The organism is Streptomyces sp. FIT100 (genome assembly GCF_024584805.1).
In the GTDB taxonomy this organism is placed as follows: domain Bacteria; phylum Actinomycetota; class Actinomycetes; order Streptomycetales; family Streptomycetaceae; genus Streptomyces.
On sequence record NZ_CP075715.1, the window covers coordinates 3,893,165 to 3,950,541 of the forward strand.

The 57,377-nt window shown below is 69.3% G+C and carries 50 protein-coding genes and 1 riboswitch (2 of these 51 running past the window's edge); of the genes, 26 read left to right on the top strand and 24 right to left on the bottom strand.

Annotation, left to right across the window (positions count from 1 at the left end; genetic code table 11):
• Positions 1–456: the start of an ABC transporter ATP-binding protein gene (locus tag KK483_RS17490; RefSeq protein WP_262009565.1), read on the bottom strand. The gene continues 546 nt to the left of window position 1, outside the view; only the first 456 of its 1,002 coding nucleotides appear in the window; the start codon lies at positions 454–456; its stop codon lies beyond the left edge, outside the window.
• Positions 457–694: 238 nt separating this feature from the next.
• Between KK483_RS17490 and KK483_RS35520 the strand changes: the two genes are divergently transcribed.
• The 5 genes from KK483_RS35520 to KK483_RS17520 all read left to right on the top strand — a co-directional run bounded on the left by KK483_RS35520 (position 695) and on the right by KK483_RS17520 (position 7,116).
• Entirely contained in the window at positions 695–3,442 is a 2,748-nt protein-coding gene (locus KK483_RS35520; protein ID WP_399014246.1) for an SDR family oxidoreductase, read from the top strand.
• Entirely contained in the window at positions 3,439–4,398 is a 960-nt protein-coding gene (locus KK483_RS17505; protein ID WP_262006151.1) for a MerR family transcriptional regulator, read from the top strand. The genes KK483_RS35520 and KK483_RS17505 overlap by 4 nt, the downstream gene beginning before the upstream one ends.
• A gap of 137 nt (positions 4,399–4,535) precedes the next feature.
• Positions 4,536–5,093 (top strand): RNA 2'-phosphotransferase, encoded by a 558-nt coding sequence (locus KK483_RS17510; protein WP_262006152.1) that lies wholly within the window; start codon positions 4,536–4,538, stop codon positions 5,091–5,093.
• A 99-nt stretch (positions 5,094–5,192) separates the two neighbouring features.
• Entirely contained in the window at positions 5,193–6,140 is a 948-nt protein-coding gene (locus KK483_RS17515) for an LLM class flavin-dependent oxidoreductase (protein ID WP_262006153.1), read from the top strand.
• A gap of 103 nt (positions 6,141–6,243) precedes the next feature.
• The gene (locus KK483_RS17520; RefSeq protein WP_262006154.1) at positions 6,244–7,116 is read left to right on the top strand and encodes a Cof-type HAD-IIB family hydrolase; all 873 of its coding nucleotides are present in this window, start codon (positions 6,244–6,246) and stop codon (positions 7,114–7,116) included.
• A gap of 53 nt (positions 7,117–7,169) precedes the next feature.
• Here KK483_RS17520 and KK483_RS17525 read toward each other — a convergent pair whose 3' ends face one another.
• The 6 genes from KK483_RS17525 to hisC form a co-directional block, all read right to left on the bottom strand.
• Positions 7,170–8,219: a M23 family metallopeptidase gene (locus KK483_RS17525; protein ID WP_262006155.1), complete on the bottom strand. Its 1,050-nt coding sequence runs from the start codon at positions 8,217–8,219 to the stop codon at positions 7,170–7,172.
• Between the two features lie 172 nt (positions 8,220–8,391).
• Positions 8,392–10,245 (bottom strand): GAF domain-containing protein, encoded by a 1,854-nt coding sequence (locus KK483_RS17530; RefSeq protein ID WP_399014250.1) that lies wholly within the window; start codon positions 10,243–10,245, stop codon positions 8,392–8,394.
• Between the two features lie 20 nt (positions 10,246–10,265).
• The gene (gene cydD, locus KK483_RS17535) at positions 10,266–13,865 is read right to left on the bottom strand and encodes a thiol reductant ABC exporter subunit CydD (RefSeq protein ID WP_262006156.1); all 3,600 of its coding nucleotides are present in this window, start codon (positions 13,863–13,865) and stop codon (positions 10,266–10,268) included.
• 46 nt (positions 13,866–13,911) lie between these two features.
• Positions 13,912–14,913 carry a cytochrome d ubiquinol oxidase subunit II gene (gene cydB, locus KK483_RS17540; RefSeq protein ID WP_262006157.1) on the bottom strand — a complete coding sequence of 334 codons (1,002 nt, stop codon included), beginning with the start codon at positions 14,911–14,913 and terminating at the stop codon, positions 13,912–13,914.
• A gap of 23 nt (positions 14,914–14,936) precedes the next feature.
• A complete protein-coding gene (locus KK483_RS17545; protein ID WP_262006158.1) occupies positions 14,937–16,442 on the bottom strand; it encodes a cytochrome ubiquinol oxidase subunit I in 1,506 nt (501 codons plus the stop codon).
• Positions 16,443–16,733: 291 nt separating this feature from the next.
• A complete protein-coding gene (hisC, locus tag KK483_RS17550; RefSeq protein ID WP_262006160.1) occupies positions 16,734–17,813 on the bottom strand; it encodes a histidinol-phosphate transaminase in 1,080 nt (359 codons plus the stop codon).
• A 414-nt stretch (positions 17,814–18,227) separates the two neighbouring features.
• Between hisC and KK483_RS17555 the strand changes: the two genes are divergently transcribed.
• The 3 genes from KK483_RS17555 (at position 18,228) to KK483_RS17565 (ending at position 21,700) form a co-directional block, all read left to right on the top strand.
• Positions 18,228–19,340: a LacI family DNA-binding transcriptional regulator gene (locus tag KK483_RS17555; RefSeq protein WP_262006161.1), complete on the top strand. Its 1,113-nt coding sequence runs from the start codon at positions 18,228–18,230 to the stop codon at positions 19,338–19,340.
• 272 nt (positions 19,341–19,612) lie between these two features.
• Positions 19,613–20,722, top strand: a complete 1,110-nt coding sequence (locus KK483_RS17560; protein ID WP_262009568.1) for a metallophosphoesterase — start codon at positions 19,613–19,615, stop codon at positions 20,720–20,722.
• A 147-nt stretch (positions 20,723–20,869) separates the two neighbouring features.
• A complete protein-coding gene (locus KK483_RS17565) occupies positions 20,870–21,700 on the top strand; it encodes a hypothetical protein (protein WP_262006162.1) in 831 nt (276 codons plus the stop codon).
• Between the two features lie 142 nt (positions 21,701–21,842).
• Here the strand turns inward: KK483_RS17565 and thiC are convergent, their stop codons facing one another.
• Positions 21,843–23,621, bottom strand: coding sequence for a phosphomethylpyrimidine synthase ThiC (thiC, locus tag KK483_RS17570; protein WP_262006163.1), 1,779 nt, complete (start codon positions 23,619–23,621; stop codon positions 21,843–21,845).
• A riboswitch (TPP riboswitch) is annotated at positions 23,614–23,746 on the bottom strand. It overlaps the preceding gene by 8 nt.
• Positions 23,747–23,817: 71 nt before the next feature.
• Between thiC and KK483_RS17575 the strand changes: the two genes are divergently transcribed.
• On the top strand, positions 23,818–25,206 hold the full coding sequence (locus KK483_RS17575) for a YibE/F family protein (RefSeq protein WP_399014253.1): 1,389 nt from the start codon (positions 23,818–23,820) through the stop codon (positions 25,204–25,206).
• A gap of 2 nt (positions 25,207–25,208) precedes the next feature.
• Here the strand turns inward: KK483_RS17575 and KK483_RS17580 are convergent, their stop codons facing one another.
• The 4 genes from KK483_RS17580 to KK483_RS17595 form a co-directional block, all read right to left on the bottom strand.
• The gene (locus KK483_RS17580; RefSeq protein ID WP_262009570.1) at positions 25,209–25,640 is read right to left on the bottom strand and encodes an SsgA family sporulation/cell division regulator; all 432 of its coding nucleotides are present in this window, start codon (positions 25,638–25,640) and stop codon (positions 25,209–25,211) included.
• 109 nt (positions 25,641–25,749) lie between these two features.
• A complete protein-coding gene (locus tag KK483_RS17585) occupies positions 25,750–26,511 on the bottom strand; it encodes an IclR family transcriptional regulator (RefSeq protein WP_262006164.1) in 762 nt (253 codons plus the stop codon).
• A gap of 325 nt (positions 26,512–26,836) precedes the next feature.
• Positions 26,837–27,058, bottom strand: coding sequence for a DUF5326 family protein (locus KK483_RS17590; RefSeq protein ID WP_262006165.1), 222 nt, complete (start codon positions 27,056–27,058; stop codon positions 26,837–26,839).
• A 174-nt stretch (positions 27,059–27,232) separates the two neighbouring features.
• Entirely contained in the window at positions 27,233–27,550 is a 318-nt protein-coding gene (locus KK483_RS17595) for a cupin domain-containing protein (RefSeq protein WP_262006166.1), read from the bottom strand.
• A 51-nt stretch (positions 27,551–27,601) separates the two neighbouring features.
• Between KK483_RS17595 and KK483_RS17600 the strand changes: the two genes are divergently transcribed.
• The 5 genes from KK483_RS17600 (at position 27,602) to KK483_RS17620 (ending at position 31,374) form a co-directional block, all read left to right on the top strand.
• Positions 27,602–27,982: a phage holin family protein gene (locus KK483_RS17600; protein WP_262006167.1), complete on the top strand. Its 381-nt coding sequence runs from the start codon at positions 27,602–27,604 to the stop codon at positions 27,980–27,982.
• A gap of 7 nt (positions 27,983–27,989) precedes the next feature.
• Positions 27,990–28,481 carry a low molecular weight protein-tyrosine-phosphatase gene (locus KK483_RS17605; RefSeq protein WP_262006168.1) on the top strand — a complete coding sequence of 164 codons (492 nt, stop codon included), beginning with the start codon at positions 27,990–27,992 and terminating at the stop codon, positions 28,479–28,481.
• Positions 28,482–28,537: 56 nt separating this feature from the next.
• Complete coding sequence (locus KK483_RS17610) at positions 28,538–29,659, top strand: cystathionine gamma-lyase (RefSeq protein ID WP_262009571.1); 1,122 nt, start codon at positions 28,538–28,540, stop codon at positions 29,657–29,659.
• 218 nt (positions 29,660–29,877) lie between these two features.
• Complete coding sequence (locus tag KK483_RS17615; protein WP_262006169.1) at positions 29,878–30,774, top strand: LysR family transcriptional regulator; 897 nt, start codon at positions 29,878–29,880, stop codon at positions 30,772–30,774.
• 120 nt (positions 30,775–30,894) lie between these two features.
• Positions 30,895–31,374, top strand: coding sequence for an NUDIX domain-containing protein (locus KK483_RS17620; RefSeq protein WP_262006170.1), 480 nt, complete (start codon positions 30,895–30,897; stop codon positions 31,372–31,374).
• A 73-nt stretch (positions 31,375–31,447) separates the two neighbouring features.
• On the opposite strand, the gene KK483_RS17625 is transcribed toward KK483_RS17620, so the two are convergent.
• Positions 31,448–32,998, bottom strand: coding sequence for a globin domain-containing protein (locus KK483_RS17625; RefSeq protein WP_262006171.1), 1,551 nt, complete (start codon positions 32,996–32,998; stop codon positions 31,448–31,450).
• A gap of 623 nt (positions 32,999–33,621) precedes the next feature.
• On the opposite strand from KK483_RS17625, the gene KK483_RS17635 reads away from it, so the two are divergent.
• Positions 33,622–34,167 carry a DUF2269 domain-containing protein gene (locus tag KK483_RS17635; RefSeq protein WP_262006172.1) on the top strand — a complete coding sequence of 182 codons (546 nt, stop codon included), beginning with the start codon at positions 33,622–33,624 and terminating at the stop codon, positions 34,165–34,167.
• Between the two features lie 5 nt (positions 34,168–34,172).
• Positions 34,173–35,075, top strand: a complete 903-nt coding sequence (locus KK483_RS17640) for a GNAT family N-acetyltransferase (RefSeq protein ID WP_262006173.1) — start codon at positions 34,173–34,175, stop codon at positions 35,073–35,075.
• A 3-nt stretch (positions 35,076–35,078) separates the two neighbouring features.
• Here KK483_RS17640 and KK483_RS17645 read toward each other — a convergent pair whose 3' ends face one another.
• Together KK483_RS17645 and KK483_RS17650 are read right to left on the bottom strand one after the other, a co-directional pair.
• The gene (locus KK483_RS17645; RefSeq protein WP_262006174.1) at positions 35,079–35,528 is read right to left on the bottom strand and encodes a heme-binding protein; all 450 of its coding nucleotides are present in this window, start codon (positions 35,526–35,528) and stop codon (positions 35,079–35,081) included.
• Positions 35,529–35,601: 73 nt separating this feature from the next.
• Positions 35,602–36,831, bottom strand: a complete 1,230-nt coding sequence (locus KK483_RS17650; RefSeq protein ID WP_262006175.1) for an MFS transporter — start codon at positions 36,829–36,831, stop codon at positions 35,602–35,604.
• A 157-nt stretch (positions 36,832–36,988) separates the two neighbouring features.
• Between KK483_RS17650 and KK483_RS17655 the strand changes: the two genes are divergently transcribed.
• Together KK483_RS17655 and KK483_RS17660 are read left to right on the top strand one after the other, a co-directional pair.
• Positions 36,989–37,453, top strand: a complete 465-nt coding sequence (locus tag KK483_RS17655; RefSeq protein ID WP_262006176.1) for a MarR family winged helix-turn-helix transcriptional regulator — start codon at positions 36,989–36,991, stop codon at positions 37,451–37,453.
• Between the two features lie 77 nt (positions 37,454–37,530).
• Positions 37,531–37,983 carry a GNAT family N-acetyltransferase gene (locus tag KK483_RS17660; protein ID WP_262006177.1) on the top strand — a complete coding sequence of 151 codons (453 nt, stop codon included), beginning with the start codon at positions 37,531–37,533 and terminating at the stop codon, positions 37,981–37,983.
• Between the two features lie 116 nt (positions 37,984–38,099).
• Here KK483_RS17660 and KK483_RS17665 read toward each other — a convergent pair whose 3' ends face one another.
• Both KK483_RS17665 and dnaB read right to left on the bottom strand, forming a co-directional pair.
• A complete protein-coding gene (locus KK483_RS17665; RefSeq protein ID WP_262006179.1) occupies positions 38,100–39,479 on the bottom strand; it encodes a serine hydrolase in 1,380 nt (459 codons plus the stop codon).
• Positions 39,480–39,554: 75 nt separating this feature from the next.
• Complete coding sequence (gene dnaB / locus KK483_RS17670) at positions 39,555–41,042, bottom strand: replicative DNA helicase (RefSeq protein ID WP_262006180.1); 1,488 nt, start codon at positions 41,040–41,042, stop codon at positions 39,555–39,557.
• A 423-nt stretch (positions 41,043–41,465) separates the two neighbouring features.
• On the opposite strand from dnaB, the gene KK483_RS17675 reads away from it, so the two are divergent.
• Complete coding sequence (locus KK483_RS17675; protein ID WP_262006181.1) at positions 41,466–42,803, top strand: MATE family efflux transporter; 1,338 nt, start codon at positions 41,466–41,468, stop codon at positions 42,801–42,803.
• A 104-nt stretch (positions 42,804–42,907) separates the two neighbouring features.
• Here KK483_RS17675 and rplI read toward each other — a convergent pair whose 3' ends face one another.
• The 4 genes from rplI to rpsF all read right to left on the bottom strand — a co-directional run bounded on the left by rplI (position 42,908) and on the right by rpsF (position 44,629).
• The gene (rplI, locus tag KK483_RS17680; protein ID WP_262006182.1) at positions 42,908–43,354 is read right to left on the bottom strand and encodes a 50S ribosomal protein L9; all 447 of its coding nucleotides are present in this window, start codon (positions 43,352–43,354) and stop codon (positions 42,908–42,910) included.
• 18 nt (positions 43,355–43,372) lie between these two features.
• Positions 43,373–43,609: a 30S ribosomal protein S18 gene (rpsR, locus tag KK483_RS17685; RefSeq protein ID WP_005315025.1), complete on the bottom strand. Its 237-nt coding sequence runs from the start codon at positions 43,607–43,609 to the stop codon at positions 43,373–43,375.
• A gap of 70 nt (positions 43,610–43,679) precedes the next feature.
• Positions 43,680–44,264: a single-stranded DNA-binding protein gene (locus KK483_RS17690; RefSeq protein ID WP_262006183.1), complete on the bottom strand. Its 585-nt coding sequence runs from the start codon at positions 44,262–44,264 to the stop codon at positions 43,680–43,682.
• A 74-nt stretch (positions 44,265–44,338) separates the two neighbouring features.
• Complete coding sequence (gene rpsF / locus KK483_RS17695; protein WP_093655579.1) at positions 44,339–44,629, bottom strand: 30S ribosomal protein S6; 291 nt, start codon at positions 44,627–44,629, stop codon at positions 44,339–44,341.
• Between the two features lie 283 nt (positions 44,630–44,912).
• On the opposite strand from rpsF, the gene KK483_RS17700 reads away from it, so the two are divergent.
• The 3 genes from KK483_RS17700 to KK483_RS17710 all read left to right on the top strand — a co-directional run bounded on the left by KK483_RS17700 (position 44,913) and on the right by KK483_RS17710 (position 47,578).
• Complete coding sequence (locus KK483_RS17700) at positions 44,913–45,227, top strand: hypothetical protein (protein ID WP_262006184.1); 315 nt, start codon at positions 44,913–44,915, stop codon at positions 45,225–45,227.
• A 137-nt stretch (positions 45,228–45,364) separates the two neighbouring features.
• On the top strand, positions 45,365–46,483 hold the full coding sequence (locus KK483_RS17705; RefSeq protein ID WP_262006185.1) for an aminoacyltransferase: 1,119 nt from the start codon (positions 45,365–45,367) through the stop codon (positions 46,481–46,483).
• A 63-nt stretch (positions 46,484–46,546) separates the two neighbouring features.
• A complete protein-coding gene (locus KK483_RS17710) occupies positions 46,547–47,578 on the top strand; it encodes an alanine racemase (protein ID WP_262006186.1) in 1,032 nt (343 codons plus the stop codon).
• A gap of 6 nt (positions 47,579–47,584) precedes the next feature.
• Here KK483_RS17710 and KK483_RS17715 read toward each other — a convergent pair whose 3' ends face one another.
• Together KK483_RS17715 and KK483_RS17720 are read right to left on the bottom strand one after the other, a co-directional pair.
• A complete protein-coding gene (locus KK483_RS17715) occupies positions 47,585–49,081 on the bottom strand; it encodes a glycosyltransferase family 87 protein (RefSeq protein WP_262006187.1) in 1,497 nt (498 codons plus the stop codon).
• A 123-nt stretch (positions 49,082–49,204) separates the two neighbouring features.
• Complete coding sequence (locus KK483_RS17720) at positions 49,205–51,931, bottom strand: transglycosylase domain-containing protein (RefSeq protein ID WP_262006188.1); 2,727 nt, start codon at positions 51,929–51,931, stop codon at positions 49,205–49,207.
• 361 nt (positions 51,932–52,292) lie between these two features.
• Between KK483_RS17720 and KK483_RS17725 the strand changes: the two genes are divergently transcribed.
• The 3 genes from KK483_RS17725 to KK483_RS17735 all read left to right on the top strand — a co-directional run bounded on the left by KK483_RS17725 (position 52,293) and on the right by KK483_RS17735 (position 55,540).
• Positions 52,293–53,012: a PadR family transcriptional regulator gene (locus tag KK483_RS17725; protein ID WP_262006189.1), complete on the top strand. Its 720-nt coding sequence runs from the start codon at positions 52,293–52,295 to the stop codon at positions 53,010–53,012.
• A 52-nt stretch (positions 53,013–53,064) separates the two neighbouring features.
• Positions 53,065–54,147, top strand: coding sequence for an inositol-3-phosphate synthase (locus tag KK483_RS17730; RefSeq protein WP_262006190.1), 1,083 nt, complete (start codon positions 53,065–53,067; stop codon positions 54,145–54,147).
• Between the two features lie 124 nt (positions 54,148–54,271).
• Positions 54,272–55,540, top strand: a complete 1,269-nt coding sequence (locus tag KK483_RS17735; protein ID WP_262006191.1) for an MFS transporter — start codon at positions 54,272–54,274, stop codon at positions 55,538–55,540.
• A gap of 93 nt (positions 55,541–55,633) precedes the next feature.
• On the opposite strand, the gene KK483_RS17740 is transcribed toward KK483_RS17735, so the two are convergent.
• Positions 55,634–57,100, bottom strand: a complete 1,467-nt coding sequence (locus KK483_RS17740) for a CCA tRNA nucleotidyltransferase (protein WP_262009572.1) — start codon at positions 57,098–57,100, stop codon at positions 55,634–55,636.
• Between the two features lie 178 nt (positions 57,101–57,278).
• Between KK483_RS17740 and KK483_RS17745 the strand changes: the two genes are divergently transcribed.
• A protein-coding gene (locus KK483_RS17745) for a DUF6049 family protein (RefSeq protein ID WP_262006192.1) crosses the window boundary here: on the top strand, positions 57,279–57,377 show its 5' portion. The gene runs 2,220 nt beyond the window's last position; only the first 99 of its 2,319 coding nucleotides appear in the window; it begins with the start codon at positions 57,279–57,281; the stop codon falls past the right edge of the window.

Sequence of the window (57,377 nt, forward strand, 5' to 3'; positions counted from 1 at the left end):
CAACTGGGGGTCGTGGACCAGGGCCTGCGCGAGCTTGACGCGCTGCTTCATGCCGGTCGAGTAGCCGCCGATGGGGCGGTACCGCTCCTCGTAGAGGCCGACGTGGCGCAGCGTGTCGGCGGTGCGTTCGCGGGCCGCGGTCGGCGGGAGGCCCGACATGCGCGCCATGTGGACGACGAACTCGGTGGCCGAGACGTCGGGCGGCAGGCAGTCGTGCTCGGGCATGTAGCCGACGCGCTCGCGGATGGCGGCACCGGAGGTGGCGACGTCGAGGCCGAGCACCTCGGCGCGGCCCTCCGTGGCCGGGGACAGACCCAGCAGGATCTTGATCAGTGTGGACTTGCCGGCCCCGTTGGCGCCCACGAGTCCGGTCACGCCGGGCCCGATGTCCAAGGAGAGCCGGTCAAGCGCGGTCACCCGGGGGAACCGCTTGCTCAGGCTTTCGGTCACGATCACAGTCACGCTACGACGGTAGTGGCGCGCACCACACCGGGCGTCAGCCCTGGCGGTTGGATTCGCATCCGACTCCAGACGTACGGACCCGTAGGGGGCCCCGCCCGAGGAGGACGGAGTTGTGCACAGAAGCGGGGTTGTCCACAGGCTGGTGCGCGACCCTTGACGCCGCCGCCGGGCATTGTCACATTCATCAGTGTCACGTTACGAGCACGGACCGCACATGGGACGGACGGGTGGCATGACCTCAGCACCGAGTGGCACGACCTCGGCAGCGAGCGGCACGACCTCGGCAGCACTGGGTGAACGGACCGCGGAGCTGCGGGGGTTCCGGGAAGCGCAGCGCCTGGCCTATGACTGCGCGGAGGCGGTCGCGGCGCAGCTCAAGCCCGGGGTGACCGAGCGCGAGGCGGCGCGGATGCAGCGCGACTGGCTGCGTGAGCGCGGGGTGCGCGACTGGTTCCATCTGCCGTTCGCCTGGTTCGGGGACCGCACGGCCTTCGCCGGCTTCCGGATACCGCTCCAGTTCTTCCCGACCGACCGGAGGCTGGAGGCGGGGATGCCTTTCATCCTCGACATGGCCCCGGTGTACGAGGGCTTCACCGCCGACATCGGCTACTCGGGCTGTCTCGGGCCCCACCCACTGCACGACAAGCTGCTCTCCGATCTTCGGGCGCACCGCGAGCTGATCCTGCGCGAGGTGCGCGAGCGCCGCTCGCTCCGGGAGGTCTACGAGGACGTGGACCGCCTGATGGTCAGGCAGGGGTATGCCAACCGGCATCGCGCGTATCCCTTCGGGGTCATCGCCCACAAGGTCGACCGGGTCAGGGAGCGCCGCTGGTCGCCGACGCTCTTCGGATTCGGCACCCAGTCGCTGAAGGGGCTTGCGAGCGATGCCCTGCACGGCCACCGGGAGGGATGGTCGCCGCTCTGGTCGCCGTACAGGTTCTCCGACCATCCGCCGCAGCCGGGACTCTGGGCGGTCGAGCCGCACCTGGGATTCCGCGGCACGGGCGCGAAGTTCGAGGAGATCCTGGTCGTCACCGACTCCCGGGACCCGGAGCAGAGTGGACGACGATCTGCCGCATGTGCGGCGCTGGGCCGAGGAGGAGGTCGCATGAGCATGGGGAGCGAGGGCACGGCGAGCGAAGGCGCGGGGACCGACGGCACCGGCACCGACGGCAGCAGCACCGACGGCACCGGCACCGACGGCGCGCGTGAGCGGTGGGTGCGCACCGGCGGGGTCGAACTGTGCGTGACCGAATCGGGGGACGCCGCGCAGCCGACCGTCGTGCTCGTGCACGGCTATCCGGACTCCAAGGAGGTCTGGTCCGAGGTCGCGGCCAGGCTGGCCGAGCGCTTCCACGTCGTCCTCTACGACGTGCGCGGTCACGGCCGCTCGACGGCACCGGTGCCGTTGCGGGGCGGCTTCACGCTGGAGAAGCTGACGGACGACTTCCTGGCGGTCGCGGACGCGGTCAGCCCGGACCGGCCGGTGCACCTCGTCGGCCATGACTGGGGGTCGGTGCAGTCGTGGGAGTTCGTCACGGTGAAGCGGACCGAGGGCAGGATCGCCTCGTTCACCTCGATGTCAGGCCCCTCGCTCGACCACTTCGGGCACTGGATCAAGGAGCGGATGAGCCGCCCGACCCCGCGCCGCGTCGGCCAGCTCCTCGGCCAGGGCGCCAAGTCCTGGTACGTGTACATGCTGCATACGCCCGCACTGCCCGAGCTGGCCTGGCGCGGGCCGCTCGGCAAGCAGTGGCCGAAGATCCTCCAGCGGGTGGAGAAGGTGCCCACCGTCGACTATCCGACCTCGTCGCTCCCTTCGGACGCCGCGCACGGCACCTGGCTCTACCGGGACAACGTGCGCGCCCGGCTGCTCCGTCCCCGCCCCGATGCGTATGCGCACGTTCCGGTCCAGCTGATCACACCGACCGGCGACGCCTTCCTCTCCGAGCGGCTCCATGACGATCTGGGCCGGTGGGCACCGCAGTTGGTGCGCCGGACACTGCCGGCAAAGCACTGGGTGCCACGCACCCGCCCGGACCAACTGGCCGCGTGGATCTCCGAGTTCGTGACGTCCAATGAGGACACCGCCGGGGGTGCCGGAGCGGCCCTGGCGATCCGGGCGGTCCGGGAGAGCCCCGCCCCCGGTCCGTACGCCGAGCGGTTCGGCGGACAGCTGGTGCTGGTGACGGGCGCGGCCAGCGGCATCGGGCGGGCCACGGCCTTCGCCTTCGCGGAGGCGGGCGCGCGGATCGTCGCCGTCGACCTGGACGCGGAGGGGGCGGCCCGGACGGCGGAGATGGCCCGGCTGATCGGCGCCCCGGCGGCCTGGGGCGAGGCGGTGGACGTCGGCGACGAGCAGGCGATGGAGAAGCTCGCCGGGAAGGTCGCCGGTGAGTACGGCGTCGTGGACGTGCTGGTCAACAATGCGGGGATCGGGCTCTCCGGCTCGTTCTTCGACACGACGAGCGAGGACTGGCGCAAGGTCCTCGACGTCAATCTGTGGGGTGTGATCCACGGCTGCCGGATCTTCGGCAGGCAGATGACCGGGCGCGGTCAGGGCGGCCATATCGTCAACATCGCCTCGGCTGCCGCGTACCAGCCGTCGAAGGCGCTTCCCGCGTACTCCACTTCGAAGGCTGCGGTGCTGATGCTCAGCGAATGCCTGCGGGCGGAGCTGGCCGGTCAGGACATCGGCGTCTCCGCCATCTGCCCGGGCTTCGTGAACACGAACATCACGGCGACCGCGCGCTTCACCGGGGTCTCCGACGAGGAGCAGAAGCGCCGCCGGAAGAAGTCCTCCCGGCTGTACGGGCTGCGCAACTACCCGCCGGAGAAGGTCGCCGACGCGGTATTGCGCGCCGTCGTGAGGAATCAGGCGGTGGTCCCCGTGACACCGGAGGCCCGCAGCGCCCGCCTCCTGTCCCGCTTCACGCCCGGGGCCCTGCGTGCGATAGCCCGGCTGGAGCCACCGCTGTGAGCGGGCACGCGGAGCCGGCGGCCGAGTACCGGACCGAGTACCGCATCGAGGACCTGGCGCATCACAGCGGCGCCACGGTCCGGACGATCCGCGCCTACCAGGACCGAGGGCTGCTGCCCAGGCCGGAGCGGCGCGGCCGGTCCAATGTGTACGGGGACACGCATCTGGCACGGCTGCGGCAGATCGCCGATCTGCTGGACCGGGGATACACCCTGACCTCCATCAAGGAGCTGCTGGAGGCATGGGACGCGGGGCGGGGGCTCGGCGGGGTCCTCGGACTGGTCGCCGAGGTCCAGGGCCCGTGGACCGACGAGGTCGCGGACCGGATCTCCCGGGAGGACCTGGAGGCGACGTTCGGCGGCAAGCCCGACGAAGAGGCCATCGCCGAGGCGGTGGAGCTCGGCGTGCTGGAGCGCATCCCGGGCCGGGACGACGAGTTCCTGGTGCCCAGCCCCCAGGAGCTGGCCGTGGCCGCCGAGTTGTATGCGGCGGGCGTGCCGTTGCCGGCAATATCGGGTCATCTGAGGGAACTTCGCGGGCAGGTGGAGCACATAGCCACCCGTTTCCTGGAGTTCACCACCGAGCATGTCTTCGCGCGCTACCTCGGCCACCGGCCGCCGACAGACGCGGACGCGGCGGAGGCGGCGACGATGGTACGGAGGCTGCGACCGCTCGCCCAGCAGACCGTGGACGCCGAACTGGCCAGGGCCATGCGGACGTTCGCCACCCGGCACCTGCAGCACCATCTGGGCGCGGAGGGCCCGCCTGCCCCCAGCGACCAGCGGCGCCGTGTGGCACTGCCCGTCACGACGATCGATGCCGTACAGCGGCTGGTTGGCCCTGAGCATGTGGCGATGTTCATCGCGGCCGCCACCGAACGGGAGCTGCATGCAAGGACATTGGACGCACTCACGACAATTCACGAGGAATCGGAAGAAGTTGATCAAATACGCTGATCCTTCCGAGGATTGTCCACAGGATCGCCAATTCCCCTTGTGGATAACGAACTTGGCTGTGGATCAAACATGTGGATCACCATCGCCGGGATGAAAATCGCGTGGCGGTGCGCTGACGACGGCGGGACTCTGGTGGCATGGACGAAACACGCACCGACGAAAGACGCACCGTCAAGGTGTCGAAGTACCTCTCGAAGCATCTGCGGCATCAGCCCGAGCGGATCGGGATCACTCTGGACGAGAACGGCTGGGTCGCGATCGACGAGCTGATGCGTGCGGCGGCCGCGCACGGCTTCCGCTTCACCCGGGCCGAGCTCGACCATGTCGTCGCCGTCAACGACAAGCGGCGCTTCACGATCGACGGCACCCGGATCCGGGCCAACCAGGGCCACACCGTCGAGGTCGACCTGGACCTGCCGGCCGCCGAGCCTCCGGCGTACCTCTACCACGGCACGGCCGCCCTCAGCCTGGACGCGATCCGCGCCGAGGGCCTGCGCCCGATGGCGCGCCACCATGTCCACCTCTCACCGGACCGGGAGACCGCCACCCGCGTCGGCGCCCGCCGGGGCCGCCCGGTCGTCCTCTCCGTGGACGCGGGCGCGATGCACCACGCGGGCCATGTCTTCCACGTCAGCGCCAACGGCGTGTGGCTCACGGACGCGGTTCCGCCGGAGTTCCTGCGCTTCCCCGGTTGAGCGGTGCGGGGACGCGGGGACCGGGGAGCCGCGACGGGGAGCCCCGGCAGGAAGCCGCGGCAGGAAGGCTTCCCACGGCCGCACCGTACGCTGGAGCGCATGACGTCTCCTCTGCGCCTCAGCACCGTGATCCTTCCCGTGCACCGCTGGAACGAGGGAGGCCGGGCGCTCTGGCAGCGAGCCGAGGAGCTGGGTTTCCACGCCGCGTACACGTATGACCACCTGGCCTGGCGGACCTTCCGGGACGGACCGTGGTTCGGTGCCGTGCCCACCCTCACCGCCGCCGCGGCGGCCACCGGCACCCTGCGCCTGGGCACCCTGGTGACCTCCCCGAACTTCCGGCACCCGGTCACGCTCGCCAAGGAACTGATCACCCTCGACGACATCTCCGGCGGCCGTGCCACCCTCGGCATCGGCGCCGGCGGCAACGGCTTCGACGCGACCACCCTGCTGAAGGGCGACGAGGAGCCCTGGACGCCGCGCGAGCGTGCGGACCGGTTCGGTGAGTTCGTCCCCCTGCTGGACAAGCTGCTGCGCGAGCCGGCCGGGACGACGCACGAGGGCCGCTTCTACTCCGCGACCGAGGCACGGAACGTCCCCGGCTGCGCCCAGCGGCCCCGGCTCCCCTTCGCCGTCGCCGCCACCGGCCCCCGCGGTCTGAAGCTCGCGGCCCGGTACGGGCAGGCATGGGTGACGACCGGCGACCCGAAGCTGTACGAGGCGGGCACCCCGGAGCAGTCCGTCGAGGCCGTCGCCGGACAGCTCACCAAGCTGGGCAAGGCGTGCGCCGAGACCGGACGGGACGCGGCGGAGCTCGACAAGATCCTGCTCACCGGCTTCACCCCGGACTTCAACCCCGCCACCGCCGCGCCCCGGCAGGGCCGTCCGCTGGACTCCCTCGCCGCCTTCGTCGACTTCGCGGGCCGCCACGCCGAGCTGGGCTTCACCGAGATCGTCGTCCACTGGCCCGTCGCGGATTCCGTCTTCGGCGCCGACCAGCAGGTCTTCGAGAGGGTCGCGACCGAGGCCCTGGCACAGCTGCGCTGACCCCCCGAACCGGAGAGGGGCGCGATTACTCCACGTCAGGGGGCGTGCACTCAAATGTGCACCCCCCTGCACCGCCGTGCGCCTGATACGGGAGAATGCGGGGGTGACCTCTGCCAACGATCCTCTGCCGCTCCTCGCCAACGTCCGGCTGATCGCCACCGACCTCGACGGCACCCTGCTGCGCGACGACAAGTCCGTCTCGGACCGCACCGTCGCGGCGCTCGCCGCCGCCGAAGAGGCCGGCATCGAGGTCTTCTTCGTCACCGGCCGCCCGGCCCGCTGGATGGACGTCGTCAGCGATCACGTCCACGGCCATGGCCTCGCCATCTGCGCGAACGGCGCCGCCGTGGTCGATCTGCACGCCGGCGGCAGGCTGATCCAGGCCCGCCCGCTGGAGCGGGCGACCGCGCTCGATGTCGTCAGGACGCTGCGCGAGGCGGCGCCCGGCACCTCGTTCGCCGTCGAGCTGAGCACCGGAATCCACTACGAGCCGGAGTACCCGCCCTTCCACCTCGACCCGGGCGCCACCGTCGCCACCGCCGAGAAGCTGCTCAACGAGGACGGCCCCGACTCCGGCGCCCCCGTGCTCAAACTGCTCGCCCACCACGCGCAGCTCACCCCCGACGGCTTTCTCGACCTGGCCCGCGTCGCCGCCGGCCACCTCGCCTCGTTCACCCGGTCCAGCCCGACCGCACTGCTGGAGGTCAGCGGTCCGGGGGTGTCCAAGGCTTCCACGCTCGCACTGTGCTGCGCCCAGCGCGGTATCTCGTCGGACGAGGTCGTGGCCTTCGGGGACATGCCCAACGACGTCGAGATGCTGACCTGGGCGGGCACGTCGTACGCGATGGGCAACGCCCACCCGGACGTGATCGCCGCCGCCTCCGGCCGGACCGTCGCCAACAACGAGGACGGCGTCGCGGTCGTCATCGAGCGGATCCTCGCCGCGCGCGAGGACGGGCCGGCCCGGACGTCGTAACCGGCCCGGAGGTCGCCCGGTGCGGGTGGCATGACCTGTGCGGCCGATGGTCGTCAGCCCAGTTGGACGCCGCGCTCGGCCAGCCAGGCCACCGGATCCACCGCGGACCCGTAGTACGGGGTGAGCCGCGCCTCGAAGTGCAGATGCGGCCCCGTCGAGTTCCCGGTCGTACCCGCCTGCCCGACCCACTGGCCGGTGCTGACGAGTTCACCCTGGTCGACGGTGACCGCGGCGAGGTGGGCGTACTGCGTGTACCAGCCGCCCGCGTGCTCGACCACGACCTCCATGCCGAAGGCTCCGCCGCAGGAGACCGAGACCACCCGGCCCTCACCCACCGACCGCACCGGTGCGCCGATGCCGACGGCGAAGTCCTGTCCCGTGTGCCGGTGCGACCACCGGCCGCCCGCGCTGTCGTACCCGGCCGACAGCGTGTAGTACTCCACAGGCGACACCCAGTTGGGACCCGCTTCCAGCGGCGGCTGGTCGAGCCGATCCGCTCCGGAGCACTCCCCGGCCGCCGCACTGCGGTTGGCCTCCCCCTGGAGCATCCACTGCGCCGACTCCAGCTTGGTCTCGATGCCCTGCTTCTGCCAGGCCAGCCTCGATGTGCGCTCCTCAAGGCGGAGCCAGGCGGCGCGCGCCCGCTCCTCCGCCCTGCTGGCCCGGTCCTCGGCCTTCTCGGTCTGGTCGAGCAGCCGGTTCACGGCGAGGTCCGCCTGCCACGCCAGCTGCCAGCCGCGCATCATCTCGTCGGGGTCGTCGGCGAGCAGCAGCTTGGCCGTGATCGCCAGGGAGCCGCCCGACCGGTACTGGGCGCGGGCGACGGCCCCGATCTTGTTGTGCAGCCCTTCGAGTTCACTGCGCCGTTCGGCCAGCCGCTGCTGGAGCCGCTCGGTACGGGCGCGCTCGATCTCCGATGCGTGCAGACCGCGCTCGTACGACGCGGTGGCCTTCGCCACCTCGTCATAGAGGCGGAGCACCTCGGATCCGACGGTGGGCCCGTCGTTGGCGGCGGCCGGTGATGCCGGGAGGACCAGCAGCAGGCACAGCAGAGGCACGAGCATCAGCCGGTGCCGGCGCCGGTCGCGGTGTTGGTGGCCCATTCTCGGATCTTCACACCGGATTTGCCCGATTCGCAGCATTTAGTCGGTGTCGTACGTCCACCTGGCCCAGTCAGGGCACGGGACCGAGCCGGGCGGCGGCCCGGTCCGGCGACATCGACGTCACGGCCCGTCAGAAACGGCCCGTACCAGGCCGTTCGCACCAGGTGGCCGTTCAGGCTTCCGGCTGATCCTCACCGACGGCCGAGCCCGCGCGCGGCTGAAGAGGCGCCTCCCAGATCAGCGTCGTACCGCCGCCGTCCTCCGCGATGCCCGGCTCGCACCAGCTCGATCCGCCCAGCGACTCGGCGCGCCGCCGGAGATTGCGCAGACCGCTGCGCCGACCGCCCTCCGGAATGCCCACACCGTCGTCCGCCACCGACAGCCGCACCCCGGGCTCGCCCTGCGCGTCATCCCGGGCGCCGTGATCCCCGGCTGCGCCGTCGCCCTGGCCGCCGAGCCGTACGCTCGCGTCGACGACGACCTCGATGCGGGACGCGGCCGCGTGCCGGAAGGCGTTGGAGAGTGCCTCGCGCAGCGCCGCGATCAGGTTCTTGCCCGTCAGCTCCCCGACCACCGTGTCGACCGGGCCGAGGAAGCGGTGCGCGGGCTTGAAGCCCAGGGGCACAGCGGCCATGTTGATCTCCCGCAGCACGCGCGTGCGCAGCCCGGACGGCGCCTCCGCAGGCCCTTGCTGGAGCGCGAAGATGGCGGTGCGGATCTCCTGGATGGTCACGTCCAGTTCGTCGACCGCCTTGCCGACCCCCTCCTGCACGGCGGGCACCCGAGACTTGCGCTGTGCGCTCTCCAGCATCATCCCGGTGGCGAACAGCCGCTGGATCACCAGGTCGTGCAGATCGCGGGCGATCCGGTCGCGGTCCTCGTACACGGCGAGCCGTTCACGGTCCCGCTGGGCCTCGGCCATCATCAGCGCCACCGCGGCCTGTGAGGCGAACTGCGTGGCCAGGGTGCGTTCGGCCTCGGTGAACGGGCGCGCGCCGCGCACCCGCGGTGTGATCAGCGCACCGAGCACCCGGCCGCCGCTGTGCAGCGGCAGCAGCATGCCCGGCCCGTAGTCGCGCATCACATCGGTGATCAGACGCGGATCGGTGGCGGCGTCCGCGACGAACACGGCCTCACCCGCGAGCAGCGAGGCGACGGCAGGGCTCTCCTCCGGGACGACGACGCCGAGCGGCCTGCGCGACTGGGGCCCGGAGGCGGCGACGATCTCCAGCCCGCCGTCGTCGGCCGGGAGCAGCACGAGCCCGGCCGCGGCTCCGGCGAGCCTGCGCGCCTGTTCCGCGACGACGCTGAGGGCGTCGTCCGCGTCACCGCCGGAGAGCAGCGCGGTGGTGACGGCGACGGAGCCGTCGATCCAGCGCTCGCGCTGCCGGGCCGCCTCGTACAGACGGGCGTTGCCGATCGCGATGCCGGCCTCGGTCGCGAGGACCCGCAGCATATGGAGGTCGTACGCGCTGAACTCGGCGCCGCCGACCTCGTCGCCCGCGGACCCGCCGCCCCGTTTCTCCGCCAGATAGAGATTGCCGAAGATCTCGCCCTGGACCCGGATCGGTACGCCGAGGAAGGTCTTCATCGGCGGATGCCCCGGGGGGAAACCGGCGGATCGCGGATCCCGCGTCAGATCCGCGAGCCGGATCGGCTCGGGGTGGTGGATCAGCGCGCCGAGCAGCCCTTTGCGGCCGTCGGGCGGATGCCCGATGCGCCGCGCCACGTCCTCCGTGACCCCGTAGGTCACGAAGTCGGAGAGGCCCTTGCCCTCCTCGCCGACGACGCCGATGGCGGCGTACCGGGCGCAGGCGAGCTCCGCCGCGGTCTCGCAGATCCGGTCGAGGGTGGAGTGCAGTTCCAGTCCCGTGCCGATGGAGCGCATCGCTTCCAGCAGCTGGGGGACGCGGGCCGTGAGCTCGGTGGACAGGCCCTGGAGACTGCGGGTCGCCTGGGTGGCGGCTTCAAGAGGCCCTTCCGGGTGCGGGGGCCCCTCGGGATCCCTCATCTCGGGCGCTGTCATGCCCTTGAGCCTAATAAGCCCTATTTGCCAGGGAAAGTCGACTCCCGGATCGCGCTGTCCGTCCGGCCGACGACACGACGGCCGACGGAACCTCCGCCGAGACCACCGACGGGGCCGAGAACGGGACCGGCCACGAGGTCACCGGCACGCTCGCGCTCCAGCATCCGCCGCAGGGGCCCGTCCACCACCGCCAGCTCCGCGTACGGTCCCCGCTGCACGGTCCGGCCGTCGTCCAGCACCAGGATCTCGTCGACGGACTCGATCCCGCGCAGCCGGTGGGTGATCAGCAGCACCGTACGTCCCTCCGTGGCGGCCAGCAGATCCGCGGTGAGCGCGTCGGCCGTGGCCAGGTCGAGGTGCTCGGCCGGCTCGTCGAGGAGCAGGACGGGGAAGTCGGCGAGAAGTGCGCGGGCGAGGGCCAGACGCTGGCGCTGGCCGCCGGAGAGCCGGGCACCGTGCTCGCCGACCAGGGTGTCCAGACCGGCGGGCAGGCCGTCCGCCCACTCCAGCAGCCGGGCTCCGGCGAGCACCGCGCGCAGTTCGGCGTCGGATGCGTCGGTGCGGGCGAGCCGGAGGTTCTCGCGGATGGAGCTGTCGAAGATATGGGCGTCCTGGGCACAGAGCCCGACGAACCGGCGGACGGTGTCCCCGTCGAGCGCCGCCGCGTCCGTCCCACCGAGGGTGTACGTGCCCGCACGTGCGTCGAGGAAGCGCAGCAGGACCTGCGCGAGGGTGGTCTTTCCGGAACCGGACGCGCCGACGACCGCGATCCGCCTGCCCGCGGTGAGGCTCAGCTCCAGGCCGTCGAGGGCGTCGCGGTCCTGACCCGCGTGGCGCGCCGCGAGCCCGCGGACCTGGAGCGGGAACGGCGAGGCGGGTGCGGGGGCCGGGTGCGACGGCTCGTGGACGGGCGCGGGCGCGTCGAGCACCTCGAAGACCCGCTCCGCACTCCGCTTGACCCGCTGGCGGTACTGCACGGCGAGCGGGAGCCCGGTGACGGCCTCGAACGCGGCGAGCGGGGTCAGGACGACGACCGCGAGTTCGACGCCCTCGATACGGCCCGCGTGGACGGCCATGACACCCGCGTACGCGGCGAAGACGACGGTCAGTCCACAGGCGAGGGCGGAGAGCCCGGCGCCCAGCGCGGTGGCGGAGGCGGTGCGCGAGGCGATCCGGGTCAGCGCCTGGTCGGCCTCCCGCACGGCGGCGAGCCGGCCCTTCAGCGCCCCGGAGACGGTGAGCTCGGCCGTTCCGCGCAGCAGATCGACGACCCGTGCCGCCAGCGCCCCACGGGCCGGGGCGAGCCTGCGCTCGGCCCGGCGGGCGCACGCACCGCTGACCGCCGGGACGGCCACCCCCGCGGCGAGCAGCCCGACGGCGAGCACGGCACCGGCCTCGGGCAGCAGCCACGCGGTGAACCCGACGGCGCCGGTCCCGACGACGACCGCGACGCCCGCGGGCAGCAGCCACCGCAGCCAGTAGTCCTGGAGCGCGTCGACATCGGCGACCAGCCGCGACAGCAGATCACCCCGCCGGGTACGACGCAGTCCGGCCGGCGCGAGCCGCTCCAGCCGCCGGTACACCCCGACCCGTAGATCCGCGAGCATCCGCAGCACGGCGTCGTGCGACACGAGCCGCTCGGCGTACCGGAAGACGGCCCGCCCGATCCCGAACGCCCGCGTGGCCGTGACCGCCACCATCAGATACAGGACGGGCGGCTGCTCCGAGGCCCGCGAGATGAGCCACCCGGACACGGCCATGAGCCCCACGGCCGACCCGAGCGCCAGACTCCCGAGCAGCAGCGCGAGCATCAGCCGACCCCGCAGCTCCCCAGCCATGCCCCGCACCCGCGCCGCCACCCCGGCGCCCCTCTGGCCGCCCTCCGCCGATGCGGTGGCGGGCCCGCCGTCGTCGGCGTGCGCCGGGGACGAGGGCCTCAGGGCGGCGGAGGCGCCGAGGAGTTCCAGGGCGCCCGCGGCAACGGGCGAGTGGCCGGGGCCCAGCTCCACCACCCGGTCCGCGAGCGCCAGCAGCGCCGGCCGGTGCACGACCAGCAACACCGTCCGCCCCACCGCCAGCCGGCGGACCGCCTCCACGATCCCCGCCTCGGTCTCGCCGTCCAGCGCCGCCGTGGGCTCGTCGAGCAGCAGCAGTGGCCGGTCCGCGAGGAACGCCCGGGCGAGCGCGAGCCGTTGGCGCTGTCCGGCGGAGAGGCCCGCGCCGTCCTCGCCGAGGACCGTGTCCACACCCCGCGGCAGCGCGGTCACGAAGTCGTACGCCCCCGCGTCCCGCAGAGCCGCCACGACCTCCGCGTCATCCGCCTCCGGTCGCGCGAGCCGTACGTTCTCCGCGACCGTTCCCGCGAAGAGGTACGGCCGCTGCGGGACCCAGGCGATCGACTCCCGCCAGCGTTCGAGGTCGAGGGCATCCAGAGCCGTGCCGCCGAGCGTCACCCGCCCCTCGGCCGGCGGCACGAACCCCAGCACCACATCCAGCAGCGTGGACTTTCCGACGCCGCTCGGACCCACCAGGGCCACCACTTCGCCCGGCTCGACCACCAACGAGGCCGAGTCGAGCGACGGCTCCGCCCGGCCCGGACGCCGGACCGTCACCCCGGAGAGCTCCAGCCGTACCGAGCCGGCACTTCCCGTGCCCCCGGCCCGCACGGGTGTCTCCAGCACGTCGAAGATCTCCTCCGCCGCCGAGAGCCCCTCTGCCGCCGCGTGATACTGCGCGCCGACCTGTCGGAGCGGGAGATACGCCTCGGGCGCAAGGATCAGCACCACGAGGCCCGTGTACAGATCGAGCTCTCCGTGGACGAGCCGCATCCCGATGCCGACGGCCACCAGCGCCACCGACAGCGTCGACAGCAGCTCCAGCGCGAACGAGGAGAGGAAGGCGATCCTCAGCGTCTTCAGCGTCGCCCGCCGGTACTCCGCCGTGATCGTCCGGATCGACTCGGCCTGCGCCTTCGCCCGACCGAACACCTTCAGCGTCGGTAGCCCCGCCACCACATCGAGGAAATGTCCCGACAGCCGTGACAGCAGCTTCCACTGACGGTCCATCCGGGCCTCCGTGGCCCAGCCGATCAGCACCATGAAGAGCGGAATCAGCGGCAGGGTCACAACGATGACCGCGGCCGACACCCAGTCCTCGGTGACGATGCGCGCCAGCACCGCCACCGGAACCACGACCGCGAGCCCCAGCTGCGGCGTATAGCGCGCGAAGTAGTCATCGAGAGCGTCCACCCCGCGAGTCGCCAGTGCGACGAGCGAGCCGGTGCGCTGTCCGCTCAGCCAGCCCGGCCCAAGCACCGTCGCTCGCTCCAGCAGCCGCATCCGCAACTCACTCTTGACCGCCGCACTCGCCCGGTGCGCCGCGAGTTCGGTCAGCCACGACACGAGTCCCCGGCCCGCGGCGACCAACGCCAGCAGGACCAGTTCCGTCCACAGCCCGGACGCCTCCAGCCCGTGCTGGAACGCCCCCACCACCACCTCGGCGATGAGCATCGCCTGACCGACGACCAGCGCCGCCCCGGCCAGGCCGAGGGCCACTACGGCCGCCATGAAGAAGCGGGTGGCCCTGGCGTACCGGAGCAGACGCGGGTCGACGGGTTTCACGTGAAACATCCCTCAGTCATGGGCCCGACCGGGGGCCCTGCGGAACTCAGTGCGGATCAGCGATGTGCTGTGTGCCGATCCGCTTCCGGAACACCCAGTACGTCCACCCCTGGTACAGCAGCACCACGGGCGTCGCAATCGCCGCACACCACGTCATGATCTTCAGCGTGTACGGGCTCGACGAGGCGTTGGTCACCGTCAGGCTCCACTGCTCATTGAGCGACGACGGCATGACGTTCGGGAAGAGCGTCAGGAAGAGCATCGCCACCGCCGCCGCGATCGTGAGGCCCGACAAGGCGAACGACCAGCCCTCACGCCCCATCTGGTTCGCCCCGACCGCCCCCACGAGCGCCAGGACCGCGACGATCATCGCGACCAGGCTGACCCCGTCGCCCTTCTCCGCCTGGGTCCAGCTCAGGAAGCCGAGCGCGAGCACGGCCGTGATCACTCCCAGGGTCCGGGCCAGCTTCCGCGCCCGCTCCCGGATGTCCCCGACCGTCTTCAGCGCGACGAACACCGCGCCATGGAAGGTGAAGAGCGACAGCGTCACCAGCCCGGCGAGGATCGCGTACGGATTGAGCAGGTCCGCGAAGGTGCCGACGTACTCCATCTCGGCGTCGATCTTCACACCGCGCACGATGTTGCCGAAGGCCACACCCCACAGCACCGCCGGCACCAGCGAGGTCCAGAAGATCGCCTGCTCCCAGTTGCGCTGCCACCGCTCCTCCGGCCGCTTCGCGCGGTACTCGAAGGCGACTCCGCGCACGATCAGGCAGACCAGGATGATCAGCAGCGGCAGATAGAAGCCGGAGAAGAGCGTGGCGTACCACTCGGGGAAGGCGGCGAACGTCGCACCGCCCGCCGTGAGCAGCCACACCTCGTTCCCGTCCCAGACGGGGCCGATGGTGTTGATGAGCACGCGCCGCTCGGGGCGGTCCCGGGCGAGCAGTCTCGTCAGAATGCCGACCCCGAAGTCAAAGCCTTCGAGGAAGAAGTAGCCGATCCAGAGGACGGCGATCAGTACGAACCAGACGTTGTGGAGTTCCATGCCTCAGCTCCCAGTCCTCGGTCTCAGTAGGAGAAGGCCATCGGCCGGTCGGCGTCGCGGTCGTCGCCGCCGATCTTGGTGGGGGGGTTGAGGTCGGACTCGGTGAGCTCGGGAGGACCGGCCTTGACGTACTTCACCAGCAGCTTGACCTCGATCACCGCGAGCACCGCGTAGAGCGCCGTGAAGACGATCATCGAGGTGAGCACTTCGGCCTGGGAGACACCGGGCGAGACCGCGTCACGGGTGCGGAGCACTCCGTACACGACCCAGGGCTGCCGCCCCATCTCGGTGAAGATCCAGCCCCAGGAGCTGGCGATCAGCGGGAAGCCAAGCGTCCAGATCGCGACCAGCCAGTACAGCCTGCTGAGCCTGGCGCCGAGCGGCTGCTTGAAGAGCACGACATGCGGCACCTCGTCCTCACCCACCCTCAACGCGGGTGGCAGCAGGAACTTCTTGCGGGTCATCCAGAGTCCGACCAGGCCGATGGCGAAGGACGCCATGCCGAAGCCGATCATCCAGCGGAAGCCCCAGTAGGTGACGGCGATGTTGGGCCGGTAGTCGCCGGGCCCGTACTTCTCCTGCTCGGCCTTGTTGGTGTCGTTGATCCCGGGGACGTACGACGTGAAGTCGTCGTTGGCCAGGAAGGAGAGCAGGCCGGGGATCTCTATCGCGACCGTGTTGTGGCCCTTGTCCACATCGCCGTAGGCGAAGACGGAGAACGGCGCCGGCTTCTCACCGTCCCAGAGCGCCTCGGCCGCGGCCATCTTCATCGGCTGCTGCTTGTACATGACCTTGCCGAGGAAGTCGCCGCTGACGGCGGTGAGCAGACCCGCGATGACGACGGTGATCAGGCCCAGCCGCAGCGAGCTCTTCATCTCCGGGATGTGCTTCTTGCGCCGCAGATGGAAGGCGGAGATGCCGACCATGAACGCGCCACCGGCGAGGAAGGCGGCCGTGAGGGTGTGGAAGACCTGGGTGAGGGCGGTGTTCTGGGTCAGGACGAGCCAGAAGTCCGTGAGCTCCGCTCGTCCGTTCGCCTCGTTGAACCGGTAGCCGACCGGGTGCTGCATCCAGGAGTTGGCGGCCAGGATGAAGTACGCCGAGAGGATCGTGCCGATCGCGACCATCCAGATGCAGGCAAGATGGATCTTCTTCGGGAGCTTGTCCCAGCCGAAGATCCACAGGCCGATGAACGTGGACTCGAAGAAGAAGGCGATCAGCGCCTCGAAGGCGAGCGGGGCTCCGAACACATCCCCGACGAAGCGAGAGTAGTCGGACCAGTTCATGCCGAACTGGAACTCCTGCACGATGCCCGTGACCACACCCATGGCGATGTTGATCAGGAAGAGCTTGCCCCAGAACTTGGTCGCCCTGAGGTACTTCTCCTTCCCGGTCCGCACCCAGGCCGTCTGCAGCCCGGCCGTCAGTGCGGCCAGCGAGATCGTCAGGGGGACGAACAGGAAGTGATAGACGGTCGTGATGCCGAACTGCCAGCGCGCCAGAGTCTCTGGCGCCAGAGCGAGGTCCACGTCGTCCTCTCCTTACGTCGGCGCGGTCACGACACCATTACCCCTCGCAACCCCGGCGATACCGGGATTTTCAGGGCGAGCTTGTGAACGCGTTCACATTCACAAGCATTATGGCGCATACGAAATCCGCACCCAAGAGGGGGGTCCCACTTCAGCACTCCGGGCTCCCCCGCCCTGGAGGCGAACGCCGGCAGGGCGGGGCCCCGGGGGGCCTCGCGCCCCCGGGGACGGCGTGACGGCCCCAGTGTGGGGCCCCCGGCGCGTAACGGGGCCAGCATGGGCCCAGGGCGGCTACAGCGCCGAGCGGAACGCCTCCGCCGTCTGCAGGAAGACGTCGTTCGCCTCGCACTCGCCGATCGTGACCCGCACACCCTCACCCGGGAACGGCCGCACCACGACCCCCGCCCGCTCGCACGCCGCCGCGAAGTCGACCGTGCGCTCGCCGAGCCTCAGCCAGACGAAGTTCGCCTGGGTCTGCGGCACGGTCCAGCCCTGCTTCACCAGTCCCTCGTGCACCCGCGTCCGCTCGGCGACCAACGAGCCGACCCGGCCGAGCAGTTCGTCCTCGGCCCGCAGCGACGCGACCGCCGCGTCCTGGGCGACCTGGCTGACGCCGAAGGGCACCGCCGTCTTGCGCAGCGCGGCGGCCACCGGCTCGTGGGCGATCGCGAAACCGACGCGCAGGCCGGCCAGACCGTACGCCTTGGAGAACGTCCTGAGCACGGCCACGTTCGGACGCCGACGGTAGATCTCGACACCGTCCGGCACGTCCGTGTCCCTGATGAACTCGCGGTACGCCTCGTCCAGCACCACCAGCACATCGGACGGCACCCGGTCGAGGAACCGCTCCAGCTCGGCCCGGTGCACCACCGTGCCGGTGGGGTTGTTCGGGTTGCAGACGAAGATCAGCCGTGTCCGGTCGGTGACTGCGTCCGCCATCGCGTCCAGATCGTGCACATCGCCCGAGGTCAGGGGCGTCGGCACCGAGGTGGCCCCGCTGATCTGGGTGATGATCGGGTACGCCTCGAAGGACCGCCATGCGTAGATGACCTCGTCGCCGGGGCCCGCGGTGGCCTGGAGCAGCTGCTGGGCCACTCCCACGGAGCCGGTGCCGGTCGCCAGGTGGGACACGGGCACCCCGAAGCGGTCGGAGAGCTCGTTCATCAGCCCGGTACAGGCCATGTCCGGATACCGGTTGAAGCTGCCGGCGGCGGCCAAAGCGCTCTCCATCACGCCGGGCAGCGGCGGGTACGGATTCTCGTTGGAGGAGAGCTTGAACGCGACCGGACCCTCGGCCGCGGCGGGCTTGCCGGGCTTGTAGGTGGGAATGCCGTCCAGCTCTGCGCGCAGCTTGGGGCTCGTCTCGCTCACCGCAGGTCCTCCTCGACCGTCGTCCTCGCGGACGTACACAACAGCACAGCAGTGCCGCTCACCAATACTGCTCACCTTATGAGGATTCCCGGCCGGTGCGAATGGGCGGCGGCAGATCGCCGGGGGAAGCGGCAGATCCCCGGCAGGAGGGGGGGGGAGCGCTCGCCGCCCTTGCACGCGCCGGTGGCTCACTCCGTGGCGCGCGTCCCCCGTAGTGGTGAGTTGAGACCTCTTCGAGACCTCGGGAGCTTGGCAGGTCTATGCCGGTCGACAACCATGAGAGTAGCGCCAGACAGCCCAACTCCCTTTGTTTCCAAGGCAATTGACCATCACTCGCCATGCAGAAACGTGCCTGTCAACGGCTGCATATGCGACCGGCCCAACCGCTCGACATCCCCCTACTATCGGCTCGCCATGACAGCAGCAGGGAAGCACCAGGTGAGCCGGACGGAAACATCCCGCCGGAGCAGCCGGCAAGGTCGGGCGGGCATCCGGGACGTCGCCGCCGCAGCCGGTGTCTCCATCACGACTGTCTCCGACGCACTCAACGGCAAGGGAAGACTCCCCGACGCCACGCGCCGCCACGTGCGCGAGGTCGCCGACCGGCTCGGCTACCGGCCGTCGGCCGCGGCCCGCACGCTCCGCACCGGCAAGTCGGGACTCATCGGCCTGACCGTGACGACGTACGGGGATGAACCTTTCACCTTCACCGAATTCGCGTACTTCGCCGAGATGGCGCGTGCGGCGACCTCGGCCGCGCTCGCCCGCGGCTACGCGCTCGTCATCCTGCCCGCCACCTCGCGCCACGACGTCTGGTCGAACGTCGCCCTCGACGGCACCGTCGTCGTCGACCCCTCCGACCACGACCCGGTCGTCGCCGAACTGGTCCGCCAGGGCCTGCCCGTCGTCTCCGACGGCCGTCCGGCACCCACCCTCCCGGTCACCGCCTGGGTCGACAACGATCACGAAGCCGCCGTACTCGACCTCCTCGACCACCTCGCCGCCGCCGGCGCCCGCCGGATCGGCCTGCTCACGGGCACCTCCACCGACACCTACACCCGGCTCTCGACCACCGCGTACCTCCGCTGGTGCGAGCGGGTCGGCCAGGACCCCGTCTACGAGGCGTACCCCGCGCACGACCCCTGCGCCGGAGCCGTCGCCGCCGACCGGCTGCTCGCCCGCCCCGACCGGCCGGACGCCGTCTACGGCCTCTTCGACCCCAACGGCACCGATCTGCTCGCGGCGGCCCGGCGGTACGGGCTGCGCGTCCCCGACGACCTGCTGCTCGTCTGCTGCAGCGAGTCCACGGTCTACACCAACACCGACCCACCCGTCACCACCCTCTCGCTGAAGCCGCGGCGCATCGGCACCGCCGTCGTCCAGCTGCTCATCGACGCGATCGAGGGGGCCGACGGCGGCCGGCCGGTCGAGCAGGTGATACCGACGGAGCTGATCGTGCGTGCGTCCTCGCAGCGCCGCTCCCCGCGGACGACGGTGAGCCACCCGCGATCGCCTGCCCCGGAGTAGACCCGGGCCCGGCACGCGCCCGGACCGAGCTCGGCACGAGCCCGCCCGGGCCCGAGGGGCAGGCCCAGGAGCGGGCCCGAAACGCGGTCCGAACTGGACAAGGGACTGGACTGGACCAGCCCAATTGGGGCGAAACAGGCCGTGGACCGGGGGTGTACCCGGATTCAGCACCCCTGGTGCGTCACACAGCACGATCCGCATTCCTATGATGGGCGCACGACACCGCGGGCCGCCCCGACCAGGCCGGTCCGACGGTGCAGGGCGGCGCGACGGTGGTGGAGGGGTCGATGACTCAGGGGGCCGGTCCGGGACCCGTGGTGCGTACGGCGACGTTGCGTGACTTCCGCGTGCCTCCGTACGCGCAGGTCCCCGTGCAGTCGGAGGCCCCGTCCTACGAGCACGTCCTCGACCACCCGGGGAACGCCGTCCCGGACGACGAGCTTCCGGAGGGGTACACCCCGACCGAGCGCGACCTACCGGTGGTCAACCGCCGCGAGGACACCGTGCAGGTGACCGTCGAGCCGGTGGAGACGGAGGCCCCCGCGCCGGACGGCCTCGGCCCGCTCTACGTCGTCGGCGACGTCCACGGCTACCTCGACGAGCTCGTCGCCGCGCTCGGCGAACAGGGCCTGATCGACGACGAAGGCCACTGGTCGGCGGGGAACGCCCGGCTGTGGTTCCTCGGCGACTTCACCGACCGCGGCCCCGACGGCATCGGCGTCATCGACCTCGTCATGCGGCTCTCGGCCGAGGCCGCGGCCGCGGGCGGCTACTGCAAGGCCCTGATGGGCAACCACGAACTGCTGCTCATCGGCGCCAAGCGCTTCGGCGACACGCCCGTCAACTCCGGTGCCGGCACCGCCACCTTCCAGGCCGCATGGCTGCTCAACGGTGGCCAGAAGAGCGACATGGACCGCCTCCAGGACGTCCATCTCCAGTGGATGGCCCGGCTGGACGCGGTCGTCGAGGAGGACGGGCATCTGCTGCTGCACTCCGACACGACCGCCTACCTCGAGTACGGCACGACGATCGCGGACGTCAACGACAAGGTCCACGAGATCCTCAACCGGAACGACGCCGACGAGTGCTGGGACCTCTTCCGCAAGTTCACCAAGCGCTTCGCCTTCCGTGACGAGGACGGCCCGCAGGCCGTGCGCGACCTGCTCACGGCCTACGGCGGCGGGCGCATCGTCCATGGCCACAGCCCGATTCCGTATCTCCTGGGCCAGGTCGGCACCGAGGACGCGGCGGACGGCCAGGGCGGCTCCAGCGCCGTCGTCGAGGGCCCGCACGTGTACGCGGACGGGCTCGCCATCGCGATGGACGGCGGAGTGACCATGGCCGGAAAGCTGCTGGTGTGCCGGCTGCCACTGCATGGCTGAGCCAATCCGGGGCAGGCGATTTCCGGAAACCCCCTGTCACCCCGTGCATTAACCGCTCTACCATCGGCTTATCCGTAGCAGGCTCTCCTCCGTTTCTGCCCAACCGCCCACACACGCGGGCAATCCGGCCCTACGGAGCATCGGGGGATGCACATGAACAGCGCTCCGCACCTGCTGACCGAGGACCGCGCCGACTACGAGCGCATCCTCGACGACGCGCTGCGCAACGCACACGACCGCCCGGATCTCGCCGCCGTCGGGAAGCGGCTCAACGCCGAGCAACTGCGCACCATGGCCCTCAACGCCACCGCGCTGATAACCAGCGCCGCGGCAGCGGAGTACGAGCACTTCGTGAAGGTCCGGGAGGAGCTGCGCTCGCCCTCCGCCTCATCCGTACGGAGCTCGGTGCTGGGCGCGGCGGCCAGTGGCACGGCCGACTCGTCCGCCGGGGCCGGTTTCGGCGCCGTGCTCACCGTCCTGGCGCCGGTCCTGGCGGGCACGGCAGCGGTGATCTTTCTGCTCGTGGGCTACACCCTGAAGGCGCTCAGCCCTGAACCCTCCTTCGCGGAGACCCTGCTGACGGCCGGCTGGTTCTTCGGGGCGCTGACGGCGGCGGGGCTCCTGGCCGCCGCGATCGGTCTGCTGATCACCGCCCTGCGCAACGGCGCGACGCAGCTGCCCGCGGAGGAACCGGGCGGTGAACTGCCCGACGAAGTGGCCCGCGCCCGGGAGGCATGGCGCCACGCGCTCCTGGAGCGCGGTGTCGTCCCGTTCCTGCGCGCCGCCCTCGCCGACCCCAGCGCCGACCCGGCCTCCCCCGGCCCGCCCCGCCGGATGAACCGGATCCCCAAGGTCGGCTACAGCGGACCCGACTTCTCCAGCCCCAGCGAGGGGTCCTCGACCACTTCCCGCCCGACGTTCACCAGCCCGGACTTCACCAGCCCGGACTTCGGCCCTCCGGAACACCAGCCGGAATAGCCGACAGCAGCGGGGGCCACCGGGGACCGTCGGCTCTCGCCATGGTCGCCTCAGTCCCTGCCGCTGTCGGCGGCGGCGCTACCGCCGTCGAGCGGTGGAGACCCGGACGGGGCCTCCACCGCGCACACGGACCGGCGCCGGTTCAGTCCGCGATCGGCAGGTACACCCGGCTCCCGGCCGCCGCGAACTCGGCGGACTTCTCCGCCATGCCCGCCTCGATCTCGTCGGCCTTCAGCTCGCCGCCGTGCTCGCGCCTGATGTCCTGCGAGATCTTCATCGAGCAGAACTTCGGCCCGCACATGGAACAGAAATGCGCGGTCTTGGCCGGCTCCGCCGGCAGTGTCTCGTCGTGGAACTCCCGTGCCGTGTCCGGGTCGAGGGCCAGATTGAACTGGTCCTCCCAGCGGAACTCGAAGCGCGCGTCGGAGAGGGCGTCGTCCCACTCCTGCGCGCCCGGGTGCCCCTTGGCAAGATCGGCGGCATGAGCCGCGATCTTGTAGGTGATGACGCCGGTCTTGACGTCGTCCCGGTTCGGCAGGCCCAGATGCTCCTTGGGCGTGACGTAGCAGAGCATCGCCGTGCCCCACCAGGCGATCATGGCGGCGCCGATGCCGCTGGTGATGTGGTCGTACGCGGGAGCCACATCGGTCGTCAGGGGCCCCAGGGTGTAGAAGGGAGCCTCCTCGCAGATCTCCTGCTGGAGGTCGATGTTCTCCTTGATCTTGTGCATCGGGACGTGCCCCGGGCCCTCGATCATCGTCTGCACGTTGTGGCGCTTGGCGATCGTGTTGAGCTCCCCGAGGGTCCTCAACTCGGCGAACTGCGCCTCGTCGTTGGCGTCCGCGATCGAGCCGGGCCGCAGGCCGTCGCCGAGCGAGTACGTGACGTCGTACGCCGCGAGGATCTCGCAGAGCTCCTCGAAGTTCTCGTACAGGAACGACTCCTTGTGGTGCGCGAGGCACCACGCGGCCATGATCGAGCCGCCGCGCGAGACGATGCCGGTCTTGCGGCGGGCGGTCAGCGGCACGTACCGCAGCAGCACGCCCGCGTGGACCGTCATGTAGTCGACGCCCTGCTCCGCCTGCTCGATGACGGTGTCCTTGTAGATCTCCCAGCTCAGCTCCTCGGCGCTGCCGTCGACCTTCTCCAGCGCCTGGTAGAGCGGGACGGTGCCGATCGGCACGGGGGAGTTGCGCAGCACCCACTCGCGGGTGGTGTGGATATTGCGGCCGGTGGAGAGGTCCATGACCGTGTCCGCGCCCCAGCGGGTCGCCCAGGTCATCTTCTCCACCTCCTCCTCGATGGAGGAGGTCACGGCGGAGTTGCCGATGTTGGCGTTGACCTTCACCAGGAACCGCTTGCCGATGATCATCGGCTCGGTCTCCGGGTGGTTGACGTTCGCCGGAAGGACCGCCCGCCCGGCGGCGATCTCCTCGCGCACGACCTCGGGCGAGACGTTCTCCCGGATCGCCACGTACTCCATCTCCGGCGTGACCTCGCCACGGCGGGCGTACGCCAGCTGCGTCACGGCCTGTCCCTCGCGGCCCCGGCGGGGCTGGCGCGGGCGGCCGGGGAAGACCGCGTCGAGGTTGCGCAGCCCGCCGCGCGGCGAGGTGTGCTTGATGCCGTCGTCCTCGGGGCGGACGGGACGGCCGGCGTACTCCTCGGTGTCGCCGCGACCGATGATCCAGTTCTCCCGCAGCGGCGACAGCCCGCGGCGGACGTCGGTCCCGACGTTCGGATCGGTGTACGGCCCGGACGTGTCGTACAGGGTCACGTCCTTGCCGTTGGTGAGGTGCACTTGGCGGACGGGCACCCGGATGTCGGGGCGCGAGCCCTCGACGTATCCCTTGTGCCAGCCGATGGACTTCCCGGCCTCGGACGAACTGGAGGCAGGCGTGCGCGTGTCCGATGTGGTCATGAGACCTACTCCCTACGCCGGCATTACCCGGTAACAGGTTCGGCGGTCGGCGCAGCTTTCCCGTACGGATGTACGGAGGTCAGCGCCCTCTCAGCCCGGTGCTCCGAGCTCCCGCGTGTGCAAAGGTCCCACCACGCTAGCGCCATATCGGGCGTGCTGAACAGTGGGCCCCTTCCGTTCTTGCGATGATCGGTCGGTGACTTCCTCGCAGCAGAGCCCCGAACCGGACGGCCGCAGGCCCGGCAGCACGGACGGCCGGGCGGACGACCGGGCCGCCGACCGCTCCGGCATCCACGACCACGGCCATGCGCACGGTCATGGCCCGGCCGCGCCCGTCTCCCGCCACCTCCAGCGGGTCATCGCCGCGGTGCTGATTCCTTTCGCCACCGCCGTGGCGGTGGGGCTCGTCGTCCTCTGGCCGGGCGGCGCACCGGGCCACGAGCGCACGGGTGTCGGCTTCGACCGGCAGACCGAGTCGGCGAAGGTGGTGGAGGTCGAGCAGGTCCCCTGCGAGGACGTGAACGCCGGGCAGGTGCCCCCGACCGGCGACACCTCGACGCCCGAGGGCCGGGAAGCGGTCAATTCCCAGCAGGGCACGTGCGGGAAGGCGACCGTCGAGGTCACGAGCGGCAAGGACGCGGGCCGTACGTTCACCGAGATCGTGCAGCCGGACTCGACGCGCCAACTGCACGAGGGCCAGGGCGTCGTGGTGGCGTACGCGCCCGACGCACCGCGCGATCTGCAGTACTCGGTCGCCGACGTGGACCGGCAGTTCCCGATGACGCTGCTCGCCGGGATCTTCGCCATCGTGGTCGTCGCGGTGGGGCGGATGCGCGGGGTCATGGCACTGATCGCGCTGGTCATCAGCTTCGCCGTCCTGACGCTGTTCATCCTGCCGGCGATCCTGCAGGGCTCGAATCCACTGATCGTGGCCGTCGTCGGGGCGAGCGCGATCATGCTCATCGCCCTGTACATGTGCCACGGCCTGTCCGCCCGTACGTCGGTCGCGGTGATCGGCACACTGATCTCGCTGCTGCTGATCGGGCTGCTCGGCTCGCTCTTCATCGGCTGGGCGGCGCTGAGCGGGAACACGGACGACAACACCGGTCTGATCCACGGCCTCTACCCGGGCATCGACATGTCCGGTCTGCTTCTTGCGGGCGTGATCATCGGTTCGCTCGGTGTGCTCGACGATGTGACGGTGACCCAGACCTCCGCGGTCTGGGAGCTGCACCAGGCGGATTCGACGCTGGGACCGCGCGGGCTCTACCGGGCCGCCATCCGGATCGGCCGCGACCACATCGCCTCGGTCGTCAACACACTCATCCTCGCCTACGCCGGTGCGTCGCTGCCGCTGCTGCTGCTCTTCTCGATCGCGGAGTCCGGCGTGGGCACGGTCGCCAACAGCGAGCTGGTGGCGGAGGAGATCGTACGGACGCTGATCGGCTCGATCGGCCTGGTCGCGTCCGTACCCGTCACCACCGTGCTCGCGGCCCTCGTCGTCTCCGCCGACCGCCCGGCGGGCGCCGCCGGCGGGGCGGCAGCGGCAGTACGGGGCGGAAGGGGCCGGCGCCGCAAGCGCTGACCTCAGCCGGCGTTCTCCGCGAGGATCCGGCCGAGCGCCTCCTCCAGGTGGTCCTCGAAGTCGCCGAGCGTGCGCTCCTGCCCCAGCGGAACGAGTTTGTCGGTCCGGTCGAGGAAGGCCACCAGGGGTGCGGCGCCCGCCCGGAACAGTGCCCGGTCGGCCCCCACCTGGAGCCGGATGCAGACGTCGGACAGCCCTGCCGGCTCAGTCGGCGCGATGTGCACATCGCCGTCCCCGCTGGGCGCGTTGATGCCGTCGAGCAGCAACTCTCGGCCGAAGGCCCAGGTCACGGGCGCGTCACCAGGCAGGTGGAAGGTCATACGGACCGCGTATGGATCCCCCGACTCATAACGGAGTTCCACCGGGATCCGGAACGAGAGCTCCTCGGAGACCAGGAAGCTCATCAGGACCTCGGCCTGAACCGACTCGCGCATCATGTACCCCGCATACCCCGCTGTTGATGAAAACGGCCAAGAATGATCCCCCTTGGCACTCTGCACGCCATCGTGCTGCAGTCACCAGGAGATCACAAGGAGTGATTTTTCAGATACTGATAGAGAAGGCGAACGAACTCAGCAGACTCCCGATACCGCTGCGCAGCTGTTCAACGGCCGGCAGCAGCCGCTCTTGCTGATGGAGAGGGAGGGAAATCGCTATGGCGGCGGCCGTGGAACCGGCAGTGATCGGAATTGCCGCACAAACGGTGCCGAGAGCATATTCCTGTCGCTCGACGAGCGGTTGCATCCGGCCCGTCGAGCCGAGCCGCTCCAGCAGGACGCGCCGGTCACGGACCGTGTACGGCGTGATCGCCTGGACGGGGTGACGGTCGAGGTGGTCCTGGCGCGCCTTCTCGTCGAGCTGACTCAGCAGGCACTGGCCGATCGCATGCGCATGGCCGGTCTCGCGGAAGTCGGCCCATTCGTCCACGGCGGGTGCGTACGGAGTGTCCGCGACGGCGACGAGTTCGATCTCACCCTCGCGGTAGACGGCGAAGTAGACGGGCACGCCGATGGCGTCGCGCCAGTGGACCAGGGCGTCCTCGATCCTGCTGCGACGATTCTGCAGCGCTCCCCCGACGGCGAGCCTCAGGGCCGCCTCACCGAAGACGAACACGCCCTTCTCGCGCCGGAGATAGCCCTCGTGCGTCAGGGTCCGCAGCAGATGGTAGGCCGTGGGAAGCGGAAGTCCCGCTTCGCGCGCGAGCTGCTTGGCGGGGGCCCCGGCCACGTGGGAGCCCACGGCCTCCAGCAGTCTCAACGCCCGCTGCACGGACCCGATCAGGGTGGGTGCGGCGGTCGCCGTCACCGGAACAGGAACCGGCGCTGGAGCGGTGGCTGGAGCAGGAGCCGTAGCTGTGGCCAAAGGTCACCCCCGGGCGTGGTGACGGGCGCGCGCGCCCGCCTGCGGGGGCCGCCCCCGCGCACCCACCGCGCTCCTTGAGGGCGGCCCCGGGACGATCTGGATTCACGCCCAGAAATAGCCCGGGAAGTCGTACAAACCGCTGATCACTGCGATCGTCGACCCGTGATTCCCAGGGGACGGCAGGCATTTGCCACTCTAATGGCAGCCTCCGTTCGGGCACCCCGTTTCGACGTCACCGTTCCCCCGAGCGGGCTAACGTGCGTACGCGCTACCAATCCCGGTCCGACGACGAGGAGGACCCGGTGAACTTCCGTACGAGATAGACGAGTCCGCCCACGAGCGCGACGAAGACCAGCACCTTGAAGAGAAGTCCGATCACGAACCCGATCACGCTGGCGACAAGCCCGCCGAAAACGACGATGGCGATCAAGGGAATCGCGACCCACTTCACCCACCACGGCATCCCCGCCAATATCTCCTGCACCGCCATCGTCCTACCTCGCTTCTGAGAGTTGCCCGGGGTCTTCCGGGAGCCGCCGGGTCTTTCCGAACCGCCTGGGAGCCGTCCTGGTTCCGATGCTAGGGGCGGGTGGGCGCCGACGGGGGCTCCGCAGCCCTTGAACCTCCCTGACCCGCCCCCTAGGGAACCCTGGCACCCCGCGGGTCAGCCCTCGGGGGGAGAGAAGACGACCATGACCCGAAGGTCCTCGGTGATGTGGTGGAACTTGTGGGCGACCCCGGCCGGGACATAGACGACGCTGCCGCGGCCGACCTGTGTCGTCTCCATCCCGACGGTGATCGACGCGCGGCCGCTCACCACCAGGTAGATCTCGTCCTGGCCGTGCGGCTGCTGGGTGTCGAGCTGGCCCGCGTCGAGGGCGTACAGGCCGGCCGACATGTTCCGCTCGCGAAGGAACTGCAGGTACGCCCCGTCGTTGGCGGCGCGCTCCGCCTCCAGCTCGTCCAGTCGGAATGCCTTCATCGTCCGTCCGCCCCTGCCATTGGTCCGATCACGTCTGCCACGATCAGACACATGAAGAATTTTGTAGTCAAGACGATCGCGAATGCCGGGGCCCTCGCCGTGGCAATCTGGCTGATCCAGGACATCACGCTCACAGGCGACAACACCGGCAAGAAGGCCCTGACACTGGTCCTCGTCGCACTGCTCTTCGGTCTGGTGAACTTCTTCGTGAAGCCCCTCGCGAGGCTGCTCACCCTTCCGCTGTTCGTGCTCACGCTCGGACTGTTCACACTCGTGATCAACGCCCTGATGCTACTGCTGACCTCGTGGCTCGCCGACAAACTGGGGCTGAACTTCCATGTCGAGGGGTTCTGGACGGCGGTGCTCGGCGGACTGATCATCTCGATCGTGTCCTGGGCGCTGAACGTCGTGCTCCCCGACGACAAGAGCTGAGGACCGTATGTCCTTCGCGATCTGCTTTGTCTGCACCGGCAACATCTGCCGCTCACCGATGGCCGAGTCCGTCTTCCGCGCCCGGGTCGCGGACGCCGGGCTCGACGGTCTCGTCGTGGTGGACAGCGCCGGCACCGGCGGCTGGCACGAGGGCGACGGCGCCGACCACCGCACCGTCTCCGTCCTGCGGGCGAACGGTTACGAGTCCGGCCACGTCGCGCGGCAGTTCCACGCCGGCTGGTTCGAGCGACTCGATCTGGTGATCGCCCTCGACGAGGGCCATCTGCGCGAGCTGCGCCGGCTCGCCCCGACGGAGGCCGACGCCGCGAAGGTGCGGCTGCTGCGCTCGTACGATCCGGCCGTGCGGGGCGATCTCGACGTGCCCGACCCGTACTACGGCGGCATGGACGGCTTCGAGGAGTGTCTGGAAATGGTGGAGACGGCGAGCGAGGGCCTGCTCTCCGCGGTGCGCGAGATCGTCGAGGAGCGAGCGGCATGAGCGAGGGACCGATCGCGGACGGACCGATCGCGAACGGGCCGGTCCCGGATCAGCCCATGGGTGAGGGAACACGGGCCGTACGGGCCGGTCTCCCGGAGGCTCGGAAGTACGAACCGACGCTGCCGGGGCCGGTGTTCGCCGCCCATTACCACCTGCCGGGCGAGCCGACGGGACCGTACACGTACGGCCGGGACGACAACCCGACGTGGACGCTGCTGGAACGGGCCATCAGCGAGCTGGAGGCGCCGGGGGCGAAGGGGACCGAGACCGTCACTTTCGCCTCCGGGATGGCCGCGGTCTCCGCGGTGCTGCTGTCCCAGGTGGCCTCGGGAGACGTCGTCGTACTCCCGGACGACGGCTATCAGGCGCTGCCGCTGGTGCAGAAGCAGCTGGAGGCGTACGGCGTCGAGGTACGGACCGCGCCGACGGGCGGCGACGCGCAGTTGGAGGTGCTCGACGGGGCGAAGCTGCTGTGGATCGAGACGCCGTCCAACCCGGGGCTCGATGTGTGCGACGTGCGGCGGCTCGTGGACGCGGCGCACGCCGGTGGCGTCCTGGTCGCCGTCGACAACACGCTCGCGACACCGCTCGGCCAGCGCCCGCTGGACCTGGGCGCGGACTTCGCCGTGGCCAGCGGCACCAAGGGGCTGACCGGACACGGCGATCTGCTGCTCGGCTACGTGGTGTGCCGGGACGCCGCGCTCGCCGCGCGGGTACGGCACTGGCGCAAGGTCGTGGGCGCGATCCCCGGCCCCATGGAGGCATGGCTCGCCCACCGTTCACTGGCCACGCTGCAGCTGCGCAGCGACCGTCAGTGCGCGAACGCACTCGCCCTCGCGCGGGCGTTGGCCGGGCGTGCCGATGTCTCGGGGCTGCGCTATCCGGGCCTCCCCGAGGACCCCTCGCACAAGATCGCCGCGGGGCAGATGCGGCGCTTCGGCTCGGTGGTGTCCTTCACCCTGCCCGACCGTGCGTATGCCGAGCGCTTCCTCGCGGAGCTGCGCCTCGTCGATGACGCGACGAGCTTCGGAAGCGTCCGCTCCAGCGCCGAGCGCCGGGGCCGGTGGGGCGGTGACGCCGTAGCGGAAGGCTTCATCCGATTCTCGGCGGGGGCGGAGGACACACAGGACCTGGTGGCGGACGTGCTGCGCGCTCTGGGCGCGGTGGCGGCTGCCTGACGGGGCCGGTCCGCGTGACGGGCGAGCCCGGTGATGCCGACGGCAGGACGGTCCGAGCCTCCCCCCTCGTGGCTCGGACCGTCCTGTTTTCCGGCTCCACGCGCGGAGACCTCTTCGATTCCACGCGCGGAGAACCTCTCGAACAAGGCTAGTTGACTCTGCGTCAGTGTCCAATCACACCAGCGACAGCGACCTATCGACTTATTTATAGTTGTGCGATGGACCTGGCCTTGTTGCGCACATTCGTCACGGTGCACCGGGCGGGCTCGTTCACCCGCGCCGCAGCGCTGCTCGGCCTCTCCCAGCCCGCGGTGACCAGCCAGATCCGCACCCTTGAGCGCCAGCTGGGGCGGCCGCTCTTCCTGCGCCAGGCGCGCGGCGTCACCCCCACGACGATCGGCGACGAGCTGGCTCATCGCGCCGCCCCGCATCTGGACGCTCTCGTCGAGATCGCCGAGGCCGGACTGGACGAGGAATCCGGCGTCCGCACACTGCACCTCGCCGGGCCGCCCGAGTTCGTCTCCCTGCGGGTGCTTCCCGCCCTCACACCGCTGATCTCGCAGGGACTCGCGTTACGGACCTCCTTCTGCGGCAGCGCCGAGGAGGCCCTCGAAGGGCTGGCGGCCGGGCACCATGATCTCGCCGTCGCAACGGCCCGCCCGCGTGGCGGACTGCTCACCTCGACCCCGCTCTGCGACGAGGAGCACGTCCTGGTCGCCTCGCCGCGCTGGGCAGCGAGGCTGGGCCCTGGCGCGCTAGGAGGCAAGGACTCCGTGGTGCTGGAGCAGTTGCCGGTGGTGGAGGTCCATGAGTCCCTGCCGTTCGTCTCGCGTTTCTGGGCCGCCGTGTTCGACAGCCGTCCGCCTGCCGCAGGCACCGTCATCGCGCCGGATCTGCGTGCGGTGCTGGAGTCCGCCGCGGCAGACGCCGGACTGGCCGTCCTGCCGCGCTATCTGTGCGAGGGCGAGCTGAAGAGCGGACGGCTCGTGGCGCTGCTCGACCCGCCCGTTCCTCCGCTGCGCACGTACTTCCTCGTCGTCCGCACCGGGACGCTCGCACTGCCGCACATCGCACGGGCACACGACAGCCTCGTGCAGGCGGCGGCGGACTGGTGAGGCGTCCTCGTGACAGCCGGGCGACACCGAGTGACGCCCGGCGAGCGGCAACGAGTGCCGCCCAGCGACAGGCATGTGGAGGAGAGTTTCAGAACGGGCGTCGTGGGCCACTCTCTGACCATGACCGAACGGCCAGTGGTCAAGCGCACCGCACGCGCCATCCTCCTCGACGGCGACTCCCTCGTCCTGATCAAGCGCACCAAGCCGGGCGTGGATCCGTACTGGGTCACGCCGGGCGGTGGAGTCGAGCCCACCGACGCGACCGTCGTGGAAGCCCTTCACCGTGAAGTGGACGAGGAGCTCGGCGCCAAGATCGTCGATGTGGTGCCCTGTTTCGTCGACACCGTCGAGCACATCGTGGACGGCGGAGTCTCGGGCGTGAAGGTGCAGCACTTCTTCGTCTGCCGGCTGGCGTCGATGGACGAATCGCGGCGCCACGGCCCCGAGGTGGAGGAGCCCTGCGGCGAGTACGAGATCGTCCGAGTGCCCTTCAGCCGCGTCGGGATCGCCGCCGTCCATCTCGTGCCGCTGTCCCTGCGGCACTATCTGGACGGCAATATCGAGGGCGTCCGCGCGATGCACGCGCCCGATCTGGGCTGACCCCAGGGGTTCCCGATCCGTCGCCGAGCTGCCGCCCGCGTGAGGAGCTCTCCGACGCCGGTGCCCGGGATCCCTAGTCGGCTGCCGCGACGAGTTCCTCGAGGGAGTCGTGCCGGATCCGCTCGAAGGGGATGCCGACGCCCGTCAGCGCGTGCACACCGCTGCGGATCATCCCGACCGGACCGGAGAGGTACGCGTCGTACTCGTTCCACGGACCGTATTCGCGTACGGCGTCGGGCAGCTGGGCCTTGCCGTCGACGATGGGCCGGACCTGGAGCCAGGGGTGGCTCTGCTGGAGCCGCAGCATCGTGTCGATGTCATAGAGGTCGTGGTCGGTGCGTGCCCCGTAGAAGACCTCCACCGGCCGCCGCTCACCGTGCTCGGCGACGTCCTCGACCAGCGCCTTGATCGGGGCGATACCGGTGCCACCGCCCAGACAGAGCAGGCCGTTGTCGGTCGTGTGGTCGACGGTCATGGACCCGGCGGGCGGGCCGAGACGCAGCACGTCGCCAGGGCGGGCGTGATGGACCAGGGCGTTCGAGACCCAGCCGGCCGGGACGGCCTTGACGTGGAAGGACAGCAGCCCGTCGGAGCGCGGGGCACCCGCGAAGGAGTAGTGCCGCCAGATCCGCGGCCACCACGGCGTCTCCAGACTGGTGTACTGCCCGGCCAGGAACGGATACGGCTGGTCCGGCCGGACCGTGACGACCGCGATGTCCGGGGTCCTGAGGTCGTGCGAGACGACCTCCGCATGCCACCAGGCGGGCGCGTGCAGCTCGTTCTCGGCAGCGGAGTCGATCATGATCTGGGAGATCGTCGTGTAGGTACGAACCCAGGCGGCCTCTGCCTCGTCGTCCCAGGTCGTCGTGGCGTAGCGGCTGAGCGCGCCGATAAGGGCCTCGCCGACGGCGGGGTAATGAGCGGGCTGGGTGCCGTACTTGCGGTGGCCGCGGCCGAGATGCTGGAGATAGTCGACGAGCACGGCGGTGTTGTCCATGTGCTCGGCGGCGGTGAGCAGGGCCTTGAGGAGCCGGTCGCGCTGGGTGTCCATCGCGGCGGGGAAGAGGGAGCGCAGCTCGGGGTGGCGGACGAAGAGCAGCGCGTAGAAGTAGGAGGTGACCTTGTCGGCCACGGGGCCGACCTCCGCCATGGTGCGGCGGACGAGTATCGCGTCGGGCGAGGCGTTGCTCTGCTGCTCGTGGGCGGCGGACGCGTGCGCCGGCTGCTGGGGCTCGGAGTACGCGTGGTGGGACGCGGGGGCCTCGGGGGCAGGGGCTTCGGGTGCGCCGCCGTAGACGGGCGTGTAGGGGGCGTGCTCATACGGAGCACGGGCCTGGGGGACGCGGGCCTCGGGGGCGGGGCGCTGCGGTCCGGGCGAGTTCCCGTACGGCGGGGTCGCGGCGGCCCGTTCGGCGCCGGTGCCCACCGGTCGTATCGCGGCCACAGGACGGGTCGGCGGCGCTATTCGGCCCTCGCCGTCCTCACCCGCCGCACCGCCCTCGGGGTGCGGGCCGGGCCGGCTCGCACCCCGCTTACGAGGAGTGAACCAGCCACCCCCGCCGTTGTTCGCACCGTTCTCGCCCGAAGTGCCGTTGTCGGCCGACGTGGTGGTCGGAGCGTCCATTGTGTGCCTCGCCTCGAACATCTTTCGGTCGGTCTGCGTCGCACTTCCGCTGGTCCGGAACGTGCCTCAGTTCCCCGCTCTGCCTCGCTGCTGCTCTGCTTCAGGACCTCTGCCGGGCCCACACTAGCCCTTGCCGTGGCGGGTATCGGGACGAGTGGGAAAGTCCGGGTATCGGCGCCGGTTCTCCCGTTAGGCTGCATTGCCCCCATGCCTGTTGCAGCCTGTCCGAAGCCGTGGCCGGGTACAAGGTCTCAGGTATCGGATTGCCGGGGCGCCAACGGCCCTCACGGACTACCGACGGAATCGCACCAGTTCGTCTTCCTCCCGCAGTTCGTTCCCCGTATGGATGTGTGGCGAGCCCGGACAGATGATGGTCCGCATTCACCGCCACCGCAACGGGCACCGCGGCGAAGATGTGCGCGTCGAACATCGAATCACCATATGCAACACAGCCGTCCAGGTTCACCCCGAACTCTGCACAGACCTGGTTCCCGATCTTCACCTTCGTCACCGCCGCGACAGCGAAGAGATACTACGGTTCGCTATGTACGCCGACGCTAGTACGGACGGTTACTCCCGCTGTCAGACGCGAGGGCAGCATGGCTCGCGGCACGGTGTTTCACGTGAAACCACTCAAGCGTCCCGCACGACGGGCCATCCTCGTTGTCCATGTCTCCGCATCCGCGAGCTGGCTCGGGCTCTCCCTCGGACTGCTCGGGTTGAGCGTCGCGGCGATCGCATCCGACTCCCAGGCCGCCGCCGAAGCCTCGTATCGCTCGATGGCCGTCTTCGCGAACTGGCTGATGGTCCCGATCGCTCTGCTGACCCTCGTCAGCGGTGTGGTGCTGTCGCTCGGTACGCCATGGGGGCTCGCCCGATACCACTGGGTCTGGACCAAGTTCTGGCTCACCCTGGTCACGACGGGGCTGACCGTCTTCTCGCTACGGCCCGGGGTGAACACGGCCGCGGAAGAGGCCGCCGCGGGGATCGCGGTGACGGATGCCTCCGGGCTCCTCGCCGCCCCGATCGTCTCCCTCTCCGCCTATCTGTTCATGACGGCGATCTCGGTCCTCAAGCCCTGGGGAATGACACGACGCGGAAAACGTCTACGGGTCTCGGCCACTTCCGGTAAAGCGCTGGACGAACGATCTCTGCGTCCGACAGCCTGACCTTCATGTCGACACCGCTCAGCGAGCTCCCCATCCGGCGTCTGACGACGTCGGACCTGACGTCCTGCGCCGATCTCTCCGAAGACCGGGGCTGGCCGCGTGAGGAGCACAAATGGGGTCTGTTGCTCGCGGCGGGAGCCGGATACGGCATCGACGATCCCTCCGGCAAGGGTCTGACCGCGGCGTGCATCGTGACGTCGTACGGCCCCGGTCCTGGCCCCGCCGCCGACTCCGGGCTGGCGGCGATCGGCATGGTGCTGGTGGCCGAGCGCCACTCCCGACAGGGCGTCGGGCGGCGGCTGATGACACATGTACTGGCGGAGCACGGACCGATTCCGCTCACCCTGCATGCCACTCCGTACGGGCAACCGCTCTACGAAGAGCTGGGCTTCACGGCTGTCGGCCGTGCCGAGATGGTCAGCGGCCACTTCCGCGCCGCCGGGCCCGCCGCCGAGCCTCCGATCGGGGCTGCGGCCGGGATCACGACCCGTCCGGCGACCGCCGACGACCTTCCCGCGATCCTCCGCCTCGACACGGAGGTCTTCGGCCTGGACCGCACCCATATGATCACCCGCCTTCCCGCCTTCGCCGACCAACTGAGGGTCGCGGAGTCCAACGGCGTTCTCACGGGCTACGCGGCCGCCTGGCCCAATATGGCGACCCATGTGATCGGCCCCCTCATCGCCCGCGACACGGAGACGGCGAAGGCCCTGTTCGCTTCCCTGGCCGCCCACACGGACCGTCCTCTGCGCACCGACATCGACGTGCGTCACGAGGAACTACTCAACTGGCTGAAGGCGAACGGGCTGGCCCCGATCGCCTTCAATGCCGTCATGACCCACGGCATCCCCGCCCTCCCCGGCGACTGGGCGCGCCGCTTCGCGCCGCTGACGGTGGCGGCGGGCTGAGGGTCAGCGGGAAGCCGGTTCCAGCGCCTGGAGCGCTTCCAGGGCCGCGGTCGCGAAGCCGTGATCCTGATCCGGCGCGCCGCCGCCGATGCCGATGGCGCCGATGAGACGCCCGTCGCGGTGGACCGGGATGCCTCCCGCGATGAAGAGGAGCGGGCGGTCCAGGGCGGTCGGGAGGGTATGGAAGAGGCCGCCGGGCTGGACCGCGTCGACGAGGTCTGCCGTGGGGGTGTTCAGCTGGAGCGCGGTGTACGCCTTACGTGTGCTGGTCTCACCGGCGATGAGCACGGCCCGGTCGTCGCGGCGGAAGGCCAGCGGATGGCCTCCGGCGTCAAGGACGCTGATGGCTACGGCCACACCGGCCGCCTCGGCCGAGACCCGGGCGGCCTCGACGAGAGTCTCGGCGTTCTGGGTGGTCAGCGGGGCGACGGTAGGGGCAGTGGCGGTGGTCATGGTGAACTCCTCGGTGTGAGTGCGTGATTGAGGCAAGCGTGAGATCAAGAGCGGGACGGCAACGAGTCGACCGTCAGTCGCGGGCCGCGACCATCGCCGCGGACCCGGCGACGGGCGAGCCGGTAACGACGCGGCTCTCACGGCGGATCTCCCGGCGGATCTCCCGGCGCTCCAGCGCGCTGGACAGGAGCGCCAGCGCAAGCGCCGAGGCCGCAAGGAGCGCGCCGACCCCGTTCGGAGCCGTGAAGCCGAGTCCGGCCGCGATCACCAGACCGCCGAGCCAGGCAGAGAGCGCGTTGCCGAGGTTGAAAGCGCCGATGTTGACCGCCGAGGCCAGCGTCGGGGCGCCCGATGCGTGATCCAGAACCCGCTTCTGGAGAGGCGGCACCGTGGCGAAGCCGAGCCCGCCGACGAGCACGATGGTGACCGCTGCCGCGATCTTGCTGTGCGCGGTGACGGTGAACAGCGCCAGCACAAGAGCGAGTGCACCGAGCGAGGTGTACAGCAGCGGCATCAGCGCCCGGTCCGCGAGCCTGCCGCCGACGAGGTTGCCGCCGACCATGCCCAGGCCGAAGAGGACGAGCAGCCAGGTGACCGAGGAGTCCGCGAAGCCGGCGACCTCGGTCATCATCGGCGTGATGTAGGTGATCGCGGCGAAGACGCCGCCGAAGCCGAGCACCGTCATCGCCATGGCCAGCAGGACCTGTGCATTGCGGAACGCGGCGAGCTCATGGCGCAGCCGTACGCCCTCGGGCTTGGGCTGCTCCGGCACCAGCCTGGCGACACCGGCGAGACCCAGCACACCCAGCCCGGCGACGATGACGAACGTGGCCCGCCAGCCGACGCTCTGACCGATGAAGGTACCCGCGGGAACGCCGACGACGTTGGCCACGGTCAGCCCGGTGAACATCATGGCGATGGCGCCGGCCTTCTTCTCGGGTGCGACAAGATCGGCCGCGACCACAGAGCCGATGCCGAAGAACGCACCGTGGGCGAGCGAGGCGACCACGCGGCCCGCGAGCATCACCCCGAAGGACGGGGCGATCGCGGAGACCACGTTGCCCACGATGAACAGGCCCATCAGCAGCATCAACATGCGCTTGCGGGAGACCTTGGTCCCCAGGACCGTCATCAGCGGGGCACCCAGCACAACGCCCAGCGCGTAGCCAGTGACCAGATATCCGGCCGCCGGTATGGACACCTGGAAGTCGTCGGCGACCTCGGGGAGCAACCCCATGATCACGAACTCGGTGGTGCCGATACCGAATGCCCCGATGGCGAGGGCGAGGAGCGCGAGCGGCATGGGGTCCAACCTTTCCCAGAAGATTGCTTCTGCGCCTTACAAGCGTCGACAATAATTCTGCGCGCCGTTAATTGCAAACGCGGGCTATTGCAGAGGTCGTCTACTCTGTAGACAGGCAGCTCCGCGGCGCTCCTGCACCGGACGAAGGAGAAGATCGATGACAGCGACGGACCCGGGACTCACCGCTCTCGCCCAGAGCTGGTGCGCTCTCTCCCTGCTCCACGGCAGAATCGAGGCGCATATCGAGCGAGCGCTGCAGGCCAAGCATGATCTGAGCGTCCGCGAGTACTCGCTGCTCGACGTGCTGAGCCGTCAGCACAACGGCCCGGGCGGCCATCTCCAGATGAAGCAGGTCGCCGACGCCGTCGTCCTCAGCCAGAGCGCCACCACCCGCCTGGTCACGCGTCTCGAGGACCGTGCGCTGCTGAGCCGCTACATCTGCGACACCGACCGCAGGGGCATCTACACCGATGTCACGGAGGCCGGCCTGGCACTCCTCACCGAAGCCAGGCCGACAAACGACGGCGCGCTGCGCGAGGCGCTCGACGAGGCGGCGAAGAACCCCGAGCTCGCCCCGCTCGTCAGGACGGTCGAGGAACTCCGGATCCCCTCGCCCGCCTGAGCACCCAGGGCCGTTGTCGGCCCGCGGGCCGACACCAGGGTGGGGCACAGAGAGGGGTCCCCTCTAGGCTGCGGATCATGAGCGATCTGCAGATACGGCCCGCCTCCCCCGCCGATATCCCCGCCATCGTCGCGATGCTCGCCGACGACCCGCTGGGTGCCAGGCGTGAGTCGCCGGACGACCTCACCCCGTACACGGCGGCGTACGAGCGGCTGGCGAACGATCCGAACCAGTGTCTGATCGTCGCCGAGCGCGAGGGTCGGGTCGTCGGCACTCTGCAGCTCACCGTCATCCCCGGGCTGTCCCGGCGGGGTGCCACCCGCTCGATCATCGAAGCCGTACGGATCCACACCGACGAACGCGGCGGCGGACTGGGCACCCAGCTCATCGAATGGGCCGTCGACGAATCCCGGCGCCGGAACTGCCGGCTCGTCCAGCTGACCTCCGACGCCACTCGCATCGACGCCCACCGGTTCTACGAGCGACTCGGCTTCGAGGCGTCCCACCTGGGATTCAAGCGCGCGCTGTGAGGGTGGCTGGACGAGGCTCGGTCACCCCGCGCATGCGTACCCCTCTGGAGCGCGAACTGGCCGCCTGACTGGAAGCGTTACTCTGCCCGTGGCCTCGGTCCGTTTCACGTGAAACATCACCGCAGGCCGCGCCAGCCGGACTCGTCCACACCTCCGGGCACATCCGCAGCAGGGTCGTACGGCTCGCGCGTAAAGACGAACGAACCCAGATCGAGATGGTCCACCGATCCGTCGGCCCGTCGCACCACGCGCAGCGTCTCTCCGGCGAAGTACCCGTCGAGACCCGTCCAGCGATTGCCTTCGCCCGCATCGAACCGCGAGCCGCGACCGTTTCCTCTCAGCGGGTAGAGCTCCAGGCCCCGCTCGGCCACGAGCTTCAGCCCGAAGGCGCTCGTGCCCCAGTACCAGGGCCCTGTCAGCTCCAGCAGCTGCTCGTCCACCACCGGCATCGGCCGCCAGGGTTCGGGGAGCCTGGGCTCCGCCTCGGCGACGATCCCTACGAGATCGGCGGCCACAGCGCCGGTCAGTGGACCCGAGGTGGCGTTGGCGAGCGCCACTCCGGCAACTCCCTCTTCCACGCTCACCCACAGACAGGCGATGAACCCGGGCAGCGAACCCGTGTGCCCAATGAGCGTGCAGCCGTCCCGCCGTACCAGTTGCAGGCCCAGACCGTAGCCGCTCTCCCACTCGCCGGCTTCCAGCGGCACTGATGGTGCGCGCATCTCACACACGGACTCCGCGCTCAGCACGCGGTCGTCGCCGTCCGCGAGGAAACCCCCGAAGCGGCACAGGTCCGAGGCGGTCGACCACAGCTGGCCTGCCGGGGCCATCAACCCCAGATCCTCGGCCGGTTCGGGCATCATCACATCCGCCCAGGGATGCACTGCCCAGCCGCCCGCATGCGGGGCCTGCGGTCGCGTGCTTGTCCGGGTGAGTCCGAGCGGCTCCAGGATCTCGCTGCGCAGCACGGCCGCCCACGAGTTGCCTCGCATCGCCTCGATGAGTGAACCGAGCAGGGTGTAGCCGGGGTTGGAGTAGTGGTGCCGACGCCCCACGGGATGAAGCAGCGGCTTCTCGCCGAGTACATCGCCCAGTTCGGGGCGGAGGCTGCCGGACGTCCGCTCCCACCAGGGAGCGGGGCTCTCGGCGGCCAGTCCCGCGCTGTGTCCCAGGAGTTGGGCAATGGTCACCTCGCCGACCCCGGTACCGGGCAGATGCTTCTCCAGCGCATCGCCCAGGTCCAGTAGCCCTTCGTCCCGCAGCCTCATCACCAGCACGGCTGTGAAGGTCTTCGTGATGGAGCCGATGCGGTACTGGGTGTCGGCATCCGGAGCATGGCCGTCGACGCAGCTACGCGCGCCGCTCCAGATGCGTTGCCCGTCCCTGGCCACAGCCCCGACGAGGGAAGGGGCGCGGCCCTCGGCCTGCGCGGTGGCGACTCGGTGGAGCAGCGCCCGCTCGGTGCTGGGCAGCAGCGCTTCATGAGGTGAGGTCATGGTCAAGCTCTACCGCTGCGGCACGTCCCAGGTCGAATGAAAACCGCTGCCGAAGTCGCCGGTCGACGGTGCGGATCAGGTCTGGGCCATGTCGACGAAGCGCGAATAGTGGCCTTGGAAGGCGACCGTGATCGTCGCCGTGGGGCCGTTACGGTGCTTGGCCACGATCAGGTCCGCCTCGCCCGCGCGCGGCGACTCCTTCTCGTACGCGTCCTCGCGGTGCAGCAGGATCACCATGTCCGCGTCCTGCTCGATGGAGCCGGACTCTCGCAGGTCGGAGACCATCGGCTTCTTGTCCGTCCGCTGCTCGGGGCCACGATTCAGCTGGGAGAGGGCGATCACCGGGACCTCAAGCTCCTTGGCCAGCAGCTTGAGGTTACGGGACATGTCCGAGACCTCCTGCTGACGGCTCTCGGCCCGCTTGGAACCGCCGGACTGCATCAGCTGGAGGTAGTCGATGACGACCAGCTTGAGATCGTTGCGCTGCTTGAGCCGCCGGCACTTGGCGCGGATCTCCATCATCGACAGGTTCGGGGAGTCGTCGATGTAGAGCGGAGCCTGGGATACATCCGGCATCCGGCGGGCGAGGCGGGTCCAGTCCTCGTCGGTCATGGTCCCGGAGCGCATGTGGTGCAGCGCCACTCGCGCTTCTGCGGACAGCAGACGCATCGCGATCTCGTTGCGGCCCATTTCGAGGGAGAAGATGACGCTCGGCAGATTGTTCTTGATCGACGCCGCGCGGGCGAAGTCCAGGGCCAGAGTGGACTTACCCATGGCCGGACGGGCCGCGATGACGATCATCTGGCCGGGGTGCAGCCCATTGGTGAGCGAGTCGAAGTCGGTGAAGCCGGTCGGCACACCCGTCATCTCGCCGCTGCGTGAGCCGATCGCCTCGATCTCGTCGAGCGCGCCCTCCATGATCTCGCCGAGCGGGAGATAGTCCTCGCTGGTCCGCTGCTCGGTGACGGCGTAGATCTCGGCCTGGGCCGAGTTCACGATCTCGTCGACGTCGCCGTCCGCCGCGTATCCCATCTGCGTGATACGGGTGCCGGCCTCCACGAGCCGCCGCAGCACCGCGCGCTCGTGGACGATTTCCGCGTAGTAGGAGGCGTTGGCCGCTGTCGGCACCGACTGGACCAACGTGTGGAGGTACGAGGCGCCACCGACACGGGTGATCTCTCCCCGCTTGGTGAGCTCGGCGGCCACCGTGATGGGGTCGGCGGGCTCGCCCTTGGCATAGAGATCGAGGATGGCCTGATAGACGGTCTCATGGGCGGGCCGGTAGAAGTCATGGCCCTTGATGATCTCCACGACGTCCGCGATGGCGTCCTTGGACAGCAGCATGCCGCCGAGGACGGACTGCTCGGCGTCGAGGTCCTGAGGCGGCACCCGCTCGAAGCCGCCGGGAGCCGCGTCGTCCCAGGGGCCACTCTCCCTGCCGCGCTCGTGCTGCTCCTCGCGGCCACGCCCACGACCCTCACCGCGGCGCTGGCGGGAGACCGGGAGTCGGTCGCTGGGACCGGTGTCGGCCCAGGGACCGTCCAGGGGCTCGGGAATGCTCACCGGCCACCTCCTCCCGTCCGCTCGGCGGACCTCGCCGTGGCACTCTTTCTACGGCACAGCACTGACAAATCGAATGGCCCGACTCCGCTTCCGGCGAGTCGGGGGCCGGTCTACGTTAGAGCCGCGGGCACCGTCAGCCAATCTGGTTATCCACAGGCCATGTGGACAGCGGACCTGATGCTGTGGAGAACCCCACGGAACCTGTGCACGGACCAGGGGACGGCACTGTGGACAAAGTCATACCCAGGCCACCGGACCAGCTCTGACCTGCACACTTTCCATCCACCGGCTGTGGGGGAGAAAAACTTCACCAGCCGGATCAAGATCAGAACAAACGACGCAGAGCAGAAGCCGCATCTCCCTTACAGGTAAGGACCACAGGACAATTGCATCTCTTACCTGTGGAAGATTAGATTGGGGCCCATGACCCAGGCCCCTGTGGCACCGAAGACCAGCCGACGACGACATGACCGCGAGATCATCGCGCTGGCCGTCCCCGCCTTCGGCGCCCTCGTCGCCGAGCCACTTTTCGTCATGGTCGACAGCGCCGTCGTCGGCCATCTCGGCACTCCCCAACTCGCCGGCCTGGGGGTCGCCGCCGCTCTGCTCACCACAGCAGTGAGTGTCTTCATCTTCCTCGCGTACGCAACGACGGCCGCGGTCGCGCGCCGGGTGGGCGCGGGTGACCTGAGCGCCGCGATCCGCCAGGGCATGGACGGCATCTGGCTCGCCCTGCTGCTCGGTGCCGCCGTCATCGCACTGGCTCTTCCCGGGGCACCCTCCCTCGTCGAGCTCTTCGGGGCCTCCGACACGGCCGCTCCCTACGCCACGACCTATCTCAGGATCGCCAGCCTGGGCATCCCGGCGATGCTCGTGGTCATGGCCGCCACCGGCGTGCTGCGCGGCCTGCAGGACACCCGCACGCCCCTGTACGTCGCGATAGCCGGCTTCGCCGCCAACGCGGCTCTCAATGTCGGGCTCGTCTACGGCGCAGGGCTGGGGATCGCAGGTTCCGCCTGGGGCACCGTGATCGCCCAATGGGGAATGGCCGCTGCCTACCTTGTCGTGGTCATCCGCGGCGCCCGCCGACACGGCGCCTCGCTTCGCCCCGATGCCGCCGGCATACGTGCGAGTGCCCATGCGGGCGTGCCGCTCCTGGTGCGTACGCTTTCGCTGCGCGCCGTCCTGATGATCGCCACCGCCGTGGCGGCTCGGCTCGGCGATACGGACATCGCCGCGCACCAGATCATCCTCGCCCTCTGGAGTCTGATGGCCTTCGCCCTGGACTCCATCGCGATCGCGGGTCAGGCGATCATCGGGCGCTATCTCGGCGCCGACGACCCCGAAGGGGCGCGGGAGGCATGCCGCCGCATGGTGCAGTGGGGCATCGCCTCAGGGGTGGCACTGGGAATCCTGATCGTGCTCGCCCGTCCGCTCTTCATTCCCCTCTTCACCAGCGACCAGTCGGTGAAGGACACCCTGCTCCCCGCACTGTTGGTCGTGGCGCTCTCCCAGCCGATCGCCGGTGTGGTCTTCGTCCTGGACGGCGTACTGATGGGCGCCGGTGACGGCCCCTATCTCGCCGGAGCGATGCTGGTGACCCTGGCGGTCTTCGCCCCGGTCGCCCTGCTCGTTCCGACCCTCGGCGGCGGGCTGACCGCCCTCTGGTGGGCGATGACGCTCATGATGACGGTCCGCATGCTGACCCTGTGGCTGCGTGCACGGTCGGGTCGCTGGATTGTGACAGGCGCGACGCGCTGACGATCCGGTCCGCTCTCGGTCATGTTTCACGTGAAACAGCGAGAGGGCCGCACCCCATGGGTGCGGCCCTCTGATGCTCTGCGAGCAGCTTTGCCGGCAGTCGCTCAGGCAGCGACGACCTCGACGCCAAGCTTGGCGGCAACCTCGGGGTGCAGACGCACAGACACCTGGTGCGAGCCCAGGGTCTTGATCGGCGAACCGAGCTCGACACGGCGCTTGTCGACGTCCGGGCCACCGGCGGACTTGATCGCCGAGGCGATGTCAGCCGGGGTAACGGAGCCGAAGAGGCGGCCGGCGTCGCCGGAGCGAACGCTCAGACGCACCTTCACGCCCTCGAGCTTGGCCTTGATCTCGTTGGCCTGCTCGATGGTCGCGATCTCGTGGATCTTGCGAGCGCGACGGATCTGCGCGACGTCCTTCTCGCCACCCTTGGTCCAGCGGATCGCGAAACCACGCGGGATCAGGTAGTTGCGAGCGTAGCCGTCCTTGACGTCCACGACATCGCCGGCAGCGCCGAGGCCGGAGACCTCGTGGGTGAGGATGATCTTCATGTTTCGGTCACCCTTCCCTTATCGCGCGGTGGACGTGTAGGGCAGCAGCGCCATCTCACGGCTGTTCTTCACGGCCGTGGCGACGTCACGCTGGTGCTGCGTGCAGTTGCCGGTCACGCGGCGGGCACGGATCTTGCCGCGGTCGGAAATGAACTTCCGCAGCATGTTCGTGTCCTTGTAGTCCACGTACGCGGTCTTGTCCTTGCAGAATGCGCAGACCTTCTTCTTCGGCTTGCGCACAGGCGGCTTCGCCATGGTGTATCTCCTGTGTGATCAAGAAGTGGGGGTACGAGCTGCCCCTGGGGGATCCCGGTGGGACCGACCCTTAGAAGGGGGGCTCGTCCGAGTAGCCGCCGCCGGAGCTTCCGCCCCAGCCACCACCGCCGCCACCGCCGCCACCCTGCTGGCCACCGCCGGCCGGGGCACTGGTGGCCCAGGGGTCGTCGGCGGGAGCACCGCCGCCACCCTGCTGGGCACCGCTGGGACCGCCGCCCCAGCTGCCACCGCCCTGCTGGCCGCCGCCATAGCCGCCCTGACCACCGCGACCGGTGGTCTTGGTGACCTTGGCCGTGGCGTTCTTGAGGCTGGGGCCGACTTCCTCGACGTCCAGCTCGTAGACCGTGCGCTTGACGCCCTCGCGGTCCTCATAGGACCGCTGCTTCAGCCGGCCCTGCACGACGACGCGCATGCCTCGCTGGAGCGACTCGGCGACGTTCTCCGCCGCCTGCCGCCAGACCGAGCAGGTCAGGAACAGGCTCTCGCCGTCCTTCCACTCATTCGTCTGACGGTCGAAGGTGCGGGGAGTGGACGCGACGCGGAACTTCGCGACCGCCGCACCGGACGGGGTGAAGCGCAGCTCGGGGTCGTCGACGAGATTGCCGACGACCGTGATGACGGTCTCGCCTGCCATGGGTGAACCTCTCGGCGGGGATTGCTTCTGGCTGCTTGCTGCTACTCGAACCCGATGACCTCTGAGCTAGGTGCTCAGTGGGTCTCGGGACGGAGGACCTTGGTCCGGAGGACCGACTCGTTCAGGTTCATCTGGCGGTCGAGCTCCTTGACGACCGCAGGCTCGGCCTGCAGGTCGATGACCGAGTAGATGCCCTCGGGCTTCTTCTTGATCTCGTAAGCGAGACGACGACGGCCCCAGGTGTCGACCTTCTCCACCTTTCCGTTGCCCTCACGGACGACGGAGAGGAAGTTCTCGATCAGCGGGGAGACAGAACGCTCCTCGAGATCGGGGTCGAGGATGACCATCACCTCGTAGTGACGCATGTGGAACCCACCTCCTTTGGACTCAGCGGCCACGGTCGTTCCGTGGCAGGAGGGTCGTGATGCGTAAGCATCGATGTCTACGAGTAAATCAGGCGCCACTGACAATCGGCCTCGGTTGACGAGGGATCGAGTGCTGGCCTGGGCAGACACCGGTGCAGACCGTACAGAGTACCCGCACACCCGCTTCGGGTTGAAATCCGGCGACCGAGGACCGCACCCTGTACGCATCGGATGTGGGCGGCGTCACAGTGCGCCGCCTTCCGGCAACGCCAGGAGGTGCTCCATGGCACAAGCACAACCGAACCCCACCGGCTCTCTCCTCGCCACGGACGGCAAGCCCCACCCCCTCCAGGACACCCTGATGGCGGTGACCCTGTTTCTGGGTGCGGTGGCCTTTGTGAGCGCGCAGTTCCACGGCCTCCATCTGCTGAGCTCCTGGTCCGGACTGATCGGGATCCTCACCGGCGGCTACGGTCAGTTCATCTCGGCGACGACCCGCGAACGCTTCCTTCTGATCGTCGGTCTCGGTGCCTCGGCCATCGGTTTCTTCCTCGGGATGGCCCACGGCGGGCTCTTCGGCGGCTTGGTCGGCTACTAGTACCCCCCTCTGAAGGCCATGCGGGGCCCGGGGCCCGGGGCATCCCACCGAAAGGTGGTCCCCGGGCCCAGTAGGCTTCGGCGCGAGAGCCGGAGCCCCTGTACCCATGGGGACACACCTGCCGAGGAGCGCCCCGCATGAGCCTGACCCTGAGGACCATCAGCCGAGAGCAGCATCTGGCGTACATCCAGACCCTGCCCGCGGCGAGTCACTGCCAGGTCCCGGCATGGGCGGACGTCAAGACGGAGTGGCGCTCGGAGAACCTCGGCTGGTTCGACAAGAGCGGTGAGCTCGTCGGCGTCGGTCTCGTCCTGTACCGGCAGCTGCCCAAGATCAAGCGGTACCTCGCCTATCTCCCCGAGGGTCCGGTGATCAACTGGTACGCGCCGAACCTGGACGACTGGCTGCAGCCGATGCTGGCCCACCTCAAGAACCAGGGCGCCTTCTCCGTGAAGATGGGCCCGCCGGTCGTCATCCGCCGCTGGGACGCCCCGGCGATCAAGGCCGGAATCCAGGACCCGGACGTGAAGCGCCTGCGCGACGTCGAGGCCACCCACATCGAGCCGCGCGCCTTCGAGGTCGCCGACCGGCTCCGCAAGATGGGCTGGCAGCAGGGCGAGGACGGCGGCGCCGGCTTCGGTGACGTACAGCCCCGGTACGTCTACCAGGTGCCGCTGGCCAACCGGTCCCTCGACGATGTCCTCAAGGGCTTCAACCAGCTCTGGCGGCGCAACATCAAGAAGGCCGAGAAGGCCGGCGTCGAGGTGGTCCAGGGCGGCTACGACGACCTCGCCGAGTGGCAGCGGCTCTACGAGATCACGGCCGAGCGCGACCGCTTCCGGCCCCGCCCGCTCTCGTACTTCCAGCGCATGTGGACGGTCCTGAACAGCGAGGACCCCAACCGCATGCGGCTCTACTTCGCGCGGCACGACGGGGTGAACCTGTCCGCCGCGACCATGCTCGTCGTCGGCGGTCACGTCTGGTACTCCTACGGAGCCTCGGACAACATCGGCCGCGAGGTCCGGCCCTCGAACGCGATGCAGTGGCGGATGCTGCGCGATGCCTATGCCATGGGTGCCACCGTCTACGACCTGCGCGGCATCAGTGACTCGCTCGACGAGAGCGACCACCTCTTCGGCCTCATCCAGTTCAAGGTCGGCACCGGCGGAGAAGCCGTCGAGTACGTCGGCGAGTGGGACTTCCCGCTCAACAAGCTGCTGCACAAGGCGCTCGACATGTACATGTCCCGTCGCTGATGCTTCCGTAACCCGCTCATATCTCTGATACACCGCTCACCCCAGAAAGGTTCCGGACCGGCCATGGCGCTCTCCCTCTACGTCGACACCGCTCGCTGGCGGGCGCACCAGAAGTCCGTGATCGACCAGTTCCCCGGCCTGGTCCCGGTCTGCAAGGGCAATGGCTACGGATTCGGCCATGAGCGGCTCGCGGAGGAGACGACCCGCTTCGGCTCGGACATGCTCGCCGTCGGCACGACCTACGAAGCGGCCCGGATCAAGGACTGGTTCAGCGGCGACCTCCTCGTCCTGACGCCCTTCCGCCGGGGAGAAGAGCCCGTGCCGCTGCCGGACCGGGTCATCCGCTCGGTCTCCTCCGTCGACGGTGTGCACGCTCTCGTCGGCGCGCGCGTGGTCATCGAGTGCATGAGCTCCATGAAGCGCCACGGCGTCTCCGAGCACGAGCTGGGCCAACTGCACGCCGCCATCGAGGACGTACGCCTGGAGGGCTTCGCGCTGCACCTGCCGCTGGACCGGACGGACGGCTCGGACGCGGTCGAAGAGGTCATCGGGTGGATGGACCGGCTGCGCAGCGCCCGGCTGCCGCTCCACACCATGTTTGTGAGCCATCTCGGCGCCGCGGAACTGGCCCGGCTGCAGCAGCAGTTCCCGCAGACCCGGTTCCGCGCACGGATCGGCACCCGGCTGTGGCTCGGCGACCACGAGGCCACCGAGTACCGCGGCTCCGTCCTCGACGTCACCCCCGTCGCCAAGGGCGACCGGTTCGGCTACCGGCAACAGAAGACGGCCTCGGACGGCTGGCTGGTCGTCGTGGCCGGCGGCACCTCCCACGGCGTCGGGCTGGAGGCGCCGAAGGCACTGCACGGCGTCATGCCGCGTGCCAAGGGCGTGGCCCGGGCGGGCCTGGCCACCGTCAACCGCAACCTGTCGCCGTTCGTCTGGGCGGGCAAGCAGCGCTGGTTCGCCGAGCCGCCGCACATGCAGGTCTCCATCCTGTTCATCCCGGCGGACTCGCAGGAGCCGAAGGTCGGCGACGAGCTGGTCGCCCACCTGCGCCACACCACCACGCAGTTCGACCGCCTGGTCGACCGCTAGGACCGGTCAGCCGACCGTGGGCCCCGTCGTTCCCCACTCCACCCGGGGCCCCTCCACCGCGTGCGCGGCATGACGCGGCGGATGTGCCGCCCGCCCGAGCACGAACACGTCCGGCGCCCCGTCCAGCACCCCGCCCGAGGGGTCGTCGGCCCCCTCCCGCCGGACGGGATCCCGCTCCGGCATCAGGATGTCCCGTACGACCACGGCGCACAGGTACAGCGTCCCCAGCAGGTGCACAGCGATCGCCAGCTGATAGCCCTCCGTCGGAAGACCCTGGTGCTTGTCGCCGCTGGTCGTGTACGCCAGGTACATCCAGATCCCCAGGAAGTACATGACCTCGCATGCCTGCCAGATCAGGAAGTCCCTCCAGCGGGGCCTGGCCAGGGCCGCGAGCGGGATCAGCCACAGCACGTACTGCGGTGAGTAGACCTTGTTGGTGAGGATGAAAGCGGCCACCACCAGAAAGGCGAGCTGCGCGAAGCGCGGCCGACGAGGAGCCGTCAGAGCCAGGGCGGCGATCCCCGCGCACGCCAGGACCATCAGCACCATCGCGTACGTGTTGACGGTTTCGACCTCGATCGACTCACCCGTGCGCTGCGTGATGATCAGCCAGAAGGAACCGAAGTCGACCTGCCGCTCCTGGCTGAAGGTGTAGAACTTCTTCCACCCCTCGGGCGCGAGCAGCATCACCGGCACGTTCACGACCAGCCAGGCGCCCGCCGCACCCAGCAGGGCCGCCCCGTACTCCCGGTACCTTCCGGCCCGCCAGCACAGCACCAGCAGCGGCCCGAGCAGCAGCGCCGGATAGAGCTTGGCAGCAGTGGCGAGGCCGATCAGGATACCGAAGGCCAGGGCCCGGCCCCGGGACCACATGAGCATCGCCGCCGCCGCGAGGGCCACCGCGAAGAGATCCCAGTTGATCGTGGCGGTGAGAGCGAACGCGGGCGCGAGAGCGACGAGAAGCCCGTCCCAGGGCCGTCGGCGGTGCGTGCGTGCCACACAGACCGCGATGATCGCGGCGCAGATCATCAGCATGCCCGCGTTGACCATCCAGTACAGCTGCTCACGATGCTGGACGGAGCCGCCGGACGGTGTCAGCCAGGCCGCGACCTGCATGAACAGCCCTGTGAGGACGGGGTATTCAAGGAACTCCATATCGCCGCTGAGCCGGTCGAAGTACGGCACGAGACCGTCGGCGAAGCCCCGCCCGAGGAAGAGGTGCGGGATGTCGGAGTAGCACGCGTGCGTGTACTGCGAGCTGGTGCCACGGAACCACGCCCAGTTGTAGCAGGGGAGCTTCTGCACCATCCCCAGCGCGAACATCCCGATCGCGACCAGGGCCACGACCCGCACGGGCGTCAGCCGGCTCGTGCCGATCCGCGCGAAGCGCCCGAGCGGACCGCCGATCAGCTCGCTGCCGGCCGCCGCGACCTCGTCCCGCTGCGTGGGGGACACCGTCGACTGCTCCTGGTGGTGCACGTTCGTCTTCTCTGCGCTCGGCATAGGCACATCCTGCCGTACACCGCTGTCGGCGCGTTCTGACCTGTGGACAACGGCGAGGGCCGCCGCACCGGAGGAACGATTCCGGTGCGACGGCCCTTACGACGGATGCCGGACACGTGGCCGTCAGCTGTCGGCGCCTCCGAGCCAGCCGCCTGAGGTGTTGCTGCCCTGGCTGCCGTTGCCATTGCCGCTGCCGCCTGTCGGCGGCGAGGGACTGGTGGTCGCCCCGCCGTCCGTGGCTCCGCCGTCGGTCGTGCCGCCCGTATCGGTGCCGGTGTTGGTTCCTCCGTCGTCCTGGCCGCCGGTCGGGGGGCAGTTCCAGCCGAACGGGTCGCAGGAGCTGCTGGGGTCGGGCGACTCAGACGGCGTCGTGGACGGCGACTCGGACGGCGACTCGGACGGGGTCTCGGACGGCGTCACGGACGGGGTCGGCTCGGGGCTCTTCAGCCCACCGCCGTAGACGGCCTCGGCATCGAGAGGCTCGGGCTCGGGGAACGGAATCCCTTCCTTGCCCTTGAGCGCCCCCGACATGTAGTCCCTGAAGATCTCGGACGGGAACGACGCGCCGTGGATCTTCTCCTGGCCACCCGTACCGAACATCTCGAGGAACTTGCGGTCCTTGTTCTTCTCGTTGTCGTCCAGCCGGTACATGTCGATGGCGGTCGACAACTGAGGGGTGTACCCGACGAACCAGGCGGACTTGTTGCCGTCCGTCGTACCGGTCTTGCCGGCGACCTCGCGGTCGGGCAGCTGGGCGTTCGTGCCGGTGCCCTTCTCGACGACATCCTTGAGGACGTCGGTCACGTTGCTCGCGACGGCGGACGAGAAGGCCCTGTCACTGTCGCCCTCGTGCTCGTAGATGGTCTTCCCTCCCTTCTCCACCCGGGTGACGGAGTAGGGCTCCGTCTGCTCCCCGTTCGCGGCGAAGGTCCCGTACGCCCCCGCCATGCGGATGGCGCTGGGGTCGGAGATGCCGAGTGAGAACGAGGGGACGTCGGCCTTGACCAGGCTGTCCTCCAGCAGACCGGCCTTGATCGCGGTCTGCCGTACGTTGTCGATGCCGATGTCCATGCCCAGCTGGGCGTAGGGCGAGTTCGCCGACTTCACCATCGCTTCACGCAGGGTGATGTCGGGGTACGACTCCTGACCGTCATTGGTCTGGAGCCACTGCTCACCGTCCTCGTTCTCCCAGGTGGTCCCGTTGTAGTTCTTGATCTTGAGCTTGTTGACGCCGTTGTACTTGCTCTTGTTGGGATCGACGAGGGTGCGGCTCTCGGCCCCCTGATCGGGACCCAGTGACGGATCACGGACGCCGACGTCCATCGCCGCGGCCAGGACGAAGGGCTTGAAGGTCGAGCCGACCTGGGCACCGGTGTCGTTGGCGTTGTTGGTGAAGTGCTTGGTCGCGTCCTGGCCGCCGTAGATGGCGACGATCTTCCCGGTCTCGGGCTCCACCGAGGCTCCGCCGAACTGGACATGGGTGTCCTTGTCCGGGCGCTTCTTCGGGTCGATGTTCTCCTTGTAGACCTTCTTGACGGCGTTCTCGAGCTTCGTGACCTTGTCCTTCTCGAAGGTCGTGTGGATCTCGTAGCCGCCCGTGGTCAGATCGTCGGCGGTGATGCCGAGATCGTTCTTGTTGATGAAGTTGGCCTTGGCCAGGTCGACGAGGTAACCGACCTGCCCGCCGAGCTGAGCGTTCTTCTTCATACTCTGGACGTCGGGAAGCGCGGTGTACTTGGCCCGCTCCGCCGCGGAGAGGTGACCGTCCCTCACCATCTCGCCGAGGATCCACGCCCACCGCTTGGCGAGGCGCTCGGTGTTGGCTTTGGCGTTGGCCGCGGGGTCGATCTCCTCTGCGCCGGCCGGGTCGTAGTACGTCGCACCCTTCAGCAGGGAGGCGAGCACGGCGCACTCGCTTGCGTTGAGCTTCTTGGCGTCCTTGGCGAAGTACGTGCGGGCGGCCGCCTGGATCCCGTAGGCACCGCGTCCGTAGTACGCGGTGTTCAGGTAGCCCTCCATGATCTCGTCCTTCTCCATGGTGGCGCCCACCCTGATGGAGATGAAGAGCTCCTTGAACTTACGGCTCAGGGTCTGTTCCTGGCTCAGCCGTGTGTTCTTGACGTACTGCTGGGTGATCGTCGAGCCGCCCTGGGTCTCGCCGCCCGTCGCCATGTTGAAGAGGGCACGACCGATACCCATCGGGTCGACGCCCGAGTCCTTGCGGAAGGTCTTGTTCTCGGCGGAGATCACCGCGTTCTGCATTTCGAGCGGGATCTGCGCTATCGGGATGATCTGGCGGTTGACCTCACCACCGGTGGCGGCCATCTGTGTGCCGTCCGCCCAGTAGTAGACGTTGTTCTGCGCCTTCGAGGCGAGGTTCTGGTCGGGCACGCCCACCATCGCGTACGCAATGGTCCCCGCCGCCATCAGGCTCCCGAGGAAGGCCAGGCACAGCCCGCTCGCGAGCTTCCACGACGGCACCCAGCGCCGCCAGCCGTACTTGTCGTGGCGCGGATAGTCGATCAGCCGCTTCTTTCCGGGGTAACCGCCCCGGCCACGGCCGCCAGGGCCGCCGGAATCACCTCCGCCACGGCGGCCGCCGTGGCCTCCGTAGCCTGCTCCACCGCCCTCGGCGGCCCTTCTGCGGCCCCCACCGCTGCGCTGCGCCGCGCGCCGGGCCTCGGCGCGCCCGCCGTACGGCCGCTCCTGCTCGTACGCGTCGGAAGGGGATCCGGTGCTGGTGCCCCGGGAGGGGGCTGCGCGGCGGCCTGAGGGCTGCTGTGCGGCGCGCCTGGCCGCGGCGCGTCCGCCGCCCTGGGGCTGCGGCGGTTTGCGACGGTGCTCGCTCATCGAACGACTACTCCTCGGGCAGGCATGAATGCCTGGAAGCGGCAGTTGAGATCCGGTCCCCCCGATATGGATACGGACGAGCCCGCCGGGGGGCTCATCCGTGGTGCATCCAGGACGACGACGCTTGGCGGCGTCACACGGTTCCCGGTGGTCTGCATGCCGCACAGACTACGCACGGCCAAAACCTCCCTAGGGGACGATTTCACCCCAAAGCAGGCAACTTATGTGGCGTGAATTAGTGATGTGACGCCGGTCACGATGCCTCCTCTTGTCGCAACAGGAGAGCCGTTCTATCGTCTGGATGTATCGAGTCGATACATCACTACGGCATAGGGGCCGAGGAAGGCGGAGGAGGCGATCGATGAGCAGACGTTCCGGCATCCTCGAGTTCGCCGTTCTGGGCCTGCTCCGCGAGGCTCCGATGCACGGATACGAGCTGCGCAAGCGGCTCAACACGTCGCTGGGGATCTTCCGCGCGTTCAGTTACGGGACCCTCTATCCCTGTCTCAAGACGCTGGTCGCCAACGGCTGGTTGATCGAGGAGCCGGGCAGTGCCCCCGAGGACGCCCTCGCCGCGTCCCTCGCCGGCCGTCGGGCGAAGATCGTCTACCGGCTGACGGCAGAAGGTAAGGAGCACTTCGAGGAGCTCCTGTCCCACACGGGCCCCGACGCCTGGGAGGACGAGCACTTCGCAGCCCGGTTCGCCTTCTTCGGCCAGACGGAGCGCGAGGTACGGATGCGCGTGCTGGAGGGCCGCCGCAGCCGGCTGGAGGAGCGCCTGGAGAAAATGCGCGCCTCTCTCGCCCGCACGCGCGAGCGCCTCGACGACTACACGCTTGAGCTGCAGCGGCACGGCATGGAGTCCGTGGAGCGCGAGGTGCGCTGGCTGAACGAGCTCATCGAGAGCGAGCGGGCCGGGCGGGATCAGCGACGATCCCCTTCCGGCGAGGACGACGCTCCGCAGGACTACACATCTGGAGAGACGGGCGGCCTGCCCCGGCACCGGGGCGAAGCGCCCCCTGAGGGGAGCCCTTCCGGGCACCCCGAGCAGCCGGATCCGTCCGAAGACACCACCAAGTGAGGCCCCGCATCCACGCAGGGTCTCGTACGAGAACAAACAGGGAGCAACCGGAATGGGTTCGGTTCGCGTAGCCATCGTCGGCGTGGGCAACTGCGCCGCCTCGCTGGTGCAGGGCGTCGAGTACTACAAGGACGCCGACCCGGCCGCCAAGGTGCCGGGTCTGATGCACGTCCAGTTCGGCGACTACCACGTCCGTGACGTCGAGTTCGTCGCCGCCTTCGATGTCGACGCGAAGAAGGTCGGGCTCGACCTCGCGGACGCCATCGGTGCCAGCGAGAACAACACCATCAAGATCTGCGACGTCCCGGCCACGGGTGTGAAGGTCCAGCGCGGCCACACCCTCGACGGTCTGGGCAAGTACTACCGCGAGACCATCGAGGAGTCCCCCGAGACCCCGGTCGACGTCGTCCAGGTCCTCAAGGACAAGCAGGTCGACGTTCTTGTCTGCTACCTACCGGTGGGTTCCGAGGACGCCGCGAAGTTCTACGCCCAGTGCGCAATCGACGCCAAGGTCGGCTTCGTCAACGCCCTCCCGGTCTTCATCGCCGGCACCAAGGAATGGGCCGACAAGTTCACCGAGGCCGGCGTCCCGATCGTCGGTGACGACATCAAGTCGCAGGTCGGCGCCACCATCACGCACCGCGTCATGGCGAAGCTGTTCGAGGACCGGGGCGTCATCCTGGACCGCACGATGCAGCTGAACGTCGGCGGCAACATGGACTTCAAGAACATGCTCGAGCGCGAGCGCCTGGAGTCCAAGAAGATCTCCAAGACGCAGGCCGTCACCTCCCAGATCCCCGACCGGGAGCTCGGCGAGAAGAACGTCCACATCGGCCCGTCGGACTACGTGGCCTGGCTCGACGACCGCAAGTGGGCGTACGTCCGCCTGGAGGGCCGCGCGTTCGGCGATGTCCCGCTGAACCTGGAGTACAAGCTCGAGGTATGGGACTCCCCGAACTCGGCGGGTGTCATCATCGACGCCCTGCGCGCCGCGAAGATCGCCAAGGATCGGGGTATCGGCGGTCCGATCCTCTCCGCCTCCTCGTACTTCATGAAGTCTCCGCCGGTCCAGTACTTCGACGACGAGGCCCGCGAGAACGTGGAGAAGTTCATCCGGGGCGAGGTCGAGCGCTAGCCAGACGCTGCGCCGCCCGTCATCGAGACGGAGCGCGGTGCACCACTCGTCCGTCCTTATGGACAAGCAGAGGGTCCCCGTGGCGTATGTCCGGGGACCCTCTGCTTGTGTGACGCTTGCGCACATGCCTGTCGTACGTGATCTGCGCGTACTCCTGCGCCTGACGAATTTCCGCCGCCTGCTCGCGGTACGGCTGCTCTCACAGTCCGCCGACGGCGTCTACCAGGTGGCGCTCGCCGCGTACGTCGTCTTCTCACCGGAGCGGCAGACCTCACCCGCCGCGATCGCTTCCGCGATGGCCGTGCTGCTGCTGCCGTACTCCCTCGTCGGCCCCTTCGCCGGTGTCCTGCTCGACCGGTGGCAGCGCCGCCAGATCTTCCTGTACGGCAATCTGCTGCGTGCCGGCCTTGCCGCCGGCACAGCGGTACTGATCCTCTCCGGCGTCCCCGACTGGCTCTTCTACGCCTCCGCGCTCTCCGTCACAGCTGTCAACCGGTTCATCCTGGCCGGACTGTCCGCCGCCTTGCCCCGCGTGGTGGATGAAGAGCGGCTCGTCGTGGCCAACTCCCTCTCACCGACAGCGGGAACCCTCGCGGCGACTGCCGGCGGCGGGCTCGCTTTCGCTGTTCGACTTCTCGCTGCCGATTCCGACGCCACGGTCGTGGCCCTGGGCGCCGCGCTCTATCTCTGCGCCGCGTTCGCCTCCCTGCGCTTGGGACGCGAGTTGCTCGGCCCCGATCCCGAGCAGCTTCAGCCCCGCCTTGCCGCCGCGGTGGCCTCAACGGCGCGCGGCCTCATCAGCGGCTTGCGCCATCTGTCAGAACGCAGAACGGCGGCACGGGCTCTCGTGGCGATGTCGGCGCTGCGCTTCTGTTACGGCCTGCTGACCGTCATGGTTCTGATGCTCTGCCGGTACGCCTGGTCAAGCACAGAGTCGGAGGGTCTCGCTCTGCTCGGTCTGGCCTTGGCGATTTCAGGTGCGGGCTTCTTCGCCGCTGCCGTCATTACGCCGTGGGCGGTCGACCGGCTCGGAGCGTACGGCTGGGTGGCGACGTGCGCGGGAGTAGCGGCCGTACTCGAACCGGCCCTGGCGCTACCGTTCGCTCCTGTCCCGATACTCATCGCCGCATTCACTCTCGGACTCATCACCCAGGGGGCGAAGATCGCCACCGACACCATCGTCCAGACATCTGTCGATGATGCCTTCCGCGGTCGGGTGTTCTCGCTCTACGACGTGATGTTCAATGTGGCCTTTGTCGCCGCCGCAGGCGTGGCCGCGCTGATGCTGCCACCGGACGGCAGGTCCGTCCCGCTCGTCCTCTCAGTGGCCGTGATCTACGGCCTCGTGGCTGCAGCCATGGCCCGTTGGCGAGAGGGGCGATGTTTCACGTGAAACATCGCCCCTCTCGCCAACACATCCAGCCCTCCGCGCACCGCCATGTTTCACGTGAAACATGGCTCGCTGCGGAACAGGGTCGGGCTCGCCTCAGCCTTGCGTCGCCCACCACTCCTTGAGCGCGGCCACTGCGGCCTCATGCTCCATGGGCCCGTTCTCCAGACGCAGCTCCAGCAGCGCGTTGTACGCCTGGCCAATCACGGGGCCAGGACCGACACCGAGGATCTCCATGATCTGGTTACCGTCAAGGTCCGGGCGGATCGAGTCGAGCTCCTCCTGCTCCTTGAGCTGAGTGATGCGCTCTTCCAGCCCGTCATAGGCGCGCGACAGCGCGGCCGCCTTCCGCTTGTTCCGCGTGGTGCAGTCCGAGCGGGTCAGCTTGTGCAGACGGTCGAGCATCGGGCCGGCGTCACGTACGTACCGTCGCACCGCCGAATCGGTCCACTCGCCGGTGCCGTATCCATGGAAGCGCAGATGGAGCTCCACCAGCCGCGAGATGTCCTTGACCATGTCATTGGAGTACTTGAGCGCCGTCAACCGCTTCTTGGTCATCTTGGCGCCCACCACTTCGTGGTGATGGAAGGAGACACGGCCGTCTGTCTCGAAGCGACGCGTTCTGGGCTTACCGATGTCGTGGAGCAGCGCGGCGAGGCGCAACACGAGGTCCGGTCCGCCTTCCTCCAGGTCGACGGCCTGCTCCAGCACGGTCAGTGAGTGCTCGTACACATCCTTGTGACGGTGGTGCTCGTCGCTCTCCAGTCGCAGAGCCGGCAGTTCGGGGAGGAAGTGCTCAGCAAGACCGGTGTCCACCAGAAGCGACAGACCCTTCCTCGGGTGCGGAGAAAGGATCAGCTTGTTGAACTCATCACGAACCCGCTCGGCGGAGACGATCTCGATACGTTCCGCCATCCCCCTCATTGCCGCCACGACCTCGGGTGCCACCTCGAAGTCCAGCTGGGCCGCGAATCGTGCCGCGCGCAGCATCCGCAGCGGATCGTCCGAGAAGGAGTCCTCAGGGGCGCCTGGGGTGCGCAGCACGCACGCCGCCAGATCCTCAAGGCCGCCATGAGGGTCGATGAATTCCTTCTCCGGGAGCGCGACAGCCATCGCGTTCACGGTGAAGTCACGCCGGACGAGGTCTTCCTCGATCGAGTCACCGTAGGAGACCTCAGGCTTGCGGGAGGTCCGGTCGTACGCCTCGGAGCGATACGTCGTGATCTCGATGTCGAAGCGCTGAACGGCGTCGCCGACGCGGGCGACCTTCTGAGACCCGACCGTGCCGAACGCGATCCCTACCTCCCACACCGAGTCCGCCCACGGCCGGACGATCTTCAGAACGTCCTCAGGGCGGGCGTCGGTCGTAAAATCGAGGTCATTGCCGAGCCGACCGAGCAGCGCGTCCCGGACCGAGCCGCCCACCAGGGCAAGACTGAACCCGGCCTGCTGGAAGCGGCGGGCGAGGTCATCGGCGACAGGGGACACCCGCAGCAGTTCGCTGACCGCGCGGAGCTGCACCTGACTCAGTGCAGTGGGGTTGTCTTCGTTGGCGTTCGGCACAACAGAAAAGGGTACGTGCCCGCGCGAATGCGAGCTTCCCTGTTTCGCGTGCACCCGCCGTTCTTCCGATCATGTGGAGCAGTCCCGAGCACGTCACCACCGCGCACCTCGTTACCATGCGTGGACGTACCTAGCGACACCCACCAACGGCAACAGACGACAAGGGACGGACGAGCGCGTGGCCGAGGCGGCAGAATTCCAGGGGATGGGTCCCTCGCCTGCCCGCCAGTGGATGCGGCGCACAGCCGCCTTCCTCGCGGGCGCACCCCTACTCGCC

Coding starts and splice junctions, on each gene's coding strand:
- KK483_RS35520 (WP_399014246.1), top strand. CDS start 695: ATGACCTCAGCACCGAGTGGCACGACCTCGGCAGCGAGCGGCACGACC.
- KK483_RS17510 (WP_262006152.1), top strand. CDS start 4,536: ATGGACGAAACACGCACCGACGAAAGACGCACCGTCAAGGTGTCGAAG.
- KK483_RS17515 (WP_262006153.1), top strand. CDS start 5,193: ATGACGTCTCCTCTGCGCCTCAGCACCGTGATCCTTCCCGTGCACCGC.
- KK483_RS17525 (WP_262006155.1), bottom strand. CDS start 8,219: ATGGGCCACCAACACCGCGACCGGCGCCGGCACCGGCTGATGCTCGTG.
- KK483_RS17530 (WP_399014250.1), bottom strand. CDS start 10,245: ATGACAGCGCCCGAGATGAGGGATCCCGAGGGGCCCCCGCACCCGGAA.
- cydB (WP_262006157.1), bottom strand. CDS start 14,913: ATGGAACTCCACAACGTCTGGTTCGTACTGATCGCCGTCCTCTGGATC.
- KK483_RS17555 (WP_262006161.1), top strand. CDS start 18,228: ATGACAGCAGCAGGGAAGCACCAGGTGAGCCGGACGGAAACATCCCGC.
- KK483_RS17565 (WP_262006162.1), top strand. CDS start 20,870: ATGCACATGAACAGCGCTCCGCACCTGCTGACCGAGGACCGCGCCGAC.
- thiC (WP_262006163.1), bottom strand. CDS start 23,621: ATGACCACATCGGACACGCGCACGCCTGCCTCCAGTTCGTCCGAGGCC.
- KK483_RS17580 (WP_262009570.1), bottom strand. CDS start 25,640: ATGCGCGAGTCGGTTCAGGCCGAGGTCCTGATGAGCTTCCTGGTCTCC.
- KK483_RS17590 (WP_262006165.1), bottom strand. CDS start 27,058: ATGGCGGTGCAGGAGATATTGGCGGGGATGCCGTGGTGGGTGAAGTGG.
- KK483_RS17595 (WP_262006166.1), bottom strand. CDS start 27,550: ATGAAGGCATTCCGACTGGACGAGCTGGAGGCGGAGCGCGCCGCCAAC.
- KK483_RS17600 (WP_262006167.1), top strand. CDS start 27,602: ATGAAGAATTTTGTAGTCAAGACGATCGCGAATGCCGGGGCCCTCGCC.
- KK483_RS17605 (WP_262006168.1), top strand. CDS start 27,990: ATGTCCTTCGCGATCTGCTTTGTCTGCACCGGCAACATCTGCCGCTCA.
- KK483_RS17610 (WP_262009571.1), top strand. CDS start 28,538: ATGGGTGAGGGAACACGGGCCGTACGGGCCGGTCTCCCGGAGGCTCGG.
- KK483_RS17615 (WP_262006169.1), top strand. CDS start 29,878: ATGGACCTGGCCTTGTTGCGCACATTCGTCACGGTGCACCGGGCGGGC.
- KK483_RS17620 (WP_262006170.1), top strand. CDS start 30,895: ATGACCGAACGGCCAGTGGTCAAGCGCACCGCACGCGCCATCCTCCTC.
- KK483_RS17625 (WP_262006171.1), bottom strand. CDS start 32,998: ATGGACGCTCCGACCACCACGTCGGCCGACAACGGCACTTCGGGCGAG.
- KK483_RS17640 (WP_262006173.1), top strand. CDS start 34,173: ATGTCGACACCGCTCAGCGAGCTCCCCATCCGGCGTCTGACGACGTCG.
- KK483_RS17645 (WP_262006174.1), bottom strand. CDS start 35,528: ATGACCACCGCCACTGCCCCTACCGTCGCCCCGCTGACCACCCAGAAC.
- KK483_RS17650 (WP_262006175.1), bottom strand. CDS start 36,831: ATGCCGCTCGCGCTCCTCGCCCTCGCCATCGGGGCATTCGGTATCGGC.
- KK483_RS17655 (WP_262006176.1), top strand. CDS start 36,989: ATGACAGCGACGGACCCGGGACTCACCGCTCTCGCCCAGAGCTGGTGC.
- KK483_RS17660 (WP_262006177.1), top strand. CDS start 37,531: ATGAGCGATCTGCAGATACGGCCCGCCTCCCCCGCCGATATCCCCGCC.
- KK483_RS17665 (WP_262006179.1), bottom strand. CDS start 39,479: ATGACCTCACCTCATGAAGCGCTGCTGCCCAGCACCGAGCGGGCGCTG.
- KK483_RS17675 (WP_262006181.1), top strand. CDS start 41,466: ATGACCCAGGCCCCTGTGGCACCGAAGACCAGCCGACGACGACATGAC.
- rplI (WP_262006182.1), bottom strand. CDS start 43,354: ATGAAGATCATCCTCACCCACGAGGTCTCCGGCCTCGGCGCTGCCGGC.
- rpsR (WP_005315025.1), bottom strand. CDS start 43,609: ATGGCGAAGCCGCCTGTGCGCAAGCCGAAGAAGAAGGTCTGCGCATTC.
- KK483_RS17690 (WP_262006183.1), bottom strand. CDS start 44,264: ATGGCAGGCGAGACCGTCATCACGGTCGTCGGCAATCTCGTCGACGAC.
- rpsF (WP_093655579.1), bottom strand. CDS start 44,629: ATGCGTCACTACGAGGTGATGGTCATCCTCGACCCCGATCTCGAGGAG.
- KK483_RS17700 (WP_262006184.1), top strand. CDS start 44,913: ATGGCACAAGCACAACCGAACCCCACCGGCTCTCTCCTCGCCACGGAC.
- KK483_RS17705 (WP_262006185.1), top strand. CDS start 45,365: ATGAGCCTGACCCTGAGGACCATCAGCCGAGAGCAGCATCTGGCGTAC.
- KK483_RS17710 (WP_262006186.1), top strand. CDS start 46,547: ATGGCGCTCTCCCTCTACGTCGACACCGCTCGCTGGCGGGCGCACCAG.
- KK483_RS17715 (WP_262006187.1), bottom strand. CDS start 49,081: ATGCCGAGCGCAGAGAAGACGAACGTGCACCACCAGGAGCAGTCGACG.
- KK483_RS17720 (WP_262006188.1), bottom strand. CDS start 51,931: ATGAGCGAGCACCGTCGCAAACCGCCGCAGCCCCAGGGCGGCGGACGC.
- KK483_RS17725 (WP_262006189.1), top strand. CDS start 52,293: ATGAGCAGACGTTCCGGCATCCTCGAGTTCGCCGTTCTGGGCCTGCTC.
- KK483_RS17730 (WP_262006190.1), top strand. CDS start 53,065: ATGGGTTCGGTTCGCGTAGCCATCGTCGGCGTGGGCAACTGCGCCGCC.
- KK483_RS17735 (WP_262006191.1), top strand. CDS start 54,272: ATGCCTGTCGTACGTGATCTGCGCGTACTCCTGCGCCTGACGAATTTC.